The 52,532-nt window shown below is 65.4% G+C and carries 55 protein-coding genes (1 of these 55 running past the window's edge); 22 read left to right on the forward strand and 33 right to left on the reverse strand.

Annotated elements, in window-relative coordinates; translation table 11 throughout:
• The 6 genes in view from lpxK to ACQR1X_RS23580 are tightly spaced (at most 58 nt apart) and all read right to left on the reverse strand, a layout consistent with a single transcriptional unit that may run on beyond the window.
• Positions 1-311, reverse strand: partial view of a tetraacyldisaccharide 4'-kinase gene (lpxK, locus tag ACQR1X_RS23555; RefSeq protein WP_434899669.1) — the start only. The gene continues 715 nt to the left of window position 1, outside the view; 311 of the gene's 1,026 nt are visible here — the first part of the coding sequence; it begins with the start codon at positions 309-311; its stop codon lies beyond the left edge, outside the window.
• Positions 304-1,611 carry a 3-deoxy-D-manno-octulosonic acid transferase gene (locus ACQR1X_RS23560; protein ID WP_315801917.1) on the reverse strand — a complete coding sequence of 436 codons (1,308 nt, stop codon included), beginning with the start codon at positions 1,609-1,611 and terminating at the stop codon, positions 304-306. Before ACQR1X_RS23560 ends, lpxK begins: the two co-directional genes overlap by 8 nt.
• A complete protein-coding gene (locus tag ACQR1X_RS23565; protein ID WP_315801916.1) occupies positions 1,604-2,344 on the reverse strand; it encodes a lysophospholipid acyltransferase family protein in 741 nt (246 codons plus the stop codon). Before ACQR1X_RS23565 ends, ACQR1X_RS23560 begins: the two co-directional genes overlap by 8 nt.
• A 17-nt stretch (positions 2,345-2,361) precedes the next feature.
• Positions 2,362-2,601 carry a DUF4170 domain-containing protein gene (locus tag ACQR1X_RS23570; RefSeq protein WP_009031572.1) on the reverse strand — a complete coding sequence of 80 codons (240 nt, stop codon included), beginning with the start codon at positions 2,599-2,601 and terminating at the stop codon, positions 2,362-2,364.
• Between the two features lie 58 nt (positions 2,602-2,659).
• Complete coding sequence (locus ACQR1X_RS23575) at positions 2,660-3,406, reverse strand: 3'(2'),5'-bisphosphate nucleotidase CysQ (protein WP_315802166.1); 747 nt, start codon at positions 3,404-3,406, stop codon at positions 2,660-2,662.
• A gap of 58 nt (positions 3,407-3,464) precedes the next feature.
• Positions 3,465-4,853: a TldD/PmbA family protein gene (locus ACQR1X_RS23580; protein ID WP_434899670.1), complete on the reverse strand. Its 1,389-nt coding sequence runs from the start codon at positions 4,851-4,853 to the stop codon at positions 3,465-3,467.
• A 281-nt stretch (positions 4,854-5,134) separates the two neighbouring features.
• On the opposite strand from ACQR1X_RS23580, the gene ACQR1X_RS23585 reads away from it, so the two are divergent.
• A complete protein-coding gene (locus tag ACQR1X_RS23585) occupies positions 5,135-5,659 on the forward strand; it encodes a DUF6101 family protein (RefSeq protein WP_315801914.1) in 525 nt (174 codons plus the stop codon).
• Here ACQR1X_RS23585 and ubiA read toward each other — a convergent pair whose 3' ends face one another.
• The 3 genes from ubiA to ACQR1X_RS23600 all read right to left on the reverse strand — a co-directional run bounded on the left by ubiA (position 5,660) and on the right by ACQR1X_RS23600 (position 7,965).
• A complete protein-coding gene (gene ubiA, locus ACQR1X_RS23590) occupies positions 5,660-6,592 on the reverse strand; it encodes a 4-hydroxybenzoate octaprenyltransferase (protein WP_315801913.1) in 933 nt (310 codons plus the stop codon).
• Complete coding sequence (locus ACQR1X_RS23595; protein ID WP_409997909.1) at positions 6,589-7,263, reverse strand: hypothetical protein; 675 nt, start codon at positions 7,261-7,263, stop codon at positions 6,589-6,591. Before ACQR1X_RS23595 ends, ubiA begins: the two co-directional genes overlap by 4 nt.
• A 267-nt stretch (positions 7,264-7,530) precedes the next feature.
• Positions 7,531-7,965, reverse strand: coding sequence for a hypothetical protein (locus tag ACQR1X_RS23600; RefSeq protein WP_434899671.1), 435 nt, complete (start codon positions 7,963-7,965; stop codon positions 7,531-7,533).
• Between the two features lie 207 nt (positions 7,966-8,172).
• Between ACQR1X_RS23600 and ACQR1X_RS23605 the strand changes: the two genes are divergently transcribed.
• The 6 genes from ACQR1X_RS23605 to ACQR1X_RS23630 all read left to right on the forward strand — a co-directional run bounded on the left by ACQR1X_RS23605 (position 8,173) and on the right by ACQR1X_RS23630 (position 14,148).
• A complete protein-coding gene (locus ACQR1X_RS23605; protein ID WP_434899672.1) occupies positions 8,173-8,925 on the forward strand; it encodes a 16S rRNA (uracil(1498)-N(3))-methyltransferase in 753 nt (250 codons plus the stop codon).
• A gap of 120 nt (positions 8,926-9,045) precedes the next feature.
• On the forward strand, positions 9,046-10,206 hold the full coding sequence (locus ACQR1X_RS23610; RefSeq protein ID WP_434880418.1) for an ATP phosphoribosyltransferase regulatory subunit: 1,161 nt from the start codon (positions 9,046-9,048) through the stop codon (positions 10,204-10,206).
• Positions 10,203-11,180, forward strand: a complete 978-nt coding sequence (hisG, locus tag ACQR1X_RS23615) for an ATP phosphoribosyltransferase (RefSeq protein ID WP_434899673.1) — start codon at positions 10,203-10,205, stop codon at positions 11,178-11,180. Before ACQR1X_RS23610 ends, hisG begins: the two co-directional genes overlap by 4 nt.
• Before the next feature lie 70 nt (positions 11,181-11,250).
• Positions 11,251-12,294, forward strand: coding sequence for a glycosyltransferase family 2 protein (locus tag ACQR1X_RS23620; protein WP_434899674.1), 1,044 nt, complete (start codon positions 11,251-11,253; stop codon positions 12,292-12,294).
• Positions 12,291-13,133, forward strand: coding sequence for a ChbG/HpnK family deacetylase (locus tag ACQR1X_RS23625; RefSeq protein WP_316179478.1), 843 nt, complete (start codon positions 12,291-12,293; stop codon positions 13,131-13,133). The genes ACQR1X_RS23620 and ACQR1X_RS23625 overlap by 4 nt, the downstream gene beginning before the upstream one ends.
• 211 nt (positions 13,134-13,344) lie before the next feature.
• Complete coding sequence (locus ACQR1X_RS23630; protein ID WP_316179480.1) at positions 13,345-14,148, forward strand: DUF2076 domain-containing protein; 804 nt, start codon at positions 13,345-13,347, stop codon at positions 14,146-14,148.
• An 88-nt stretch (positions 14,149-14,236) separates the two neighbouring features.
• Here the strand turns inward: ACQR1X_RS23630 and ACQR1X_RS23635 are convergent, their stop codons facing one another.
• Entirely contained in the window at positions 14,237-15,028 is a 792-nt protein-coding gene (locus tag ACQR1X_RS23635; RefSeq protein WP_434891718.1) for a L,D-transpeptidase family protein, read from the reverse strand.
• A gap of 307 nt (positions 15,029-15,335) precedes the next feature.
• On the opposite strand from ACQR1X_RS23635, the gene ACQR1X_RS23640 reads away from it, so the two are divergent.
• Positions 15,336-16,115, forward strand: a complete 780-nt coding sequence (locus ACQR1X_RS23640) for a protein phosphatase CheZ (protein WP_315801904.1) — start codon at positions 15,336-15,338, stop codon at positions 16,113-16,115.
• Positions 16,116-16,229: 114 nt separating this feature from the next.
• On the opposite strand, the gene ACQR1X_RS23645 is transcribed toward ACQR1X_RS23640, so the two are convergent.
• Positions 16,230-16,736: a hypothetical protein gene (locus tag ACQR1X_RS23645; RefSeq protein ID WP_315801903.1), complete on the reverse strand. Its 507-nt coding sequence runs from the start codon at positions 16,734-16,736 to the stop codon at positions 16,230-16,232.
• Between the two features lie 331 nt (positions 16,737-17,067).
• On the opposite strand from ACQR1X_RS23645, the gene groES reads away from it, so the two are divergent.
• The 3 genes from groES to ACQR1X_RS23660 all read left to right on the forward strand — a co-directional run bounded on the left by groES (position 17,068) and on the right by ACQR1X_RS23660 (position 20,460).
• Positions 17,068-17,364 (forward strand): co-chaperone GroES, encoded by a 297-nt coding sequence (groES, locus tag ACQR1X_RS23650; RefSeq protein ID WP_008961387.1) that lies wholly within the window; start codon positions 17,068-17,070, stop codon positions 17,362-17,364.
• 121 nt (positions 17,365-17,485) lie between these two features.
• Complete coding sequence (gene groL, locus ACQR1X_RS23655) at positions 17,486-19,129, forward strand: chaperonin GroEL (RefSeq protein WP_315801902.1); 1,644 nt, start codon at positions 17,486-17,488, stop codon at positions 19,127-19,129.
• Positions 19,130-19,269: 140 nt separating this feature from the next.
• Positions 19,270-20,460: a hypothetical protein gene (locus ACQR1X_RS23660; protein WP_434891717.1), complete on the forward strand. Its 1,191-nt coding sequence runs from the start codon at positions 19,270-19,272 to the stop codon at positions 20,458-20,460.
• 287 nt (positions 20,461-20,747) lie between these two features.
• Here the strand turns inward: ACQR1X_RS23660 and ACQR1X_RS23665 are convergent, their stop codons facing one another.
• Together ACQR1X_RS23665 and ACQR1X_RS23670 are read right to left on the reverse strand one after the other, a co-directional pair.
• A complete protein-coding gene (locus ACQR1X_RS23665) occupies positions 20,748-21,155 on the reverse strand; it encodes a hypothetical protein (protein ID WP_315801900.1) in 408 nt (135 codons plus the stop codon).
• Between the two features lie 149 nt (positions 21,156-21,304).
• Complete coding sequence (locus ACQR1X_RS23670) at positions 21,305-22,969, reverse strand: L-lactate permease (RefSeq protein ID WP_434891716.1); 1,665 nt, start codon at positions 22,967-22,969, stop codon at positions 21,305-21,307.
• 320 nt (positions 22,970-23,289) lie between these two features.
• Between ACQR1X_RS23670 and ACQR1X_RS23675 the strand changes: the two genes are divergently transcribed.
• Positions 23,290-25,050: an ABC transporter ATP-binding protein/permease gene (locus ACQR1X_RS23675; protein WP_434899675.1), complete on the forward strand. Its 1,761-nt coding sequence runs from the start codon at positions 23,290-23,292 to the stop codon at positions 25,048-25,050.
• A 143-nt stretch (positions 25,051-25,193) separates the two neighbouring features.
• Here the strand turns inward: ACQR1X_RS23675 and ACQR1X_RS23680 are convergent, their stop codons facing one another.
• From ACQR1X_RS23680 to ACQR1X_RS23705, 6 genes are all read right to left on the reverse strand, one after another.
• The gene (locus ACQR1X_RS23680; RefSeq protein WP_316179491.1) at positions 25,194-26,189 is read right to left on the reverse strand and encodes a TorF family putative porin; all 996 of its coding nucleotides are present in this window, start codon (positions 26,187-26,189) and stop codon (positions 25,194-25,196) included.
• 476 nt (positions 26,190-26,665) lie between these two features.
• Positions 26,666-27,112: a hypothetical protein gene (locus tag ACQR1X_RS23685; protein WP_434891715.1), complete on the reverse strand. Its 447-nt coding sequence runs from the start codon at positions 27,110-27,112 to the stop codon at positions 26,666-26,668.
• A 75-nt stretch (positions 27,113-27,187) separates the two neighbouring features.
• Entirely contained in the window at positions 27,188-28,510 is a 1,323-nt protein-coding gene (gene glcF, locus ACQR1X_RS23690) for a glycolate oxidase subunit GlcF (protein ID WP_434899676.1), read from the reverse strand.
• Entirely contained in the window at positions 28,507-29,745 is a 1,239-nt protein-coding gene (locus ACQR1X_RS23695; RefSeq protein WP_434899677.1) for an FAD-binding protein, read from the reverse strand. Before ACQR1X_RS23695 ends, glcF begins: the two co-directional genes overlap by 4 nt.
• A 318-nt stretch (positions 29,746-30,063) precedes the next feature.
• A complete protein-coding gene (locus ACQR1X_RS23700) occupies positions 30,064-30,405 on the reverse strand; it encodes an addiction module antidote protein (RefSeq protein WP_434899678.1) in 342 nt (113 codons plus the stop codon).
• A gap of 3 nt (positions 30,406-30,408) precedes the next feature.
• Entirely contained in the window at positions 30,409-30,702 is a 294-nt protein-coding gene (locus ACQR1X_RS23705) for a type II toxin-antitoxin system RelE/ParE family toxin (protein WP_434880426.1), read from the reverse strand.
• A 245-nt stretch (positions 30,703-30,947) separates the two neighbouring features.
• Between ACQR1X_RS23705 and ACQR1X_RS23710 the strand changes: the two genes are divergently transcribed.
• Positions 30,948-31,286, forward strand: coding sequence for a putative quinol monooxygenase (locus ACQR1X_RS23710; RefSeq protein WP_434899679.1), 339 nt, complete (start codon positions 30,948-30,950; stop codon positions 31,284-31,286).
• Between the two features lie 261 nt (positions 31,287-31,547).
• Positions 31,548-33,644, forward strand: a complete 2,097-nt coding sequence (locus ACQR1X_RS23715) for a hypothetical protein (RefSeq protein ID WP_434899680.1) — start codon at positions 31,548-31,550, stop codon at positions 33,642-33,644.
• A 125-nt stretch (positions 33,645-33,769) separates the two neighbouring features.
• On the opposite strand, the gene ACQR1X_RS23720 is transcribed toward ACQR1X_RS23715, so the two are convergent.
• Both ACQR1X_RS23720 and ACQR1X_RS23725 read right to left on the reverse strand, forming a co-directional pair.
• The gene (locus ACQR1X_RS23720; protein ID WP_434899681.1) at positions 33,770-34,240 is read right to left on the reverse strand and encodes a hypothetical protein; all 471 of its coding nucleotides are present in this window, start codon (positions 34,238-34,240) and stop codon (positions 33,770-33,772) included.
• 1,284 nt (positions 34,241-35,524) lie between these two features.
• Complete coding sequence (locus ACQR1X_RS23725) at positions 35,525-37,018, reverse strand: FAD-linked oxidase C-terminal domain-containing protein (protein ID WP_434899682.1); 1,494 nt, start codon at positions 37,016-37,018, stop codon at positions 35,525-35,527.
• Positions 37,019-37,226: 208 nt separating this feature from the next.
• On the opposite strand from ACQR1X_RS23725, the gene cycA reads away from it, so the two are divergent.
• Positions 37,227-37,622, forward strand: coding sequence for a cytochrome c-550 CycA (cycA, locus tag ACQR1X_RS23730; RefSeq protein WP_315801889.1), 396 nt, complete (start codon positions 37,227-37,229; stop codon positions 37,620-37,622).
• Between the two features lie 65 nt (positions 37,623-37,687).
• Here cycA and ACQR1X_RS23735 read toward each other — a convergent pair whose 3' ends face one another.
• A complete protein-coding gene (locus ACQR1X_RS23735) occupies positions 37,688-38,647 on the reverse strand; it encodes an alpha/beta fold hydrolase (protein ID WP_316236830.1) in 960 nt (319 codons plus the stop codon).
• Positions 38,648-38,898: 251 nt separating this feature from the next.
• Here ACQR1X_RS23735 and ACQR1X_RS23740 point away from each other — a divergent pair, with 251 nt between their 5' ends.
• Entirely contained in the window at positions 38,899-39,081 is a 183-nt protein-coding gene (locus ACQR1X_RS23740) for a hypothetical protein (protein WP_015669379.1), read from the forward strand.
• A gap of 20 nt (positions 39,082-39,101) precedes the next feature.
• Here the strand turns inward: ACQR1X_RS23740 and ACQR1X_RS23745 are convergent, their stop codons facing one another.
• The 3 genes from ACQR1X_RS23745 to ykgO all read right to left on the reverse strand — a co-directional run bounded on the left by ACQR1X_RS23745 (position 39,102) and on the right by ykgO (position 40,310).
• Entirely contained in the window at positions 39,102-39,353 is a 252-nt protein-coding gene (locus tag ACQR1X_RS23745; RefSeq protein ID WP_316179514.1) for a hypothetical protein, read from the reverse strand.
• 102 nt (positions 39,354-39,455) lie between these two features.
• Positions 39,456-40,085, reverse strand: a complete 630-nt coding sequence (locus ACQR1X_RS23750; protein WP_434899683.1) for a tetratricopeptide repeat protein — start codon at positions 40,083-40,085, stop codon at positions 39,456-39,458.
• A gap of 99 nt (positions 40,086-40,184) precedes the next feature.
• Positions 40,185-40,310 carry a type B 50S ribosomal protein L36 gene (ykgO, locus tag ACQR1X_RS23755; protein WP_006611362.1) on the reverse strand — a complete coding sequence of 42 codons (126 nt, stop codon included), beginning with the start codon at positions 40,308-40,310 and terminating at the stop codon, positions 40,185-40,187.
• Between the two features lie 268 nt (positions 40,311-40,578).
• Between ykgO and ACQR1X_RS23760 the strand changes: the two genes are divergently transcribed.
• The 3 genes from ACQR1X_RS23760 (at position 40,579) to ACQR1X_RS23770 (ending at position 42,757) form a co-directional block, all read left to right on the forward strand.
• On the forward strand, positions 40,579-41,463 hold the full coding sequence (locus ACQR1X_RS23760; RefSeq protein WP_315801885.1) for an amidohydrolase family protein: 885 nt from the start codon (positions 40,579-40,581) through the stop codon (positions 41,461-41,463).
• Positions 41,464-41,553: 90 nt separating this feature from the next.
• On the forward strand, positions 41,554-42,300 hold the full coding sequence (locus ACQR1X_RS23765; protein ID WP_434899684.1) for a haloacid dehalogenase type II: 747 nt from the start codon (positions 41,554-41,556) through the stop codon (positions 42,298-42,300).
• The gene (locus tag ACQR1X_RS23770; protein ID WP_434899685.1) at positions 42,290-42,757 is read left to right on the forward strand and encodes a YbaK/EbsC family protein; all 468 of its coding nucleotides are present in this window, start codon (positions 42,290-42,292) and stop codon (positions 42,755-42,757) included. The genes ACQR1X_RS23765 and ACQR1X_RS23770 overlap by 11 nt, the downstream gene beginning before the upstream one ends.
• A gap of 23 nt (positions 42,758-42,780) precedes the next feature.
• Here the strand turns inward: ACQR1X_RS23770 and ACQR1X_RS23775 are convergent, their stop codons facing one another.
• Positions 42,781-43,689, reverse strand: coding sequence for a LysR family transcriptional regulator (locus tag ACQR1X_RS23775; protein ID WP_315801882.1), 909 nt, complete (start codon positions 43,687-43,689; stop codon positions 42,781-42,783).
• 130 nt (positions 43,690-43,819) lie between these two features.
• On the opposite strand from ACQR1X_RS23775, the gene ACQR1X_RS23780 reads away from it, so the two are divergent.
• The 3 genes from ACQR1X_RS23780 to ACQR1X_RS23790 all read left to right on the forward strand — a co-directional run bounded on the left by ACQR1X_RS23780 (position 43,820) and on the right by ACQR1X_RS23790 (position 45,411).
• Entirely contained in the window at positions 43,820-44,518 is a 699-nt protein-coding gene (locus ACQR1X_RS23780; RefSeq protein ID WP_315801881.1) for a pirin family protein, read from the forward strand.
• A 75-nt stretch (positions 44,519-44,593) separates the two neighbouring features.
• Complete coding sequence (gene wrbA / locus ACQR1X_RS23785) at positions 44,594-45,193, forward strand: NAD(P)H:quinone oxidoreductase (protein ID WP_316179523.1); 600 nt, start codon at positions 44,594-44,596, stop codon at positions 45,191-45,193.
• A 71-nt stretch (positions 45,194-45,264) separates the two neighbouring features.
• Positions 45,265-45,411 carry a hypothetical protein gene (locus ACQR1X_RS23790; RefSeq protein ID WP_315801879.1) on the forward strand — a complete coding sequence of 49 codons (147 nt, stop codon included), beginning with the start codon at positions 45,265-45,267 and terminating at the stop codon, positions 45,409-45,411.
• On the opposite strand, the gene ACQR1X_RS23795 is transcribed toward ACQR1X_RS23790, so the two are convergent.
• The 7 genes from ACQR1X_RS23795 to ACQR1X_RS23825 form a co-directional block, all read right to left on the reverse strand.
• On the reverse strand, positions 45,398-45,988 hold the full coding sequence (locus ACQR1X_RS23795; protein WP_316179524.1) for a 3-keto-disaccharide hydrolase: 591 nt from the start codon (positions 45,986-45,988) through the stop codon (positions 45,398-45,400). The genes ACQR1X_RS23790 and ACQR1X_RS23795 overlap by 14 nt on opposite strands.
• Positions 45,989-46,085: 97 nt before the next feature.
• On the reverse strand, positions 46,086-46,946 hold the full coding sequence (locus ACQR1X_RS23800; RefSeq protein WP_315801877.1) for a D-amino-acid transaminase: 861 nt from the start codon (positions 46,944-46,946) through the stop codon (positions 46,086-46,088).
• A gap of 113 nt (positions 46,947-47,059) precedes the next feature.
• Positions 47,060-47,791 (reverse strand): amino acid ABC transporter ATP-binding protein, encoded by a 732-nt coding sequence (locus tag ACQR1X_RS23805; protein WP_316179526.1) that lies wholly within the window; start codon positions 47,789-47,791, stop codon positions 47,060-47,062.
• A gap of 9 nt (positions 47,792-47,800) precedes the next feature.
• Positions 47,801-48,493: an amino acid ABC transporter permease gene (locus ACQR1X_RS23810; protein WP_434899686.1), complete on the reverse strand. Its 693-nt coding sequence runs from the start codon at positions 48,491-48,493 to the stop codon at positions 47,801-47,803.
• Position 48,494: 1 nt separating this feature from the next.
• On the reverse strand, positions 48,495-49,226 hold the full coding sequence (locus ACQR1X_RS23815) for an amino acid ABC transporter permease (protein WP_434899687.1): 732 nt from the start codon (positions 49,224-49,226) through the stop codon (positions 48,495-48,497).
• A gap of 208 nt (positions 49,227-49,434) precedes the next feature.
• Positions 49,435-50,349, reverse strand: a complete 915-nt coding sequence (locus ACQR1X_RS23820) for an amino acid ABC transporter substrate-binding protein (protein WP_316217154.1) — start codon at positions 50,347-50,349, stop codon at positions 49,435-49,437.
• Positions 50,350-50,716: 367 nt separating this feature from the next.
• Entirely contained in the window at positions 50,717-52,099 is a 1,383-nt protein-coding gene (locus ACQR1X_RS23825; protein ID WP_434899688.1) for a M20 family metallopeptidase, read from the reverse strand.
• Positions 52,100-52,532 lie beyond the last annotated feature (433 nt).

Raw genomic sequence — 52,532 nt, forward strand, 5'->3', positions numbered from 1 at the left:
TCACCGACATCGGCCGCCTGATGGATAGCGGGATCGACGGCCACGGGACCGTGCAGCCGGCCGCCATAGCCACGGCTCAGCACCACCGGCCGCTCGCCGAGGTCACGCAGCATGTCGGTCAGCGCCAGCACGGTCGGCGTCTTGCCGGCGCCGCCGACATGGAAATTGCCGACGCAGATCACCGGCAGGCCTGCATCGACTCCGACTTGCGCCATGCGGCGTGCGGCAATGGCACCGTAGAGTGTCGAGAGCGGGGACAGCAGACGCGATTGCCAGGAGGGCGGCCGATGCCAGAAGGCCGGCTCACGCATCGCCGGCGGCCCCCATCTCGAGCCTGACCTGCAACAGATACGGCTCGAGCGCCGACAGCGTCCGCTCCAGCGCGCCACCGAGCTGATCGACGACGCGCGTGCCTGCCGCAACCAGGCTGTTGCCGGCTGCGGGATCGGCGAGCAGCTGCCGGAGCTGCCGGATCAGCGCCTCCTGATCGTGGGCGAGCCGGGCTCCCCCGGCCTTGTCCAGCGCCTCGTAGACGTCGGTGAAATTGAACACGTGCGGGCCATGCACGATCGCCGCGCCGAGCTTGACCGCCTCGATCGGGTTCTGGCCGCCATGCTCGACCAGCGACCCGCCCATGAACACGACCGGCGCCAGCCGGTAGAACAGGCCGAGCTCACCCATGGTATCGGCGACGTAGATGTCGGTGCCGGCGAGCGGCTGGTCCTCGCGCGACCGCAAGGCGCCCTGCAGGCCGGCGCTTGCGACAAGCTCCGCGACCGCCGGGCCGCGATGCGGATGGCGCGGCACGATCACGGTGAGCAGCGACGGATAGGCCGCGGACAAGGCCTTATGGGCCGCGATCAGGATCTCGTCCTCGCCGGGATGCGTGGAGGCGGCGACGACGACCGGACGGCCGCGCGTCATCGCCGTGAGCCGATCGAGCTTCGCCGGATCGGCGGGCGGCGCCGGCACGTCGAGCTTGAGATTGCCGGTGGTGATGACGTTGCGCGCGCCGAGCGCGGAGAACCGGTCGGCATCCGCCTGCGACTGCGTCAGGAAGAGATCAAAGCGTCCCAGCAAAGCGGAGATGGTGCCGGACATGCGGCGCCAGCGCGGGAACGAGCGCGGCGACATGCGGCCGTTGATCACCACCATCGGCACCCGCCGCGAGGCACCGGCCAGGATCAGGTTGGGCCAGAGATCGGACTCGATGAACAGCCCGAGCGAGGGACGCCAATGATCGAGAAACCGCTCGACGAAGCGCGGCGTGTCATAGGGCACGTATTGGTGGATCACGTCGGGTGGGAAACGCTTGGCCACGATCGCGGCCGAGGTCACGGTGCCGGACGTGATGAGGATGCGGATGTTGAGCTCACGCAGCCGCTCGATCAGTGCCGCCGCCGCGAGCACCTCGCCGACGCTGGCGCCGTGAATCCAGACCAGCGGACCCAGCGGGCGGGTGTCGTGGCTCAGGCCGCGACGCTCGTCGGTCCGCTCCGGATCCTCCTTGCCATGCTTGAGCCGCTGCCTGATCAGGGCCGGCGCAAGCGGCGATGCCGCCGAGGACAACCCGCGGTAGACACGCAGGGCCATCGGCAGCGGGCTAGGCACTCGATGCTCCCGACGCGACCGGCGGGGGACAGGCCTCGGGACGGCCGACGATCTCATAGGCGCGGCGCATGCATTGGTTCAGCGTCGCCTCGAGGTCGAGACGCGCCTCTTCCATCATCGCGGCGTCGGCATCGCGCGGCACGTTGATTTCCTTGATTCCCACCAATGCGCCGCGGCCGAATGGCAAATTGATGGTGGTGCTGTCCCAGTTCTTCAGGCGGATGAAGCGGCTCGTGACCATTGCGAACGGCATGATCGGACGTCCTGTTTCACGCGCGAGCATGATGATGCCGAGACCCGCAATCCGCGCGCGCTTCGGCACATCGGCGGTCGATGCAACATTATAGTTGTCTTCGAGCGCCCGCACCATCTCCTTGAAAGCTCCTACTCCGCCTTTCCGGTGGAAGGAAGAGCCGTGATCGCCGGAGCCGCGGATGGTTCCGATGCCGAGCCGCTCCGCCGCGATCGCGTTGAACTCGCCGTCGCGATGGCGGGAGATCAGCACCTTGGCGCGATAGCTCGGCTTGTTCTTGATGAAGGGGGTCAGCAGATGCTGGCCGTGCCAGAACGCGAAGATCGCCGGCATCTGCGGCTCGACGATATCGTAGACCTCGGGCGGCTCATAGGTGAAGCGGTTGGTCAGCCACACCAGACGCAGGTACTCGGCGGCGAGGAACCCGACGGCGCGCTGGAACCAGCCGCTGCGCAGCGTATTGCGAACCAGATGTTTCAAGTGACGAGCTTTGCGTCTTACTTCGCGTCCTGACCGGGATCGAGCAGCCGGTGCAGGTGAACGATGAAATAGCGCATATGGGCGTTGTCGACCGTCATCTGCGCCTTGGCTCGCCAGGCGGCGTGGGCCGCCGCGTAGTTCGGATAGACACCGACGATGTCGACCTTGTCGAGATCCTTGAATTCGTTCTTGTCGAGGTTGATGAGCTCGCCGCCGATCACGAGGTGAAGGAGCTGCTGCGAGGCGCTATCTGTCATCGGTATCGTTTCCTAATCAGCGCCTTGCAGGCGAAATGGAGGGTGCGATCCAGGGGCGTCAGTCCGGCGGTAACCTGCGATACTGAGCGACGATGTCAGCATGTCGGTCGCGGCCCGCTGCCACCAGCACCCCGTGCACCACTTCCGGACGATTATAGAGGATCGCCTCGCCGGACAACGCGGTCATTTTACCACCCGCTTCCTGCACGATCAAATGAGCCGCCGCAAGGTCCCAATCGCGGCTTTGTCCGCCTGCAAAAGCGGCATCGAGCCCGCCATGCGCGACACGGCACAGGCGCAGCGCCAGCGAGCCGATTCGCGGATGCAGCTCAATCCGCGCCGCGTCCGGAGCCAGCCGCTCAACCAGCGGTTTCGGGCCGGCCACGCGCGAGAAATCGAGCTCGCGTCCAGGTGCAGCCCGAACCGGCTGTTCGTTCAACGTGGTGCCGCTACCGCGCGCGGCGAAGAAGAACTCCTCGCTGACCGGGACATGCACGGCGGCGAGTATCGGCGCACCGTGCTCGACCAGCGCAACGCTCACGCACCAGTCGTTGCGGCCGCCGAGATAGGACCGCGTGCCGTCGATCGGATCGACGATCCAGACCCGCGATCGACCAAGTCTCGCCCGATCATCCGCGCTCTCCTCGGACAGCCAGCCGTAATCCGGCGTTGCGGATCGCAGCCTGCGTTCGAGCAGCGCATTGACCGCCATGTCGGCTTCGGAAACGGGCGACGACGCCCCCTTGGTCCATTTGCGCAGCTCCGTTCCGAACATCGAACGTGCGAGCTCGCCGGCTTCGCGCACCGCCTCTTTGAGGAGCCCGGCGTCCGCCGCCAGGCTCGTGTCGTCCGGTTTCCCGATCTCACCGTCCGCCAAGCGTCAACCCTTCGATGCGCACCGTCGGCGCATTGACGCCATAGCGGAATTCCAGATCGCTGGCGGGCGTCATCGACTTGAAGATCTCGAACAGATGCCCGGCGATCGTCACCTCGCTCACGGCATAGCCGATCTCGCCATTCTCGATCCAGAAGCCGGACGCGCCACGGCTGTAGTCGCCGGTGACGCCGTTGACGCCCGAGCCGATCAGGTCGGTGACGTAGAAGCCCTGCTTGATGTCCGAGATCAGCTCCTTGGCTGTCACGACGCCGGCTTCGAGATGCAGATTGAACGGACCGGGCGAAGGCGACGACGACACGCCGCGATGGGCATGCCCGGTCGTCACCATGCCGAGCTCGCGCGCGGTGCCCGAATCGAGGAGCCACGTCGTCAGCACGCCATCGTCGACCAGCGCGGTCTGCTTCACCTTCACGCCCTCGGCGTCGAACGGCTGCGACCGCAAGCCCCGCTTGCGCAGCGGATCATCGATGATGCGGATGCCCTTGGCGAACAGCTGCGCGCCGAGCTTGTCCTTGAGGAAGCTGGTCTTGCGCGCGATCGAGGCACCATTGATGGCGCCGACCAGATGTCCGACCAGCGAGCCGGACACGCGGGGATCGAACACCACCGGCACCTGGCACGTCGCAACCTTGCGCGGATTGGCGCGCGCCACCGCGCGTTCGCCGGCGCTGCGCCCGACGGCCGCGGGCGCCAGCAGGTCGGCGCCGTGCGGAGCCGCCGTGTAGTCGTAGTCGCGCTCCATTCCGGTGCCCTCACCGGAAATGGCGGTCGTCGAGATGCTCTGGCTCGAGCGCAGATAGGCGCCGTGAAAACCGTCGCTCGTGACCAGCACCATGCCGCCGATGCCGGTCGAGGCGGACGCACCACCGGACTTCGTCACGCCCTTCACGCCGAGCGCGGCGGCCTCCGCCTCCTGGGCACGGCGCTCCAGCTCTGCGGTCGAGGGAATCTGCGGATCGAGCAGATCGAGTTCGGGAATGTCGCGCGCCAGCAGCGCGGGATCGGCGAGGCCGACATATTGATCGTCGGGCGCCACCCGCGCCATCGCCACCGCCCGCTCGGCCAGCCGCGCGACACCGTCGCCGCTGACATCGTTGGTCGACACCACGGCCTGGCGCTTGCCGACCAGCACGCGCAGGCCGACATCGTCGCCCTCGGAGCGCTCGGATTCCTCGACACGGCCGTCACGGACCTCGACGCCTAGCGAGATGCCGCGCACCGCGATGGCGTCGGCGGCATCGGCGCCGGCCCTCCTCGCGGCTTCCACCAGCCGCTCGGCGAGCGTTCGCAGGGCGGACTGGTCGAGCAGATCTGATTGGGCGGAGGTCGACGATGAGGCTGGGGAAGAGGTCACGAACACGATCCGATCGATGTCAGGTGGGCGAAGACGGCTCAATCCAAACGAAATGTGGCCTGTTCACGCCGACTTCAAGCAGGACGGCAGACGGCACATCGGATTGTCGGCAAATCGGCAAGGTCTCGTCAATCATGCGGGGCAAGCGCTTGTCAATCATGACGGTAAGAGGATCATGCGTGAGATCTGATTAACCAGGCTTGTTAAGCCGATACGGGCGATCTGCGTGGCAAGGTCACACGCATCGACCGGGAGCATAATCCCGGCGGGGAGACCAAGCCGTGAGGCGTCAAACAGCAACAGGCGGAAGCAATTCCGCTGGGTCGGGCCGCGTCCTGCGGCTCGACCCTCTTTCCCTGCCCGTCTCGTACAGCGCGCACGATACCCGTGCCGATGGCGGGATCCGGCAGATCGAACTGCACCGGGAGCGCGTGGTCCTGCGTCGTGCCGTCAGCGGCATGCGCATGGCCCTGAACCTCCGCGTCAGCGACTTCCTCGGCATCGGCGTGCGCGACATCGACGCCACGCAGGTGATGCTGGTGCTCGTCCACCGCGACCCTTCCCTGACCATCCCGCTCTGCGTCAGCGACGACCAGACCGAGATCGTTGCTGCGTGGGCGATGTGGAGCGAGACGTTCGCGCTGCCCCAGTTGCAGGACACGCGCCGCGAGGCCACGCCGCGCCGCCGCCGCCGCAACGCGATCCGCTCGCGCCGCCCGCGCTTCCTGATGCGACGCCGTGTCGGCTATCAGCTCAATCCCGCCTCGATCCATCGCGGCGAGCGCGAGATCATCGCGCGCAACTGATCAGCTTGCACGCAGCACGGCGTCGACCAGCAGTCCGGCGAACAGCAGCAGTCCGGCATCGCGGTTCGATTTGAAGATGCGCAGGCACAGCGCCGGATCGGCGATATCCAGACGCCGGATCTGCCAGCCGAGATGGGCGGCAAAGCCCGCGAGCCCGAGCCACGCCGCGACATGCACGTGGGCCGTCGCGAACGCGGCGCCAATCAGCATGACGGCCAGACCGTAGAAGATGACCAGCGCCAGATGCGTGCGCTCGGCAAACAGGCGCGCGGTCGACTTGATGCCGATCAGCGCGTCATCCTCGGCGTCCTGATGCGCGTAGATCGTGTCATAGGCGATCACCCACGCGATCGACCCGGCGTAGAGCAGCAGCGCGGTTGCATCGATGCGGCCGAACGCGACCGCAAAACCCATCAGCGCGCCCCACGAGAAGGCGAGACCCAGCACGACCTGCGGCCACCAGGTGACGCGCTTCATGAACGGATAGATCGCGACGATCAGCAGCGAAGCGATGCCGGTCGCGATCGCGAAGCGGTTGAATTGCAGCAGCACCGCCAAGCCGATCAGGGCCTGGACCACCAGGAAGGCGAGCGCCTGCTTCACGCCGACCTGGCCGGCGGGAATCGGGCGCGAACGGGTGCGCTCCACCTTGGCGTCGAGATCGCGGTCGGTGATGTCGTTCCAGGTGCAGCCGGCGCCGCGCATGACGAACGCGCCGACGAAATAGAGCGCGATCCACGCCGGCAGCATGGACAGATTCCCGCCGATCCCGGCCGCGAGGGCGGCCGACCACCAGCACGGCATCAGCAGCAGCCACGATCCGATCGGGCGATCGAAGCGGGCGAGCCGCAGGTAAGGCCGGCTCCACACCGGCGCCAGCGTGTCGACCCAGTTGCCGGTCGCGTCAGCAACGCGGACGGCGGTGGTGCTCATCGGGTGAGGACGTTGCCGGTCATGGTGTCGAAGGCGGAACCGCCCTTCTTCGTCGCGTTGGCTTCAGGCAGCGCGGCCGACGAGCCCAGCACGTCGCTGAGGCTCGGAGCCGCGGGCCTTCCAGCCCCCGACTGCATCTGCGCCGCCACGGCACAGACCTTCTTTTCCAGCGCGTCGGTGTTCTTGTGACCGGCCTTCAGCTGGTCGGCGATCTGCTGGGGAATGCCGCAGCTCGCCGAATGCGCCTCGACATATTTGATCATCTTGACTTCGGCCTTGCCGAAATTCGCGATCAGCTTGCAGGCCTCGTCGGGCGAGGCCTTGCGGTCGCTCGCCGCCTTGATCAGCTTGCCGCGACGCTCGGCTTCCTCGCGCAGCGGCAGAAACTCCTTCATGCAGCTTTCGGGCGGACCGCCCTGCGGCGCAGCCCCCATCGGCGGAGGCGCAAAGCCACCGCCGCCGCCACCGAACGCGGAGCCGCCGGGGCTCGGAAACGGGCTCGACGGAGCCGCAGCCCGCATTGGCGCCGCGCCGTTGATGGGCGGAAACGGCGAGTTGCTGGTCTGGGCCTGGCCGGGCATCGGCGCGGGAAACGAGCTCTGCGCGACGACCTGCCCTGTGGAGAGCACCAGGGCGGCAATGGCGAGCGGCATGAAAGACTGGCGGACGATCAAGGCTGGTTCTCCGGTAAGACCAAGAATCCTCAACACTTCCGGATGAAAGCACGATCCGATCCGGGGCTTTTACGATTCTCGTCCGTCCAGCACAACCGCGGATTTGATCACATCCGCGGCGGAGGGACGCAGCCGGGTTCCAGACCGGCATGCAATCCCGTCCACGGACGTCAGGCCCGGGCATCGGGTTCGGTCTGCGCCCTGCACGCCCGATGAACGGAATAGCCAGTCGGCGGCGGGCGGCGACCTGCCCGCCGCGAGGGATCACGTCGCCGTGCACACCTTGCGCATCACGGTCAGGGTGTTTTCGTGATTCGCCTTCAACTGATCGGTGATCTTGGCCGGGATCCCGCAGAGCGAGGCATGCGCGACGGCGTAGTCGATCATCTTGGTCTGGGCGAGCTCGTAGTCATGCACCAGCTGACAGGCCTCGCCGGGCGCAAAGCGCCGCTCGGTCGCCGCCTTGAGCAGCTTGGCCCGGCGCGCGGTCTCGTCCCGCAGCGGAGTGAACTCCTTCAGACAGGTTTCGGGCGGGCGAAAGCCAGCCACGCCGGCGCCGCCCGAAACCGCGGGCGCCGCCCGCTGCGGCGGCGCGGCGACCGCCTTGTCGTCGGCCCGGGACGGCGCAGCGACCATCACGGCGATGGTCGCGGCAAGCGCCCAGATCGCAAGCGCCGAAGTCGAATGTCTCAAGATCAAGGCCGTTCTCCGCATCGAGGCTCACGGAATCGTCGGATGTCCGTCCCAAGGGACGACCCGCGGGATCGAAGCGGTAAAATCTGTCGACAGCACGGCCGAAAGGCGCCATCGCCAGTACCTGAGACAACACCCCGTGACGGCTCCGCCTGCTTTGCGGCCGGCGCGGGGTCCGGTAAGCAACGTCCGTCATAGCCATCGCTTCGCTCCATGCCCGCATACGACTTCACCGCCCCGCGCCTGTTCGTCGACGCCCCTCTGCAGGAGGGCGGCTCGGTCGCGCTCGACCGCAACCAGGGCAATTATCTCGGCAACGTCCTGCGCCTCGGCGCCGGCGATCACGTGCTGGTCTTCAACGGCCGCGACGGCGAATGGCGGGCCGTGATCGAGGGCCGCAAGCGCGCTGACGCCCTGACGATCCAGCAGCAGAGCCGGCCGCAGGATCACCTGCCGGACATCGCCTATGTCTTCGCGCCGCTCAAGCACGCGAGGCTGGACTACATGGTGCAGAAGGCGGTCGAGATGGGCGCCGCGCGCCTGGAGCCGGTCATCACCCGGCACACCCAGGTGTCGCGCGTGAATGGCGAGCGCATGCGCGCCAACGTGGTCGAGGCCGCCGAGCAATGCGGCATCCTCAGCCTCGCCGAGGTCAGGGACCCGGTGCCGCTGGAGCGCTTCCTCGCGCAGCGGCAGCCTGAGCGGCTGCTGGTGTTCTGCGATGAGGCGGCCGAGCTGGCCGATCCGCTGCAGGCGCTGCACGGAACCAAGGCTGTGGCCGGCATCGACCTGCTGATCGGGCCGGAGGGCGGTTTTGCCGAGGATGAACGGACGCTGCTGCTGCGCCAGCCGCGCGTGATCAGGCTGGCCCTGGGTCCGCGCATCCTGCGCGCGGATACGGCCGGCGTTGCCGCCCTCGCCGTGATCCAGGCCACCCTCGGGGACTGGACCGGAGCCCGCGGTTAAGGTCTTCCGGCCAATTGTGGCGCGCCGGGGCCATTCGCAGTCGAAACCGTCAAACGGCCATGCTAAGGGGCAGCCGCCGCTCCCAGCGGGCGCCCAATCCACTTTGGAACTCGAATCGCCATGACCGGACCCGCTCCGACCGGACCCGCCGCGTGGGCGGACACGCTGCTGCAATCCTTCGCCCAGGCCGGCTATCAGCGGGCCGAGCCGGCGATCCTGCAGCCGGCCGAGCCGTTCCTGGACCTGTCCGGGGAGGACATCCGCAAGAGCCTCTACCTGACCGGCGACGCCGCCGGCGAAGAGCTCTGCCTGCGCCCCGACCTGACCATTCCCGTCGCCCGGGACTACCTCGCCTCGGCCCGCGCCGGGCAGCCGGCCGGCTTCAGCTATCTCGGTCCAGTATTCCGTTACCGCGAGGGCCGCCCGAGCGAGTTCCTGCAGGCCGGCATCGAATCGTTCGGCCGCCAGGACCGGCCCGCCGCCGATGCCGAGATGCTGGCGCTGGCGATCGAGGCCACCGCCACTGCCGGCCTTGCCGCGGTGGAGATCCGCACCGGCGACGTCGCGCTGTTCACGGCTCTCATCGACGCGCTCGACCTCTATCCGGTCTGGCGGCGGCGGCTGATCAAGGACTTCAACCGCAAGCGCACCCTGGCGCAGGACCTCGAGCGGCTGGCGATCGCCTCGGTGGCGCCGCGCAACGAGTATGAGGGCGTGCTCGCCGCTCTGGCCGGCTCCGACCGCAAGGCGGCGCTCGCCCTGGTCACCGACCTGATGTCGATTGCCGGCGCCACCGCCGTCGGCGGCCGCACGGTGGCGGAGATCGCCGACCGCTTCCTCGAGCAGTCCACCCTGAAGAGCGGCGCGCTGCCGCGTGACGCGCTGGACCGTATCAAGCGCTTCCTCGCCATCAGCGGCAGCCCGACCGAAGCCGTCCAGCAGCTTCGCGCCCTCGCCGCCGATGCCAGGCTCGACATCTCGGCGGCGATCGATGCGCTGGAGGCGCGCGCCGGCTTCATGGCCCAGCGCGGTATCGACATCGCCAAGGTGCGCTTCGCCACCTCGTTCGGCCGCGGCCTCGACTACTACACCGGCTTCGAGTTCGAGCTGCACCACCCAGGCAATGGCGACGAGCCGCTGGTCGCCGGCGGCCGTTATGACGGCCTGCTGAGCCAGCTCGGCGCCGCCTCGTCGATTCCGGCTGTCGGCTTCTCGATCTGGATCGAGCGGCTGGCCCAGAGCAGCGCCGCGGGCAAGGCCGCGCGCGGGAGAGCATCATGAGCGGCCCCCTCGTCCTCGCCGTTCCCTCCAAGGGACGTCTGCAGGAGAATGCCGAAGCCTTCTTCGGACGGGCCGGGCTGAACCTGTCCAAGCCCGGCGGCGCGCGCGACTATCGCGGCACCATCGCAGGTCTCGACAATGTCGAGATCGCCTATCTCTCTGCGAGTGAGATCGCCTCGCAACTGGCGCGCGGGACCGTGCATCTCGGCGTCACCGGCGAGGATCTCGTGCGCGAGAGCATCACCGATGCCGACAAGCGCGTGCTGCTGATCGACACGCTCGGCTTCGGCGGCGCCAACGTCGTCGTCGCGGTGCCGCAGGCCTGGATCGACGTCCGCACCATGGCCGATCTCGACGACGTCACCACCGGTTTCCGCGCCCAGCACAATCGCCGCATGCGCGTCGCCACCAAGTACATCAACCTGACGCGCAGCTTCTTCGCCGCCCACGGCATCGTCGATTACCGCATCGTCGAGAGCGCCGGCGCCACCGAGGGCGCGCCCGCGGTCGGCACCGCCGAGCTGATCGTCGACATCACCAGCACCGGCTCGACGCTGGTGGCCAACGGGCTGAAGGTGCTCGACGACGGCGTGATCCTGCGCAGCCAGGCCAATCTCGTCGCCTCGCGCGACGCCGACTGGTCGGAGGGTCCGCGCGAGAGCGCCCGGATCATTCTCGACCACATCCATGCCCGCGCCCGCGCCAGCAAATACCGCGAGGTCCGCACCCGCTTCAAAGGGTGCGACGCAGCAATGCTGAGCGAGGCGCACAGCCGCTTCGGCGTGGTGGCGCCGTTCGGCGGCCCGACCTCGTCCGGCATGCTCACCCTGCACTGCCCGCCGGCGCAGATCTACGCGCTCGGCAGCTTTCTGCGCGCACATGGCGCCGAGACCGTCTCGGTCGCCTCGCTGGACTACGTGCTCGACCGCGAGAATCCGCTGTTTGCCCGCCTCGAGGCCTTCCTGCGATCATAAATCGCCGTTCATCGTAGCGACAGGTGAGCGCGACTACCATATGTTGGTAGGAGAACGAGGACTCTGAGCAATGCTGGGAACTGACGTGTCCGACCTGACCACGACCGCGGCCGACGCCGCGTCGCAGGGACTGTCGATCGTTATCCCCGTCTATAACGAGGGCGCGGGACTGACGGTGCTGCACGAGCGGCTGAATAATCTCGCACGCACCCTGCGTCAGCGCTTCGGTCTCGCCTGTGAGCTCGTCTATGTCGACGATGGCAGCCGCGACAACACGCTCGCGATTGCCCGCACGCTGCAGGCCGATGCGCTCGATGTGCAGGTCGTGTCGCTGTCGCGCAATTTCGGCAAGGAGGCCGCGCTGATGGCCGGCCTCGATCATGCCCGGCGCGGCGCGGTGATGTTCATGGACGGCGACGGCCAGCATCCGCCGGCCCTGATCGAGCAACTCGTCACGCACTGGATCAAGGACGGCTACGACGTCGTCTATACCGCCAAGGCGCATCGCGACAACGAGCCGTTCCTGCGCCGGGTCGCCGTTCACGGCTTCTACGCGCTCATCAACTGGGGGGCGCGGCAGAAGATTCCGGAGGATGCCGGCGACTTCCGCCTGCTGTCGCCGCGCGCGGTGGCCGCGCTGCGGCAGCTCCCTGAACGCAACCGCTTCTTCAAGGGCCTCGCGAGCTGGATCGGCTTCCGCCAAATCCGCGTCGACTATGAGCCCGCGGCGCGCGCCCACGGCGTGACGACCTTCAACCTGACGAGCCTGCTCGGCCTGTCGATTGAAGGGCTGACCTCGTTCTCGGTCGCCCCGCTGCGCTTCGCCAGCCTGCTCGGAATCCTGCTGGCCTCTGCGGCCTTCCTGTTCGGGCTCTCCATCCTCTGGGAGACCGTCGTCAGCGGCAAATCGGTGCCGGGCTATCCCTCGCTGATGGTCGGCCTGATGACGATCGGCGGCGTGCAACTGATCATGATCGGCATCATGGGCGAGTATATCGGCAAGATCCTGTCCGAGCTGAAGGCACGGCCGATCTACTTCGTCGCCGAGCACAGCGAGAAGCATGCAGCGCTCGATGCACGGAGCGACGGCGCCGAGAGGAACGCCGCCGAATGAGCGCGACGCCGCACCGGCGCATCTGGCTGTGCGCCGATGACTATGGCATCAGCCCCGGGGTCAACAGCGCCATCCGGGACCTGATCGCGCGCGGCCGGCTGAACGCCACCTCGGTGATGACGGTGGGCGCCGCGATCGGGCGCGACGAGGTGGCGGAGCTGACCAGGGTCGCGTCCGACCGCCCGCGTTGCGCCATCGGCCTGCACGTCACGCTGACCGCGCCGTTCCGCCCCCTCACCATGCACTTCCGCCCGTCGGAAGGCGGCATGTTCCTGCCCTTTCCCAAGCTGCTGCGCGCCGGAATGTCCCGCCGGCTCGATCCCGAGCTGATCCGCGCCGAGGTGCTGGTCCAGCTTGCGGCGTTCGGCGAGCTGTTCGGCCGCGCCCCGGATTTCGTCGACGGCCATCAGCATGCCCAGCTCTATCCGCAGGTGCGCGAGGGCTTCCTCGCCGCGGTCAAGGAAGCCGCGCCAGCGGCCTGGGTGCGTCAGGGCGGGCGGAACGTGCCGCTGATGCAGCGGCTGACGGCACCGAAGGCGCTGCTGCTGGACGTCCTGAGCGCGCAATTCCGCCGTCATGCCAAGCGGGCCGAGATCGCTTTCAATCCCGCTTTCGCCGGCGCCTATGATTTCAGCAAGACCTCGGATTTCGCCACGTTGATGGACGGCTTTCTGGACGAGCTGCCGGAGGACGGGCTGGTGATGTGCCATCCCGGCTTCGTCGACGACGTCCTGATCGAGCTCGATCCTTTGACCGTCCAGCGCGAGCACGAGCACGCCTATCTTGCCGGCGAGCATTTTCCAGCGCTGCTCGACCGCCGCCGGATGACGCTGGCCTGAACGGATCTTGCGGGCCTGCGACGAACAAAAAGCCGCTCGGCAGCGTTCCTCCTGCGGTGCGGGCAGCGTGGAGGTCCAAAACGCCGCGCAAGCCCGAGAGACGCTGTGTCGCATACCGAAATTTAATCCGCGCCCCGGCTGGCCGGGCCACAAAGTCCCCCTAAATCTTGGCCGCGCTTCGCCGGAACAAGGCAAGCGGCAGGAGAACGACATGACACCGCAAGAACGCCAACTCATCGACGATCTGTTCGACCGGCTTGCCAAGTTGGAGAGTGCACCGCGTGATCCGGAGGCCGCCGCCGCCATCGCCCAGGCGCTGCAGCGGGCTCCCAATGCCGTCTACGCGCTGGTGCAGACGGTGCTGGTGCAGGACGAAGCCTTGAAACGCGCCAATGCCCGCATCGAGGAGCTGCAGCACGCCCAGGCCCCGCAGCAGGCTCAGTCCGGCGGCTTCCTCGATTCGATGCGCGACAGCATCTTCGGCGCGGGCAGCCGCGGGTCGGTCCCTAACGTGCCGCCGCCGTTGCCGAGCCGGCCGGTCTGGAACAGCGGCCAGGCGATGCCCCCGGGCTACCAGGGCCAGCCCGGCTATCCCGGTCAGCCCGGCCCCTACGATCAGGGCGGCTTCGGCCAGCCGCGCGGCGGCATGTTCGGCGGCGGAGGCGGCTCATTCCTCGGCACGGCCGCGGCGGCCGCGGCCGGCATGGTCGGCGGCTCACTGTTGCTCGGCGGCATCCGCTCGATGATGGGCGGCGGGTCGCATCAGGCGTTCGGCGACACCACGATCATCGAGGAGCGCGGCGGCGGTGCCAGCCCGTGGAGCGGCGACCAGTCCGGCGGGTCGCTGGCGCGTGACGCCGGTCTCGACGACATCGGCCGCTCGGGCGGCGACAGTGGTCGTGCCGGCCTGTTCGACCAGGCGAACTACGACGACAACGGCAATGACAGCGACGCGGCCGACTTCGATTCCGATGACGGCTATGGCGACGACGACGGTGGCAGCGACTACGCGTGATCCTCCCGGGTCGCAGCCAATTCGAGAATGCAAAGGCCGCCCGGATGGGCGGCCTTTTTCAATGGCCGATGTCGTGCGGTGGCGGTCGTCAGAGCACGATCACCCGGGCACCGACGTTCACGCGGCCATAGAGGTCGATGACGTCCTCGTTGCGCATCCGGATACAGCCTGACGAGACGTTGGTGCCGATCGTCCATGGCTCGTTCGACCCGTGGATCCGATACAGCGACGAGCCGAGATACATCGCGCGTGCGCCGAGCGGGTTCTGCGGTCCGCCCTCCATGTGCCGCGGCAGGTCGGGCCGGCGCGCGAGCATTTCCGGCGGCGGCGTCCAGTCCGGCCATTCACGCTTGGCCGAGATCGTCTTCACGCCCGACCAGGTGAAGCCGGGCCGGCCGACGCCGATGCCATAGCGCAGCGCCCTGCCCTCGCCCTGGACCAGATAGAGGAACTTGTTCGGCGTATCGATGACGATCGTGCCCGGCCGTTCTTTGCCGTCATAGTCAACGATCTGTTTCTCGTACTTCGGATCGAGCGGCCGCTGCGTCTGCTCATAGGCCTCCTCATCCGGCACTCCCTGCTGCGGAACCATGCCAGGCGCCAGCTGCTGCGGCTCGTAATAGGACGGCTGCTGCTGATACATCGGCTGTCCCGGCGGAGGCGCGCCGCGGCCGCCTTGCGGATCCCCGAACAGGAATTCGATGAAGCCGCCACCCATGCGCGAGCGTTCGACATAGGCGGTGCGCACCGGCGCGGATTGCTGCGGCGGCCCGCTGTAGATCACGGTCGGCTGCTGAAACCCCTGGGCCGCCGCCCGATCCAGACCTGAATAGAATGCGCATGCGCCGGCCAGCAGCGCCGTGGAGAATAATTTGAACATCGACGTACTCTGTACTGTTTCGTCTGGAGACTGTTCGTCGCGCGAGGCGGCAACGCCGCCGCGTATCGTCAATAAAGAGCAAAACCCGATCGCTTTGGTAAACGCGGGAGGCGCCGGGATTCACCATCGCTGCATACGACGGCGGTTTTGATGGCTAGCGTTTATTTTGCGTGAAGGCCGGCGGGGCATGGTTAATAGTTGACGCACGATGCACGCCAGCGTTGCTCAACCGCGGTTCCTGGCGTGAACGCGATGTTAAATAGGCTCTGCGTAGAACTGATCCGAACAAGAGGTCAGGGATACTATCATGGCTGTTCGCAAGCGTTTCCGTATCGAAGAAGCAATCGTCGGCCATATGCCGGAGCCCGACTTCGTGGGCGGCGAGATCGGCCCCAACCACAAGGAAATCATGGACGAGCTGCGCGCGATCCGCTCCCAGATGGCCAACGCCATCCGCAGCGGAGGTAGCAACACGGCCAACGCCGCCATCGAAGAATCCGCCGCACGCGAGGTCGCCGAGGCGCGCGCGCTGCTCGAGACCTATCGTGCCCAGATCGAGCAGTGCGAAAAGCTCAAGGTCGAGCTCGACCTGATCCACGACGCGATCAACCGCACCAAGGGCGAGATCGCGACCCTCCATGCCAAGAGCTTCAACGGCGAGGAGATGGCCAAGGTCAACGGCGAGCTCGGCGCGGTCGTCGGCGGCACCGAGCAGGCGACGCAGCAGATCCTCGAAGCCGCGGAGGCGATCGACCAGGCCGCGAGCGCGCTGTCCAAGGTGGACTCGGCGGACCAGCAGAAGATCCTGAGCGAAGAGATCCAGGAGCGCGTGGTCTCGATCTTCGAGGCCTGCAACTTCCAGGACCTGACCGGCCAGCGCATCAACAAGGTCATGACCACCATGAAGTTCATCGAGCACCACATCGTGGTGATGATGGACATCTGGGGCGGCGTCGACGCCATCAAGGCGCATGTGCCGCCGATCGTCGACACCCGCGAGGGCGACGCCAGGCTGCTGAACGGCCCGAAGGCGGCGGGCGAGGTCGGCCACGCCTCGCAGGACGACATCGACGCGATGTTCAACTGAGGTCGGCGGCCAGTCCCAGCGACCGCTTCAGGCCACGTCATCGTACAGAACGCCGGCGCAGTCGCCGGCGTTTTTCGTTCGACTCTCGACCTTTGCGGGATGATCGCCCGGATCTCAGGCGCGCGGCCCGCAGCGGACGTAGACCATCGTCTGGTAACGGGTCGCCGCATCCTTGTCGACGAAGCGGGTGATCAGCACACGGCCGTCGAAGGAGATGACCTCGCGGTCCTGCTCGCCGCCGGGCGGTCCGGCCGGGCCGATGTAGTTCTTGCCGCTGGCCGACCCCTTCAGGCGCAGTTCCTGGGGAGTCGCCTGGTCGGCCAGATGCATCACGACACCGCCGGACGTGCCTGCCCCGATGACGTAAGGCTGTTTGCACTGCGCCAGAGCCATCTTCTCGGTGCGCGCGCGGTCATTCGGATTGTTGTAGGCGGCGAGGCCCCATTTGCCCACGAGATCCTCGGGGCGGATCGTCGCCGGAACCTCGGGCTCGACCGGCGCCTCGGTCTGCATGGGGGGCGACGGCGACAGGCTGAAGCCCGTGCACGCTCCCAGAAGCATCGTGAGCGCCGACGCGATCGCGAGATTGGCAACCGGCCGCGCGCACCGTGAACTCGTCATGGCATCCCCTTAGGAACAGAATCGTGGCTGCCCCGTCCGGCAACCAAGCGCAAAACGCTCGTCAGAGCAATGACGTCGGATGACGACGCCGCTCCACTAACATGTCTGGCCCCGGACAACATCCCCCTAACAGCCTCAAGAACGGCTTAACGGCTGGCCGTTGCTTGACAGGAACAGCCGCAAGCCATATTTCCCCGAGCGGTCTTTAGCACTCGGAGGGCGCGATTGCTAAGGCTGCGAGCCAGTTGGCGCCAAGTGGGCGTCAAATGTGGTCGCATTCAGATTTCCTCCGACAGCAACACTTATCCAAGCACCCCAAAAGGGATCCGTCATGGCCAAATCGAAGTTTCGTCCCCTGCACGACCGCGTCGTGGTTAAGCGCATCGACGCCGAAGAGAAGACCAAGGGCGGCATCATCATTCCCGACAGCGCCAAGGAAAAGCCCTCGCAGGGCGAAGTCGTCGCCGTCGGCCCCGGCGGCCGCGACGAGAGCGGCAAGCTGATCCCGATCGACGTCAAGGTCGGCGACCGCGTGCTGTTCGGCAAGTGGTCCGGCACCGAGGTCAAGCTGGACGGCGAGGAGCTCCTGATCATGAAGGAGTCCGACATCATGGGCGTCGTCGCCTGATCCCGACCTGTCGGGGGCGGCGATCAGCCGCCCCGGGCGAAAATGCTCTGCAACCTCGTTCCGGCGACAGACGGGCGATCACGCCCCTCGCCGTCGAGGTCTACTCCAGGAGAATTTTGAAATGGCAGCCAAGGACGTCAAATTCGCCGGCGACGCACGCGACCGCATGCTGCGCGGCGTCGACATTCTCGCCAACGCCGTCAAGGTGACGCTCGGCCCGAAGGGCCGCAATGTCGTCATCGAGAAGAGCTTCGGCGCTCCGCGCATCACCAAGGACGGCGTCACCGTCGCCAAGGAGATCGAGCTGGAGGACAAGTTCGAGAACATGGGCGCGCAGATGCTGCGCGAGGTCGCCTCCAAGACCAACGACACCGCCGGTGACGGCACCACCACCGCGACCGTGCTGGCCCAGGCCATCGTGCGCGAGGGCGCCAAGGCCGTTGCCGCCGGCATGAACCCGATGGACCTCAAGCGCGGCATCGACATCGCGGTGGCCGCCGTGATCAAGGACATCGAGAAGCGCGCCAAGCCGGTCGCTGCGTCCTCCGAGGTCGCCCAGGTCGGCACCATCTCCGCCAATGGCGACGCCGCGATCGGCAAGATGATCGCCCAGGCGATGCAGAAGGTCGGCAACGAGGGCGTCATCACGGTCGAGGAGAACAAGTCGCTCGACACCGAGGTGGACATCGTCGAAGGCATGAAGTTCGACCGCGGCTATCTCTCGCCCTACTTCGTCACCAATGCCGAGAAGATGACCGCCGAGCTCGACGACGTCTACGTGCTGCTGCACGAGAAGAAGCTGTCCGGACTGCAGGCCATGCTGCCGGTGCTCGAAGCCGTGGTGCAGTCGGGCCGTCCGCTCTTGATCATCGCCGAGGACGTCGAGGGCGAGGCGCTGGCCACGCTGGTCGTCAACCGCCTGCGCGGCGGCCTCAAGGTCGCGGCCGTCAAGGCGCCGGGCTTCGGTGACCGCCGCAAGGCCATGCTCGAGGACATCGCGATCCTGACCGGCGGTCAGCTGATCTCGGAAGATCTCGGCATGAAGCTCGAGAACGTCACGGTGAAGATGCTCGGCCGCGCCAAGAAGGTCGTGATCGACAAGGAGAACACCACGATCGTCAACGGTGCCGGCAAGAAGGCCGATATCGAGGCACGCGTCGGCCAGATCAAGGCGCAGATCGAGGAGACCACCTCGGACTACGACCGTGAGAAGCTGCAGGAGCGTCTCGCCAAGCTCGCGGGCGGCGTCGCGGTGATCCGCGTCGGCGGCGCGACCGAGATCGAGGTCAAGGAGAAGAAGGACCGCGTCGAGGACGCCCTCAACGCGACCCGCGCTGCGGTGCAGGAAGGCATCGTCCCCGGCGGCGGCGTGGCGCTGCTGCGCGCCAAGAAGGCGGTCGGCCGCATCACCAACGCCAACTCGGACGTCCAGGCCGGCATCAACATCGTGCTGAAGGCGCTCGAGGCTCCGATTCGCCAGATCTCCGAGAACGCCGGCGTCGAAGGCTCGATCGTGGTCGGCAAGATCCTGGACGAGAAGTCCGAGACCTTCGGCTTCGACGCGCAGACCGAGGACTATGTCGATATGGTTGCCAAGGGCATCATCGACCCGGCCAAGGTGGTCCGCACCGCGCTGCAGGACGCCTCGTCGGTCGCCGGTCTCCTGGTCACCACCGAGGCCATGGTCGCCGAGCTGCCGAAGGATGCGGCTCCCGCGATGCCGGCCGGCGGCGGCATGGGTGGCATGGGCGGCATGGGCTTCTGAGCCCTGCTTTCGACATCTCACATTCAGGAAGGCCGCCTCCGGGCGGCCTTCTTTTTGGCCGAGTGTCCGCGCCGGGGGTGCAGCGACCGCAAATCGGCGCTACAGCTTAAGGCCGATTCTGCCCCCACAAGGATTTTCAGATGCGCGCGATTTTGCTTGCGCTGGCCGTGATTGTAGCGGCCGCGCCGGAACTCGGTTGGGCCCAGAGCAAGAGCGGGACCAAGGCCCCCGCCAACGAGACGCGGTATTTCACCGCGATCGACGGTCTGATGGACGGCAATGCCGACGTGATCCTGAAGGAGACGCGCCAGGGCAAGACCGTCACCGCCGCCACGCTCGACGTCTGCTATCCCGTCGCAAAGAATTCGGATCGCAAGGACCGCTTCGTGGTCAGCCTCACGGTCAACGGCCAGACCTTGACCGGCGCGACCCAGAGCAACGGCGCCAAGGAGCCGGTCACGGTGAAGCTGAATCGCAAGCCGACCGGCGACACGTTCGAGTTCCGCGGCCAGATCACGATCGGCAAGAGCGTCACAGAGGTGGCGTCGACCGACAACTCCGACGTCAGCGAGAAGGAGTTCCAGGAGAGCCAGTCGAGCGACGACGGCATCAGCGCCCAGCCGAAGGACTTCACCGACGTCTCGCCCGAGGCGGTCTCGGTCCGGCTCAAGCTCGACGCCATGACCGACTTCCTCAAGAGCCTGAAGGGCGAGAACGTCGAAGTTTCGCTGTCGAGCCTGATCGTGAACTGCGATGCCTTGCGCGCGGGCGAGCAGACCATCAGCATGACGGTCGACCCCGACCGCGCCGGAGCGTTGATCGCGAAGGCGCGGGCCATGAACGGCGTGGTGACGGCCGGCTGGACCGCCGGCACCGTCGAGATGGACCGCACCATCCGTTTCGCGGCTGCCGACTGGCGCGACGGCGACAAGATCAACAAGGACAAGCTCGCAAACGCGATCTCCGACGTCCTGGCCCGGACCTACAATGCCAAGCCGACGAGCGCGGCGTGGAATCCGGTCAGCGGCAAGCTGAAGCTGACGTTGAAGCGGCCGAGCCAGCTGATGCCGGCCCTGGAGCTCACCGACGTCATCGAGGTCACCGGCCTCGTCTCGGCGGACAAGCCGGGCGGCGCGGACGCGCTGATGCTGTGGATCAGCAGCCCGACGACGACGACGATCGACGAGAGCTCCGCCGCCAAGCTGATCCTGTCGGACGAGTCATCCGGCGACGAGGAGGGCGACACCCGTGACGATGGCGGCGCCATCGACGAGCTGGCGAAGGCCTTCAAGGCCAAGCGCTGGGACGCGGACAACTCGGTCTGGAAATAAAGAGCGGCGGGCGCGCAGTCGACCGGTGCGCGCCCCCTTTCTTCAATTGGCACGGCGCATATGGCAACCCGTTGTGCGCTCACGTCTCTCTCCAGGTCGTCATGGCCGGGCTTGTCCCGGCCATCCACGCCGATCGGCATCCTGGGACGGACGTGGATGCCCGGGCCTTCGCCGCGCCGAAGCGGCTGCGGCCGCGCAGGCGGGACGAGCTCGGGCATGACGGAGTAACTGACCAGCAGGGTTGCTGGTCTCAGCGGCTTTTCATCTTCACAGGCGACCGCCCTGCCTCAGTTCGTATTGAGTCGGAAGCGCAGCGTCTTCGGCCCGATGAAGATGATCAGGTCGCCCTGACGCTTCCAGTTGGTCGCCGCGCTCAGCGCCGCGATCAGTTCGTCGTCGGCCTGGGCGCGCGCCGCCGGGCAGTTGCGGTCCTCGATCTTGCTGGCGATGAACACGATGGTGTTGCCGGCAACCGAGAACTGGCCCTTGCCGCCCTTGCACCACAGCTCCAGCACGGTGTCACCGTTATCGCCGATGTCGAGATCCGGCACCCGCTTCGAGCCGGGCTGCGGCAGCGCATCGAGCGTCATCTCCATGCCGAAGGGAAATTCCTCCGCCGAGGCGGCGGCGAGCGCCAGCCCCGACATCGACAACGCCACCGTCGCCACGGCGCAGCCACGCTTCAACACTTGCATCGTTCCCCTTCACACCAGTCACGCGCAGGGCTCGCCTTCCAGGCGATGGCCGTGACCACCGCCAGCACGGCTCCCGCACAAATGTGTTCCAAACATAGCAAGCCCCGCGCCGCAGCTGCGGCGCGGGGCTTTTGTCGCAGACGGTGTTGCTACTTCAGCACCATCGCCGTGAACGGATAGACATAGGCCTGCAAGGTGACGAACAGGCCGACAAGACAGGCCAGCACGATCGAATGCAGGAAGACGTAGCGCAGGATCGAGCTCTCGTGGCCGTACCAGTTGGTGGCGGTCGAGGCGACGACGATCGACTGCGCATCGATCATCTTGCCCATGACACCACCGGAGGAGTTGGCGGCTGCCATCAGGACAGGGGACAGGCCGAGCTGCTCGGAGGTGATCTTCTGCAGGTTTCCGAACAGCACGTTCGAGGCCGTATCCGATCCCGTCAGCGCCACGCCCAACCAGCCGAGCAAGGTGCCGAAGAACGGATAGAGCACGCCTGTCGCGGCAAAGGCCAGGCCGAGCGTGGCATCGACGCCGGACAGCCGGGTCAGCGTGCCGATCGCGAGCATCGCCGAGATCGTGATCAGCGAGATCGCGCAGAGACGGATGGTGCGGCCATATTCCGCGATCAGCTTGCCCGGTCCGACACCCATCAGGAAGCCGGAGATGATCGCGGCGATCAGCATGCCGGTGCCGGTGAAGGTCAGGTAGGTGAACGAGAACACCGCGCCTTCCGGCGTCGGCTTCGCAGCCACCGGCGGCATCTTGTTGATCAGCTTGTCGAGCTCGGGCACCGGATAGTTCCAGGTGAAGATCGAGTTCGCCCAGGCCTTGAAGGCGCCGTTGCCCCAGATCAGCATGATGATGCAGACGATGATCCAGGGCAGCAGCGCGCCCCAGAGCTCGGCTTGCGTCAGCGGCGTGCGGTCCAGCGGCTTCGCCGCCGTCATCGTGGCGGCCGATTCGTCACGCCCGCGCAACGCCGGCGACAGCCACAGCTGCCTCGGCTGCCAGACCTTCAGGAACAGGATCAGCGCGCCCATCGAGATCAGCGAGGCGCCGATGTCGACGATCCACGGGTTGACGTAGTTCGAGATCAGGAATTGCGGCACCGCGAACGAGACGGCGGTGACCAGGATCGCCGGCCACACGTCCTTCATGCCCTTCCAGCCCGCGAACGCCCAGATCACCCAGAACGGCACGATCAGCGAGAACATCGGCAACTGCCGGCCGACCATGGCGCCGAGGATGTAGGGGTCGAGGCCGGTGACCGAGGCGAGGCCCTGGATCGGCGTGCCCAGCGCGCCATAGGCGACCGGGGCGGTGTTGGCGATCAGCGACAGGCCGGAGGCCGCGAGCGGCGAGAAGCCGAGGCCGATCAGCACGGCACCGGTGATCGCCACCGGTGTTCCGAAGCCGGATGCGCCCTCGAAGAACGCGCCGAACGAGAAGGCGACCAGCAGTAGCTGCAGGCGCCGGTCTTCCGTGACGCCGCCGATGGCGCGCTTCAGAAGCTCGAACCGTCCGGTGGAGACCGTGACCTGGTAGAGGAAGATGACGTTCAGGACGATCCAGCCGATCGGAAAGAACCCGGTGATGACGCCCAGAAACGTCGCGCGCAGCGACATGTTGGCGGGCATCGTGAACACGAAGATCGTGATCAGGTTGGTCAGGATCACGGCGATGATCGCCGCGATGTGTGCCTTGACCTTGCCACTGGCGATCAGCACCAGCAGCGTCACGACCGGGACGGCGGCGGCCAGCGTCGACAGCGCCGGGCTCCCCAACGGGTCGTAGATTTGATTCCACATCGTGACTTCTCCCCCCACGTTCTTGTCGTTGGACCCCGTCCGGCGGGACGGATCAGGTCTGCTCGCCAGGCCCCCAAGCCTGGCAAAGGTCGGAAAAGGCGATCACAAAACCGGCAACGCCCAACTCTGCTCAAATTCTCGCGAAATCTGGCGGCGGTCGCAGTCCCTCTCCCCTGCCCCATGCTACGGTTTGTCACACGCGACCGACAAGCCGGCGGCCACCCGCCAGATTACGACTTTAGTCTAGGCAGGCGGCGACACCAGCGATTTTCTCGTTTTTAGTCAGCCTGTTAAGACCTTTTCTCAGGAGCAGCCCGTCTGTGAACAATCTGCGCTCGACCGTCGCCACCGTCTGGCGGATCGCCATTCCCTACTTCCGCTCCGAGGACAAGGTCGCCGGCCGCATCCTTCTCGCCGCCGTCATTGCGATCGAGCTGTCGCTCGTTGCGATCCAGGTGCTGGTGAACCAGTGGCAGAACAGGTTCTTCAACGCGCTGCAGCAGTATGATTGGAACAGCTTCATCTGGGAAATCGGCGTGTTCGCCGTACTGGCGACCATCTTCATCATCCTGGCCGTCTACCAGCTCTATCTCAATCAATGGCTGCAGATCCGCTGGCGGCGGTGGATGACCGACGTCTACCTGCGCCGCTGGCTGGACAACGCCACGCACTATCGCATGCAGCTCAAGGGCGACATCGCCGACAACCCGGACCAGCGCATTGCCGACGACGTGCAGCTGTTCGTCGACAAGACACTGAACATCACCATCGGCCTGCTCAGCTCGGTCGTCTCGCTCGCATCGTTCATGGTGGTGCTCTGGGGGCTGTCGACCGATGCCCCGCTGCAGCTGTTCGGCACCAACATCGCGATCCCCGGCTACCTGGTCTGGATCGCGCTGATCTATGCGATCTTCGGGACCCTCCTGACGCATTGGATCGGATCGCCGCTCGTCAATCTCAACTTCGAGCAGCAGCGCTACGAGGCCGACTTCCGCTTCAACCTGGTGCGGGTGCGCGAAAGCTCCGAGCAGATCGCGCTGCTGCGCGGCGAAGGCGCCGAGCAAGGTCAGCTCGGCACCCGCTTCGGCCGGGTCGTCCAGAACTGGTACCAGATCATGAGCCGGACCAAGCGGCTGACGGCCTTCACGGCGGGCTATTCGCAGGCGGCCGTGATCTTTCCCTATGTGCTGGTTGCGCCTGCCTACTTCGCCAAGTCGATCCAGATGGGCGGCATCATGCAGACGGCGTCCGCCTTCTCGACGGTGCAGGGTGCGCTGTCGTTCTTCGTGACGACGTATCGGACGCTGGCCGACTGGCGCTCGACCGTCGCCCGCCTCGACGGCTTCGACATGTCCATCGAGAGCGCGCACAAGCTCGCGGGCGAGCCGCAGACGATCGACATCGTCGACCACGCCGGCGACAGCATCGATCTCGCCCAGTTGCTGCTGAAGCTGCCCAATGGCCTGCCGCTGGTCGCGGCCGACGGGTTCAGCATCGGCAACAACGAGCGCACGCTGCTCACCGGTCCCTCCGGTGCCGGCAAGTCGACGCTGTTCCGCGCCATCGCCGGCGTCTGGCCGTTCGGCAGCGGCGCGATCGGCGTGCCCGCGCATGCCAAGCTGATGATGCTGCCGCAGCGGCCCTATTTCCCGATCGGCGCGCTCAAGGCGGCGATCGTCTATCCCGCGGCCGCCGACGCGTTCAGCGCCGAGCAGGTCAAGGAGGTGCTGGTGGCCGTAGGTCTGCCGCAACTGGCCGACCGCCTGAACGAGGACTCGCACTGGAATCGGATGCTGTCGCTCGGCGAGCAGCAGCGGCTCGGCATTGCCCGCGCGCTGCTGCATGCGCCGCAATATCTGTTCCTCGATGAAGCGACGGCCTCATTGGACGAGCCGAGCGAAGCCAGGCTCTATCGGGTCATCGCCGAGCGGCTGCCGCAGACCACGGTCGTCTCGATCGGCCACCGCTCGACCCTGCACGATTACCACGACCGCAAGGTCGAGCTGATTCGCGACGGCGAGAAGTTCTCGCTGCGGCAAGCCGGACAGGCCGCCGACGCGACCGCGGGTGGAGGCGGCTGAGGCGGGCGCCGGCTGCGCCCACGCCATGGCGAGCCAGGAACGCGGCCGGACGTCCGAGCGGCAACCGGCCGCTGCCGCCCAAAAGCAGAAGGGCGGCAGATTGCTCTGCCGCCCTCCGATAAGTCCGATCCGCCTTGCGGTGATTACTTCAGATTGCTCATCGCCGTTAGGTCGACCGAGAGCTTGGCGATGCCGGTCGCACCGCACCACTTCGAGCCGAGGCCAGCCGGGTTGATCGGCGTGACGTTGGTGGTGCCGCTGGCGGTGAAGTCGCTGGTGAAGGCGTTGCAATCACCCTTCGACATGTCGGTGTCGGAGTAGCGCAGGTCCAGCGTGAACACCTTGTAGGTGAAGCCGACGCCGATGTTCCAGGTGTTGTAGTCGGCATACTTGATGCCGTTCGGGAAGGCGGGAACGCCGTAGAAGGAGTCCGACGTGCCGAACCACTGACGGCCGAACTCACCCGACACGTACATGCCGACGCCGCTGGAGCCGAAGGTCGTGCTCGGGGCGGTGAACTTGCCGGTGACCGAGGCGTAGTTGCCCCAGGCGCCGGTGTTCAGGAAGTTCGGCGAGTAGAACTCGGTGACGCCGAACGTCCACATGTCGTTCACGGTGTAGTTCATCTTGCCGTAGACTTCGAAGAACGAGACGTCCTTCTTCATCACGTTCAGGTTGGTCAGCGTGTTGGCCTGACACTCGGCGCTCAGCGCCTGACCCGCGAAATCCGTCACGGCGCCGCCGCCGTAGTAGCAGGTGCCGCCCGGATACAGATAGCCCCACACGCCGATGTCGAAGGCGAACGCGCCGAAGGTCGGGCGGATACCGCCGTAGATGTCGATCTCGGCAGCAGCGCGGTTCGCGAACGAGATGCTCTCGCCGGCGACGCCGACGTAGAGCTGCAGGTCCTTGTTGACGTTGTAGCGCGGCTCGAAATAGGCGGCGACCGACGCCTTGTGGTTCGACTGGGTGACGCCGCGGAACACGTAGTCGTTCATGATCGCCGCGCCGAACGCGATGTCCCACGGCTCGAACGCGACCGGAGGCGGAGCCTTATAGGCCTTGACCGCCATGTCCGCCGCCGAAGCCGATCCCGAAACCATTGCCAGCGCCGTTGCCAGCAAAGCCCACTTTTTCATGACGATCCCCATCACCCTATTTCGAAAAAAGCCTGCCCCACCTTGGCCCCCCAGGGCGCAAACAAGACCGGCTGCGTCATCCAGACGCAATTTGTGCCAGGGTCCCGCCACACGTGAAGCAAAAAAGCGCGGCATCTGCCGCCTTTTTGGGCGATTTGACATTTCTACGGCAGGTAGTCGGCGCGTGTTGCATTTGAACAACAAATATCCGTGTCCGAAAGCACGCTAGGACGCACAATCGATTGTGCCGGCCCGCTGGAAACGCGGTGCCGCAAGCAAAACGGCGCAGCGCACCGGAGTCGGATTCGCCCGGCCGTAGATCTGCGGGGACGACCGTTCGGACAAACAGGTCCATCGACAACAAGGGGCAGCCAACGCAGACAACGGACGCTGGCAAACGAAAAGGCCGCAGCGCAGCCGCCGCGGCCTCCCGATGTGAATTCGTCCGGCCCTGAGAATGATCCGGTCCGGAAGGATCAGTTGCTGGACGCCGTGCCCTCGCCGTCCTCGTGCTCCTCGGGCGCCGCGCTCGGCATCGCCCAGCTGGTCTCAGCAGCCGATTCGGTCTCGTGCATTTCGGGGGTCTCGACCAGCGGAGCCATCTTGGGAGCCCGCTTCTTGGCGGCCTTCTTCTTCGGCGCGGCGGGCGCCTTTGCAGCCGCCTTCTTGGCAGCAGCCTTCTTCGCAGGGGCCTTCTTCGCAGGAGCCTTGGCGGCCTTCTTCGCTGCGGCCTTCACGGTCTTCTTCGCCTTCTTGGCCGGCGCCTTGGCTGCCTTCTTGGCGGCCTTCTTCGCGGACTTCGGTGCAGACTTCTTTGCAGCCTTCTTGGCGGACGTCTTCGTCGCCTTCTTCGCTGCCTTGGCCTGCGCCATCAGCTTCTTCTTTTCTTTCTTGTCCTTCTTCGCCTTCTTGTCCTTCGCCATCAGAAACCCTCCAGTTGCCGCCGTTCGATCAGCTCGTCCGGCGGGACGGGCCGGCCATCAGCGCGCGCCCATCCGTCAAATCATTCCTGGCCGCGGACCGCCCGTCGCCCAGTCGAGAAGCTCAACGGTGTGCACGACGGGGACGGAGGTGCCGCTGGCAATCTGCATCATGCAGCCGATATTGCCTGCCGCGATCACATTCGGCTTGACGGTCGCGATGTTGGCGACCTTGCGATCGCGCAGCTTCATCGCGATGTCAGGCTGGAGAATGTTGTAGGTCCCCGCCGAACCGCAACACAAATGACTCTCCGGTATATCTTTCACCACGAATCCGGACTTGGAAAGCAATTCTTTCGGAATGCTCGTGATTTTCTGCCCATGTTGCAGCGAGCAGGCGGAGTGATAGGCCACGACGATGTCGTCGCGCTGAGAGGCGGAGGCCATATCGAGACCGGCGAGATACTCGGTGATGTCCTTCGCCATCGCCGACACGGCGGCCGCGGACGCTGCATATCGCGGGTCTTCGCGCAGCATGTGGCCGTAGTCCTTGATGACGGTGCCGCAGCCCGAGGTGGTCACCAGGATGGCGTCGAGGCCGCCGCGCTTCATCTCCGCGGTCCAGGCGTCGACATTGCCGCGCGCCCGCGCCAGCGCGTCGGAATCCTGCCCCATGTGATGGGTCAGCGCACCGCAGCATTGCTCGTCCTTGACCAGCACGACCTCGACGCCGTGCCGGGTCAGGACGCTGATCGCAGCCTGGTTGATGCGCGGCGCCAGGGCCGCCTGCGCGCAGCCCTGCAGCAGCGCGACGCGGCCGCGCCGCGCGCCCTGCGCGGCAAACACGCTGCCGCCGGCCGGCCCCGGCGGCGGCAGCGCGGCGGCGGGCGCCAGATCGAGCATCGCCCTGACGCGCCGCAGCAGGCTGGGCGCAGGTGCGCGCGAGGCGGAGGATGCCGGCAGCAGCGCCTTGAACGGCCGGCCGAGCCGCGCCAGCGTCATCGCCAGCCGGAACTCGCGCGGTCGCGGCAGCACATAAGCGAGCACGGCGCGGAGCCACCGGTCGGTCAGCGGGCGCTCGTAGCGCTGCTCGATTCGCACCCGCGCCTGATCGACCAGATGCATGTAGTGGACGCCCGACGGGCAGGTCGTCATGCAGGACAGGCACGACAGGCAGCGGTCGATATGCTTGACCACGTCCGATGTCGGCGCCTGGTCCTTCTCCAGCATCTGCTTGATCAGGTAGATCCGCCCGCGCGGGCTGTCGAGCTCGTCGCCGAGCAGCACGTAGGTCGGACAGGTCGCGGTGCAGAAGCCGCAATGCACGCAGGCGCGCAGGATCTTGTCGGCGACCGCGATGTCGGGATCGGCGAGCTGCGCCAGGGTGAACTCGGTCTTCATGACGCAACGCTCCGACGCATCCGCCCGCGGTTGAGAATGGTCTTGGGATCGAAGGAGACGCGCACCCGCTCCTCCAGCGCGGCGACACCCGGCGGCTGCGGGTGGAAGACGTCGACCGCGAGCCGCATCTCGTCCCACGCGCGCAGCAGGGTGGCGTGACCGCCGACGGCCTCCGCCTGCTTGCGCACCAGCCCCGCGGACGCATCGGGCTGCGGCGGCAGCGCGGCCCAGATCAGCCCCCCGCCCCAGTCATAGATCACCTCGCCGCCGGTCTGGCGCGTCAGGGCCTGCCCGATGGCGCCGCCCGACACCGGCGGGCAGACGATCCGCCACACCGTCCAGGCCCCGAGCGGGCCGTTGGCGGCGAACGGCAGCACGTCGCGCACGGCGCTCCAGACCTCGGCGGAGGCGTCGTCCGCGATGATCTCGGCCGGACCGAAGGCCGCGAGCTGCCTGGCAAGCGACGCCGCCCGATGCGCCGCGGACGCCGTGATGCCCTCCAGCCTGATCACCGTGACCGCCTCGCGCGGCGAGCCGGTCGGGCTCAGGCCTTCGACCTCCGGCCGCAAGGTCGAGGCCGGCAGATGCGCGGCTCCGGACACGTCGAACGGCGAGCCGAGCGCCGCCGTCATGGCCCGGTTGGCCTTGAGGTCATCGAGCCCGCGCAGCACCAGCGTGCGCTCCGACTCCGGCCGCGGCATCACCTTCAGGGTCGCCTCGGTCATGACCGCCAGCGTGCCCCAGGAGCCCGCCAGCAGCTTGCAGAGGTCGTAGCCGGTGACGTTCTTGACGACCTTGCCGCCGGTCTTGAAGCTCTCGCCGAAGCCGGAGACGGCATGCGCCCCGAGCAGATGGTCGCGCACCCCGCCGGCCCGGACCCGCCGCGGCCCGGCCAACCCGGCCGCGATCATCCCGCCGAGCGTGCCGCGGCCGGCGGTGCCGAGCAGCGGCCCCGTATCCATCGGCTCGAACGCGAATTGCTGGCTCTTCGAATCGATCAGCGACAGCAGGTCGGCGAGCGGCGCGCCGGCCTGCGCCGTGATGATCAGCTCGTTCGGCTCGTAGGAGACCACCGCGCTCAGCGCCGACAGGTCGAGCACGGCATTGGTGGCCGTCACCTGCCCGATCCCGCGTTTCGAGCCATGCCCGATCACATCCAGCGGCTGCTCACTGGCGATGGCCGAGCGGACCACCTCCTCGACGTCGGCTGCGTTGCGTACTTTCAGGGCGTCCACCACTGCTCGCCTTGCTTGTTGATGATGCCAGCAACCGCGACGCGGGCACCGGCGTTGGAGCCGTTCTAGAGCATGACGGGTGAAAAGGGCAGCCCAAGGCGACGAAAAGATCGTGCGGGGACAAGGGGATGGGAGGGGTGCAGAGCGCATGGGCGGAAACGGGACGCCGCTGAATGCAGTTCCTCTTCTCATGATGTGCAGCGCTCTCCGCCGCGGCGGCCAGTCGGTAGGGCGGGTTAGCGCAGCGTAACCCGCCGACCTTTCGCGCCACGCGGCGGATTACGCCTTCGGCTAATCCGCCCCACGCGCTGCGGGCTGCTACGCAGCGCGCCGCCCGGCCTTCTTCGCCGCCTTCCGCTTCGGGGCCACCTTTGACGCCCCCTTGCCCGGTGCCGACGTCAGCGTCACCCCGAGCGCGCGAAGCACCGTCAGGATGGTGGCGAACTCCGGATTCCCGTCCTCGCCCAGCGCCCGATAAAGCTGCTCCCGACGGATGCCGGTCGCCTTCGCGAGGTCCGACATGCCGCGTGCCCGGGCGATGGTGTTGATCGCGGCGCGGATCTCATCCGCGGTGCCATCCTCGAGCGCCGCCGCCAGAAACTCGGCCTGCGCCTCCGGCTCCGCCAGATATTCCGCCGCATCAAAGCGTGTCGTTGCCATCCGCTATGCCTCTCTCTTCGCCAGTACCTGGGCACGCCGGATGTCCGACCGTTGCGTGCTCTTGTCGCCACCGCAGAGCAGGATGACCAGGACGTCTCCACGCTGAAGATAGTAGATCCGGTAGCCCGGGCCGTAATCGATCCGCATCTCGGAGACCCCCTCGCCGACCGGCTTGCTGTCGCCGAGATTGCCATTCGCGGCCCGCTCGATCCGCGCGGCGATCCGGGCTTTCGCCTTCAGATCGCGCAGGCCGAGCAGCCACGCGTTGAACTCGGCCGTTTGCCGGATTTCGACCATGATGGGATGTTGTATCTTAAAGGGTACACCCGGACAAGGACCAAGATCGACCGCAGAAAAAGTCCGTCGTGGGAGTCAGCGACGCGTGACCCGCCAATCTTTCGAGACACAGCGCGGATGACGCCTTCGGCTGATCCGCCCTACGCCCTCATGCGCGCATCCATCCTTCGTCCGTCATCGAATGATTGACGGCAGGAACAGAGCTATCAATCCCCTCGCACACCATCAACGAGAGGACCAATCCCATGACCGGATACGCCATCGCAACGAAAACCGTGAACGAGGCCGTCAGCGGCGGCGGCCTGCTGGTGGTGGCGCAATGGGAGGCCAGGGACGGCGAGGCCGACCGCGTCGCCGAGATCCTGTCGCGCTTCCTTCCCGAGGCGCAGCGTGAGCCCGGCGCAAAACTGTTCCTGATCTCACGCGCCAAGGACAACCCGGCGCAGTTCCTGTTCTACGAGCTGTTCCGCGACGAAGCCGCCTTCCAGGCCCACCAGCAGAGCGACCACTTCAAGACCTATATCGCGGGCCAGGCCCTGCCGCTGCTGGCACGACGCGAGCGGGTGCAATATGGGCTGATTTAGACAAGTCTGTCTTGAAATCGCCTCTCGTGGATGGGTTGAGCTCTCGCCATCCCCAAGCTGTCATGCTCCGCCCCGGGCCTAGCCTTCGGCGAGCCCGAGGGCAGCGCCGGTCCGCAAACTGGTCGCCGCGAAGGCACTGAAGAGGGTCGAGCGCAACGCGGGTAACGAGGCGCGCACCGCGTGGCGCAAGCTAAGCGAGGCCGTTTACAACGCCACCCACGGCGTGCATGGTACAGCATTCGCACGTATCGGGATTTTATCGTGGCAACCCTTACTCAGAACATTGAAAATCGTGTTCGAAAGCTCCCCAAGCCATCCAATGCAACGCAGGGCTTACAGCCCCTCTTCGAGGCTGTGAGTAATTCGATCTACGCGATTGAAGACCTGCTGGGGGCAAACGTCGCCAAAGGCAAGATTTCCATCCGCGTCAAATCACTGTCCGACTCCGACGAGATCGAGATTGTTGTGGCGGACACCGGAATAGGTCTCGACGCTAAGCGTTACGAAGCATTCTGTGAAATTGACACAGACTTCAAACGTGCCAAGGGCGGCAAAGGTGTTGGACGCTTGTTCTGGCTGGATGCCTTTAGCTCGATCCTCGTTGAGAGCGTCTACGACAGCCCAAGCGGGAAGCTTCGTCGGGTCTTCTCATTCGTTTTAGAGCACGATGACCAAGTCAAGCCGAGTCGGGAAGACGAGCCCGCGCCGGGTGCTTCGACCGGCACTACGATAACTTTCCGCGGGTTACGCACAAAAGAATATGCGGAAACGTTTCCGAAGCGAGCTGACACTTTCCTTCGGTACTTCAGTGCACACTTCATCGCAGACTTCTTGTTAGGAAGTGGTCCGACGATTATCGTCGATCTCGATGGCGATGTTACCACTTATCCCAACGCCGTCGCGGAGCTCACAATAGGCACGCCACTAAAGACAGGAGCGTTCGAGTTAAAGCAGTTCGGCGAGTTGTCTATCATCGGTTTCACTTGCAAAGCCGAAGCAAGCACGGGGCTTGACGGAAAACATCAACTCCACCTTCTCGCCAATGGTCGAACGGTCGAAACGCGCAAGGTCGATAGTTTGCTCGGAGTGACCGATCTTACACGCGACGCTAACAAAGACCTCGTCTTCCATGGCTGTGTCTCTGGCGAATACCTAGATTTGCGGGTGAATGAGGGCCGCACTGCGTTTAATTTGACAGAGAAGACGCTTAGCGAGATCAGCCGCAATTGCATGGAGCAGGTCCGTACAAAGTTGCTTCCGGCCCAGGTCGAAGCCTATGTCGAGGCACGCAGGGAAAACTACCAATCGTTTGTCAGTCGGTATCCGACCTTCGGCTTTGATGATGACGACACCCAACTACAGCGAGTACCGTTTCACGCAACCACCGCCGAGGATTTTGCAGCGGGATTGGTGAAGTATCAGATTCGTCGAGAGGAAGATCGCCAAAAAACTTTGCAGGCGCTTATCGACACGCTGGAATTGCAAGATATTCCTCAAGACTTCGACAAAGCCGTTAGTGACGCAGCAAGAGAAATCCAAACATCGGAGCAATTAGCACTAGCGCAGCACGTCGTCCGTCGAAAGCTTGCGCTTGAATTGATGGAGAAACTGATCAAGCGTCTTCGCGCTCGAAAGGAAAAGGAGGACGATCATTTCCTGGAGAAGACCTTGCACTCCTTCATTTGTCCGATGAACGTTCGGGGCGACGACCCGACTGAGGTTAAGAGCCGCGCCCATGAACTATGGATTGTGGACGAGCGGTTGGCGTTTACAAGAGCCTTCTCGTCCGACAAGCGCCTTGACGCCATCATGGCGAATGGTGGATCGGCTGAGCGACCGGACCTTTTGGTTTGGAATCTAGCGTATGGTTTGGGTGTGACTGAGACTGAGTCCGTAGATACATCGGAACCGCTCCGCACGATGATGATCGTTGAGTTTAAGAGGCCCGGCCGAAGAGACTATAAAGAAGCCGAAGATCAAATCGAGGCGCAGATAGTAAAGTACCTGGGTCAGCTACAGGGTGGTCAGCTTGAGTCGTTCGATCGTTCCCGGATCAGGGTCGCGGGAGATTGTATTTTCTACTGCTATGTGGTTGCGGATATCGTTGGAGATTTGGAGCAGCAGTTGTCGAATTGGGAGACGACTGCCAATGGTCAGGGGCGCATTCGACCGCTGAAAAATCAATACCGCGGCTCGATTGAAGTCATTCAATGGCAAGACCTCGTGAACGACGCATGGAATCGAAACAGGGCAACGATTCACGCGGCGGGTTTGAGCAGGTCAAGGCCGACTCATATTGAAGCTTCAACGGTTGCGGCTAAGAAGCCAGAGCAGGTATTCGATCCGGCCGGTTCTTGACGTAGAACTTGGCCTAACGGCAAAGGCGCCTCGGTTTCCGTGGTGCCCCTCATTGGTCAGAACAGCCACGGCACGACGGAAACAATGAGGGCCAAGGGCAACACCCAGAGCCGAGACAGGGTCATTTAGGAGTTGCGGCCTAAGCAGCCGCCTCGTGATTCGCTGGCGAGCCCATTTGGGCGTTCCGGGTCCACGAGATCATAGAACGTACGCAGCAGCCTTGAGCGACTCGGATGTTTCATCTTGCGCAGGATCACAACAAGGCGCGTATCAGGATTGACCGCCGCAACAGCATCTTTTTCAAAGCCTTCGATCGAGCCAAGCCCGAAAAAGTCGATTATGCAATTTCGCTCATCAGGTTCGAGCGTGCTCAAAGCTCTTTCCGCCCCTTTTACCATGGCACGGAGCTGCGCGACGTCGAGTCGGCGCAAACGTGCCGTGTCAATGCCCCCGCCAAATATTGCGCCTATCAGGATCGCGATCGGCGTACATCGTGTCACAAGCGCCATGACTTCCTGATTGGTCACGAGCTCGGCTAGCGCGCGCTGCACGGCCTCCAGCGTGCCGATTGTCCCGAAGAACGCATCGCTTTCCATTTCGACGGTCGAGAACTTGTGGCCGCAAGAGCCGCATTGACGCTCGCGTACACGATATTCGCCAAACCCTAGCGACTGCCGTCGCTGAGACTGGGTATACCGATGATAAGGGTCGGTTTTGGTAACCCTCTGCTCGGTCCGTTCCCCGCAACCCGGGCATTTCAGAGTTAGAGTATTTCCCATGACTGCCCCACGATCAGCATAGGCGATCGCGGGACACTAGCGCTTCCCGTATATTGAGCAAGACGCTTCGCTGTTTGGGCAATCGGTTCATCGTCGGCGAGGACGCAGACCGTGATCAGGTCTGCGACTAAGGCTGCGCGCCGTAGAGCCCGCAGCCCACGGGAACAGACGCCTCCGAGGCGTCGGGCAAATCACCTATGAGATTTTGAGCGATTCTCACTGCATATGCGGCCAGCCAAAGCCAAATCGCCCCCGTGCCGAAGAACTCATTTGGCGAGCTATTTCAGCGTCAAACTGCCAGCCTGCCCCAAGCGCCAACTTTTCTATTTCGCTTTTCAAGAAATCATGCCATACTCCCCCATCCCGCCTCGCCGAGAGGGGCGTACGCGCGGTCGTCACGATACGTGGGGTGGGGATGCGGTGGCCGTGTCGGGTCGCAGCGTGGCTTCGGTCATGCCGACGAACGATGTCGACGCGGACGTGAAATCGTGTGGGCCTGGCCTCCCGGTGCTGAGGCCAAGCGGGTCGTGCCCCTTGCGGGGCGGGCCAGCGACGGGGACAAGAACGCCGATCCCCGGGGCGAGCACGTATAAGCGTTAAGACCGCCGCGCAGGGAATGCCGGTTGATCGGCTGAACCTGTGGTACCTGCCGCCTGCATTTTTTTCGCAGGCGGGCCATGGGTGAGGCCTTCACCCGGCATTCCCTGCGCCCTCTCGATTGTTTCCGAGGGCGGCGTCGATGGCATCACTCGGGCGGAGGACGCCGCGGGAATGTGGACGTGTGCCTGCGGACGGAGGTGGATGCGATGAGGTCAGCTCTCTCCTCGTCATTCCGGGGCATCGCGCAGCGATGAGCCCGGAATCCATAGCCACAGGCGGATGTCGTTGGAGCGGGATGGAGCTGCCGGCCTGCCCCACACAGCGGCCTGTGGTTATGGATTCCGGGCTCGCCCTGCGGGCGCCCCGGAATGACGTGGGGAGAGAGCGTCAGCGCTGGATGCACCGGCGTTGCGGCGCAAGGCGATCGACGATTGGCGCGCGCGAGGGGCTCGCGGTGAGCGCGGGCGAAAGATGAGAATCCCCTGCCCGCGCGCGCCCTTTTCAGAACCGCGGCAGGTCCGGAAACGCCAGCTTGCCGCCATGGACATGCATCCGCCCGAGCTCGGCGCAGCGGTGCAGCGTCGGGAACACCTTGCCGGGGTTGAGCAGGCCCAAATGATCGAACGCGCATTTCACGCGCTGCTGCTGGTTGAGGTCGATCTCGGAAAACATCTCCGGCATCAGGTCGCGCTTCTCGATGCCGACGCCGTGCTCGCCGGTCAGCACGCCGCCGAGCTCGACGCAGCAGCGCAGGATATCGGCGCCGAACGCCTCGGCGCGCTCCATCTCGCCGGGCTTGTTGGCGTCGTAGAGGATCAGCGGATGCAAATTGCCGTCGCCGGCATGGAACACGTTGGCGCAGCCGAGCTGGTACTTCTCGGAGAGCTCGCGGATGCGCGCCAGCGCCTTCGGCAGCGCGCCGCGCGGGATGGTGCCGTCCATGCAGAGATAGTCCGGCGAGATGCGCCCGACGGCGGGGAACGCCGCCTTGCGGCCGGCCCAGAACAAATTGCGCTCGGCCTCGGAGGTCGAGATGCGGCAGGTGGTCGAGCCGCAGCCGTTGGCGATCGCCTCGACGCGGCCGATCAGCTCGTCGACCTCGACGCCGGGGCCGTCGAGCTCGATGATCAGCAGCGCCTCGACATCCAGCGGATAGCCGGCATGGACGAAGGCCTCGGCGGCGTGGATCGCAGGCTTGTCCATCATCTCCATGCCGCCGGGGATGATGCCGGCGCCGATGATGCGGGCGACGCATTCGCCGGCGGCCTCGACCTCGGCGAAGCCGACCATCAGCGCGCGCGCCGTCTCCGGCTTTTGCAGGATGCGCACGGTGACCTCGGTGACCACGCCGAGCAGCCCCTCCGAGCCGGTGATCAGGCCCATCAGGTCGTAGCCGGCGTTCTCGGTGCACTTGCCTCCGATGCGCAACACCTCGCCGGTCATCAGCACGATCTCGCAGCCGAGCACGTTGTTGGTGGTCATGCCGTATTTCAGGCAATGCACGCCGCCGGAATTCTCCGCGACATTGCCGCCGATCGAGCAGGCGATCTGCGACGACGGATCGGGCGCGTAGTAGAAGCCGGCATGCGCCACCGCCTGGCTGATGGCGAGATTGGTGACGCCGGGCTCGGTGACGACGACGCGGTTGTCGAAGTCGATCTCGCGGATGCGCTTGAACTTGCCCAGCCCGAGCAGCACGCCGTCGGCCAGCGGCAGCGCGCCGCCGGACAGCGACGTTCCCGAGCCGCGCGGAACCACCTTGATGCCCTGCTCGTGGCAATATTTCAGCACCCGCGACACCTGCGCGGTGGTCTCCGGCAGCACCACGACCATCGGCGGCTGGCGATAGGCCATCAAGCCATCGGACTCGTAGGGCAGCATCTCGGCGGCGCTGTCGATGACGCCTTCGCCCGGCACGATTGCTCGCAGTGCAGCAACGATCTCGCCACGGCGCGCCAGCACCGCTTGATCTGCCTCCGGCATCATGATCGCCATCGCGTTCCTCCGGCCTCGATTTTGCCCCGGCCTATCAATCACAACGGAAACGGTTTGGATAGGCAGCGGATCCGCATCGAAGTTTGCGGCAGAGCAACAAGCTCAGCCAATATGCTGATTTGCCTCAGCGCATCCCCGCTTGTGCCTCGCCTGAGGCCATGCCACAACCTGCGCGCAAACTCGTCTCGTAACCCACAGAGCCTGATCCATGAAGAAAATGACTTTGAGCGCGCTCGTCATCCTCGCCTCGTCGTCGCTGGCGTCTGCCGCGCTGGCGCAGGATGCGGCCGCCGGCAAGACGTCCTTCAACAAGTGCCTGCCCTGCCATTCGATCGGCGAGGGCGCGAAGAACAAGGTCGGCCCGGAGCTGAACGGCCTCGACGGCCGCAAGTCGGGCAGCGCGCCGGACTACAACTATTCGGAAGCCAACAAGAATTCGGGCATCACCTGGAACGAGGCGGTCTTCAAGGAATACATCAAGGATCCGAAGGCCAAGATTCCCGGCACCAAGATGACCTTCGCCGGCATCAAGAACGAGACCGAGATCAACAACCTCTGGGCCTATGTGTCGTCGTTCGACAAGGACGGCAAGCAGAAGCAGTAAGCGGCCGCCGGCCGACCCGTCAGCTCGCCTGCAAAGCCCCGGCCGACCGCCGGGGCTTTTTTGCATCACGGCGCCACGGCATCGGCCGTGGCGACGGCCGCGACGATGCGGTCGACCTCGCCGGCCACCAGTTCCGGCACCGCGTTCTGGACCATGTGCCCGAGCTCGGGCAGCACGATCAGCCGGCTGTGCGGCACGACCTGGGCGAGCGGGCGGGCATGGATATCGGTATAGACCGTCCGGTCGGCCTCGCCCGCCACGATCGTGACCGGAACCTTGATCTCGCCATAGCGCGGCGCCTGCTCGATCACGGCCTGCTTCAGGGTGACGAGATCGCGCGCATTGGCGATGAACTCGCGCGGGCGCAGCAGCAGCGGCGTCGCGGTCCGGTCGACGAAATCGTCCGGCATGGCCTGCGGCGCGAACACGCCGCGGGCGCCGGGCGCCATCAGCGCCAGACCGAGCGGCAGCGTGATCGTATGCGCCAGCAATGGCCCGACCACCGGCGTGGTGACGGCCTCGTTGTAGCGCCCGACCCCGCCTCGCCAGGGATAGGCGACCGGCGCCAGCATCACGAGGCCCGCGACCCGGTCGGGGAAATCGAGCGCCATGCGCAGGCCGAGCGCGCCACTCCAGGAATGCACCACCAGGACGACCTGGCCGACCCCGAGCCGCGCCAGCGCCTCATCCAGCATGCGGGCCTGAGCGGCGGGCGTGGAATCCTCGGGCCTGAGACGCGGGCTCCAGCCGTGGCCGGGACGGTCGACCAGCAGCACCCGGTGGCGCTGCGCGAGCAGGTCGCCGAGCGGCCTGCGCATCGCCTCGAGGTTCGAGCTGGCGCCGTGGAGCAGCAACAGTGGCGGCTTTTCGCTGTCGCGGGGCCCGATATCCACAAGATTGATCGTCGCACCCTCGACATTGATGGCCTGCCCTTGCGCCGGGTAACGGCGCTCGAGCACCGCCACGCCGGCGCGCGTGAGCACCGCCAGGAGCGCCAAAGTGCCCACCAAGAACATTGAAATCATTGATAGTTTTCTGCCTGTCACAGTGACAGTTACGGTGCAGATCCGCGGGAGTTGCAGATCCGGCCGCGTTGTCTCGTCGTTTCGCCCGGGAATCCTGTCATCACCGCGTCGTCGGCCATTTTATAACCATGGTCGGGACTTTTCCTCGCAATCGGCTGATGGCCGTGAATTACTTCCGGTCGGGTCATTGCGTGGTCTGAGCACGATGACCGGCCCTGAGTTTAGTTTGGTGTTTTGGGAGGGGGTTACCGATGAGTGTTCGTTCGAGCGAGACGGCTATCGACGAGATCGTCGCGAGCTGCAATGGCGATCTCCGTGGCGCGCTGAAGGCGCTGCTGCTGGTCAACGAGCACCTCGAGGCCGAGATCGCGCAGCTTTATGCCGCGGCCGCCCAGTACGGCCTGCCGGACCGCCGCAGCACCGCGTTCCACTGAGCGATCCGACCGGGCGACGATCAGTCCTCGGCTGTGATGTCCTTGTTCGGGCAGGCGTTGATCGTGGAGCGCGCGAGCTTGGCGTCGTCCAGCGACTTAAAGGGGCCGGACGCGAACCAGATGTCGCCCATGGTGGGGGTGACGACCGGATTGCTGGTCACGATCTCGCAGCGATTGGTGGCGCGGTTGCCGACCACCCAGAACATGTCTTCGGCCCACGCGGCCGTGGCCGCCGTCATCACCAGCGCCGCCGCCAGCACCGCACGCGTCATTGCGCCTCTCCTGCCGACAAATCTCGATCAAGAGGCACGTGGGGTTGCGCGGTCCCGCCAGCAAGAGCGGCGCTCAGCACATGGTTAACGGCAGGTCCGGCGTCAGATGTCGCGGCCTTCGACCTTTTCGGTCAGCGTCTTGACCAGCTCCGGCACCTTGTCCAGATGCGGATTGACCTCGAGCGCCTTGCGGAACGCATCCAGCGCCCGCTTCTCCTCGCCGAGATCCTGCATGATCATGCCGAGACCTGCGAGCGCGCCGAAGTGCCGCGGCTCACGGAGCAGGACCTGCTGGATGTCGGCCAGCGAGCGGCCGTAATCGTTCTGGAGGTAATAGATCGTCGCGCGACGGTTCCAGGCCTCGACATAATCGGGCCGCAGCTTGATGACCGAATCGAGCAGCTTGAGTGCGACTTCGTTCTGCTTCGCGTCCATCGCCGCCTTGGACCGCGCCATCAGCAGGGCAACGGTATCGCTGGGGGTCTGCAGCCAGATCGCCCAGATCCGCGCCTCGACGTGCTTGGCGCTGATATCGTCCGGCGCGGCCTTCAGGGCGCCGAACAGGAAATCGAGGCCCTTGGTCTTGTCGGCCCCGACCTTGGGCAGCTTGGCGGGCGCCTCGGGCGGCTTCGGCTTGGGAGCCGCACGCAGCTCGCCCTGCGCTTGCGCAAGGTGCGGTATGGAAATGACGACGGCGGCGAGCAGGACCGCCTGGAAAGTTCGCTTTGCCATCCGCCGAGTGTAGACGCAGTCCGCGCGTCCTGCAAAGCAGCACACGCGTCAAACGCCTGTGAGCGGACTGGCGACCGCGGCCGGATCAGCCTCGTTCGATCAACCCTGGCGGGCCTTGAAGCGGCGCTGGACCTTGTTGATCACGTAGACGCGGCCCTTGCGGCGGACCAGACGGTTGGCACGGTGGCGGCCACGCAGCGACTTCAGCGAGTTACGGACCTTCATGGGACATCCTGATACGTTGAAAGGCCGTGTTGGACAGGCCGGAAGTGGCAAACAGTGAGGTGGCAAATAGAAAAGGAGTTCCGCAAGCGACCAAGCCGCCCGGATTGGCCGGTTTCTAACCACCGGCCCGCCGGATGTCAATCATGGCGGCGCCGGACTTCAACAGAAGCTGCCGGCCAGCAGCCCGCCGATCCAACTTGGCGATTGCCAAATTCGTTATATCCTATAATCAATTTCTCAAAGCCAAGAACCAACCCCGGGAACGCCCATGCCCAAGCTCGCTCTGCCCAAGATCGACGACGTCGTCGCCATCGACATCCATACCCATGCCGAGGAGCCCTGCGGCATGCATGCAGATGACGGCTACGACGATTTCCAGGCCCAGATGGCCGACTACTTCAAGTCGCCGCACAAGCACCCGCCGACGGTGCCGGAGACGGCCGCCTATTATCGTTCGAAGAACATCGCCGCGGTGATCTTCCCGGTCGACGCCGAGCGCGAGACCGGCTTCCGCCGCTACAACAATTACGAGATGCTCGAGGTCGCCTCAGACCATCTCGATGTGCTGATCCCCTTCGTCAGCATCGATCCGCACAAGGGCAAGCTCGGCGTCCGCGAGGCGCGCAAGCTGATCGAGGAGTATGGCGTCCGCGGCTTCAAGTTCCACCCGACCATGCAGGGCTTCTACGCCAACGACCGCCTCGCCTATCCGCTGTACGAGGCGATCAACGACGGCGGCGCGATTGCGCTGTTCCACACCGGCCAGACCGGCGTCGGCTCGGGCATGCCGGGGGGCATGGGGATGCGGCTGAAGTACTCGAACCCGATGTACATGGACGACGTCGCGGCCGATTTCCCCGATCTCAAGATCATCCTCGCCCATCCCTCCTTCCCCTGGCAGGAGGAGGCGCTGTCGGTGGCGACCCACAAGCCCAACGTCTACATCGACCTCTCGGGCTGGTCGCCGAAATACTTCCCGCCGATCCTGGTCCGCTACATCAACTCGATCCTGCAGGACAAGATGCTGTTCGGCTCGGACTGGCCGGTGATCACCCCTGACCGTTGGCTCGCCGATTTCGCCAAGCTCGACATCCGCGACGAGATCCGGCCGAAGGTGTTGAAGGCCAACGCGCGCAGGCTGCTCGGGATCTGACATCGTCCGGTCCGCAAGGATCGTGCTAGTCTACGCAGGCGCGGTGACCCATTAGTCATTGCGCCTGTTCAAGGTGGTCAGGTGAGCGCCATGCCGTTCAAAGCTGTCGTCTTCGACGCCTATGGCACGCTGTACGATATCCAGTCGGTGGCGGCGGTCACCGAGCAGGCCTTTCCCGGCCACGGCGACATCATCACCCAGATCTGGCGCATCAAGCAGCTCGAATACACCTGGCTGCGCTCGCTGATGCAGCGCTACGAGGATTTTTCGGTCGTCACCCGCGAGTCGCTGCTCTATGCGCTGCGCGTTCTCGGCCTGCAGGCCGATGCGATCACACGCGATCGCATCATCGCCAAATATCTCGATCTCGATCCCTACCCTGATGCACGCGCCGCGCTCGCCGCGATGAAGGACCGCCGGCTCGCGATCCTCTCCAACGGCAGCCCCGCGATGCTCGATGGCCTGGTGAAGGCCAGCGCCTTCGACACGCTGCTCGATGCCGTCATCAGCGTCGATGCCCACACGATCTTCAAGCCGAGCCCGCAGGCCTATGCGCTGATCGAGGAGACACTCGGGCTTGCACCTGCCGAGATGCTGTTCGTGTCCTCCAATCCCTGGGACGTCTGCGGCGCCAAGGCGTTCGGCCTCAACGTTGCCTGGATCGAGCGCGTCACTCCCGAGGCCATGGCGGCCGCCTGCAACAAGACCGATCTCGTGTCCCCGCTCACGATGTTCAAGGCGCTGCGCACCCAGATGGACGAGTTGGGTTTTGCGCCCGATTATCGTATTGCTGCGCTCTCCGAATTGCCTGAGATCGTCAACACGCATGAGCCTTGAATCCGTCCGCGCCTTCTTCGCTGAAAAAGCCCCCGACATCGACGTCCTCGTCTCCAGCCAGAGCTCCGCAACCGTGGCGCTCGCGGCGGAAGCCTATGGCGTGGAGCCGGCCCGCATCGCCAAGACGCTGTCGTTGCGCGTCGGCGAACGCGTCATCCTGATCGTCGCTGCCGGGAACGCCCGCATGGACAACAAGAAGGTCAAGGCTCAGTTCGGCGGCAAGCCGAAGATGCTGGGTCTCGACGAGGTCGCCGACATCACGGGGCACGAGGTCGGCGGCGTCTGCCCGTTCGGGCTGAAGTCGCCGCTGCCGGTGTATTGCGATCTGTCGCTGAAGGCCTTCGACATCGTCGTGCCCGCGGCGGGCTCGACCCACAGCGCGGTGAAGATCACGCCGGAACGCATGGCCGAACTGACAGAAGCGGCATGGGTCGACGTCTGCGAGGTGCAGTCCTGATCGGCTGAGATCGGCGGGCGCGCTCATCGCTTCTTCGCCTTCGCGAGCTCCTTCACCAGAAACTCCGTCAGCACTTCGACCCGCGCGGGGCGCGGGCCGCCGGGCGGCATCACCAGGTGCATCGCGCCTTCCGGCTGGCTCCAGCCCTTCAGCACCACCTCGACCTCGCCCGACGCGATCGCGTCGCCCACGATGAAATCCGGCAGGTCTGCGATGCCGAGCCCGGCGCGCACCGCCGGCAACAGCGCCTCGCCATTGTTGACGCGCAGCTGTCCCGCCGGCCGCACGCTGGCCTGCTCGCCGGCCGCATTGGTGTAGTGCCAAACGCCGGCCGTGGAGAGATAGGCGTAGCCGAAGCATTTGTGCTCGGCGAGATGCATCGGGTGCGTCGGCCGGCCGTGGCGTTTCAGATAGGACGGCGCCGCCACCGTGTAGCGCGGCATGGCGCAGAGCCGGCGCGCGAGCAGCGAGGAGTCCGGCAGCCGCGCGATGCGCAGTGCGAGATCGAAACCTTCGCCGATCAAATCGACGGTGGCGTCGCTCATGTGGAGGTCGATCGAGACCTCCGGATATTGCTCCAGGAACGCCGGCAGCAGCGGCGCGATCTTCTTGACGCCGAACGTCATCGGCACCGCGAAGCGCACCAGGCCGCGCGGCGTCAGTGACTGCGCGAGCGCCTCGGTCTCCGCCGCCTCGCCATCGGCGAGCAGCTGCGCGGCGCGCTCGGACAGCCGCTGACCGGCATCCGTCAGCGCCAGGCGCCGCGAGGTGCGGTTGAACAGCCGCGTGCCTAGACGCTCCTCCAGCCGGCTCACCGCCTTGGAGACGGAGGCCTTGGAGAGGCTCAGCTCCTGCGCGGCGCCGGCGAAGGAGCGCAGCTCGACGACCTTGGCGAAGATCGCCATCGCCTCGAAATCCGGAAGTCGCGCCATTCCTTCAAATCTCTCTTTTGGAAACAATAGGTTTCAATAGTTTCTATTTCTATACTCCGGTCGCCGCCTTATTCCAATGCCCAACGGCACGGCGGCACCGGCCGACCGTTGCAACCACAGGAGCAGACCCATGATCGAACTGAAGCCCTTTGCGGCGCTGGGCGGCGCCGACCACGGCTGGCTCAAGGCCAAGCACCATTTCTCGTTCGCGAGCTACTACGACCCCAGCAACATGGGCCACGGCGCCCTGCGCGTCTGGAACGATGACGAGATCGCACCGAACACCGGCTTCCCCGCGCATCCCCATCGCAACATGGAGATCATCACCTATGTCCGCGAGGGCGCGATCACCCATCAGGACAGCCTCGGCAACAAGGGCCGCACCGAGGCCGGCGACGTCCAGGTGATGAGTGCGGGCAGCGGCATCCGCCACTCCGAGTACAATCTCGAGCCGACCACGACCCGGATCTTCCAGATCTGGATCGAGCCGACCACCGACGGCGGCCAGCCGACCTGGGGCGCCAAGCCGTTCCCGAAGTCCGATCGCTCCGGCAAGCTGGTGACGCTCGCGAGCGGCTTCGCAGATGACGGCGACGCGTTGCCGATCCGCGCCAAGGCACGCGTACTCGGCACCACGCTGAAGGCCGGCGAGACCGCCGAGTACGATGCCGACAAGGCCCGGCATATCTATCTCGTGCCTGCCGCCGGAAGCGTCGAAGTGAACGGCGTCCGCGTCAACGCTCGTGACGGCGCCGCCATCCGCGACGAGGCCACGCTGAAGATCACGGCGCTCGAAGATTCCGAACTGGTGCTGGTCGACGCCGCTTAAGTCTGTTTCGCGATCCCGGTCGGCTCTCCGGCCGGGACGCCCTCCCCGATCACTCGCATTCCCACGGAGACTTCCATGACCAAGGTTCTCGTTCTCTACTATTCCGCCTACGGCCACATCGAAGCGATGGCCAACGCCGTCGCCGAAGGCGCCCGCGAAGCCGGCGCCGCCGTCGACATCAAGCGCGTGCCGGAGCTCGTGCCCGCCGACGTCGCCAAGGCCTCGCACTACAAGCTCGACCAGGCCGCACCGGTTGCCAAGGTCGAGGAGCTCGCCAACTATGACGCCATCATCGTCGGCACCGGCACCCGCTTCGGTCGCATGGCCTCGCAGATGGCCAACTTCCTCGACCAGGCCGGCGGCCTCTGGGCCAAGGGCGCGCTGAATGGCAAGGTCGGCGGCGCCTTCACCTCGACCGCGACCCAGCATGGCGGCCAGGAGGTCACGCTGTTCTCGATCATCACCAACCTCTTGCATTTCGGCATGACCATCGTCGGCCTCAACTACGGCTTCGCCGGCCAGATGAAGCTCGACGAGATCACCGGCGGCTCGCCCTATGGCGCGACCACCATCACTGGCGGCGACGGCAGCCGGCTGCCGAGCGAGAACGAGCTGGCGGGGGCGCGCTATCAAGGGCGCGTGATCGCCGAGACCGCAAAGAAGCTGCATGGCTGACGCGACTGGGGCGGCACTTCCGTCACCGGAGCGCCGCCCCATCTCGTCGGAAGAAAGTGAGGGAGTCCGCAATGCCCGCCATGCTCGAACTGGTGACGCTGGCCAGGCTGGCCCGCCATCCTCTGCAGATGATGGCGCGCCATTGGTACTGCAAGGGCCTTTACCGCGCGAGCCGTGGTCAGCGCCGCTGCCCGGAATGCACCGCTATAGCGGCTTGATCTGCACCTTCTTGAACTTCACGACGCCCGAGCCGTATTGCAGGGCGATCGGCCCCGCAGCATGCTTGCTGTCGTCGACGTCGGCGGTCTTCTCGCCGTTGAGCATCACGGTCAGCCGCGTGCCCTTGGCGGTGATCTCGTAGGTGTTCCACTTGCCGCCGGCCTTCGGCATCGGATCGACCTTGGACACGTCGACGATGGCGCCGGTGCCGTATTTCGGATCGGGCCGCTTGTCGAAGATGTTGACCTCGTAGCAGATGTTGGAGTCGATCTTCGCCGACTGGTCGCAACGGATGAAGATGCCGCTGTTGGCGGCGTCGTCGACCCAGAACTCGGCCTTGATCTGGAAATCCTTGTAGCTGGCCTTGGTGACCAGATAGGACGGATCCTTGCCGTCGAGCTTGTCGGCCATCAGCACGCCGTCCTTCGCCTCCCAATTGGCCTTGCCGACCTCGGCGAATTCGACCTTCTTGTCACCGTCGACCAGGGTCACCCAGCCGTCATCGGCGAATGCCGTCCCCCAGCTCGCGCCCGCAATCAACAGTCCGGCCGCAAGCCCGCACAAGCGATACCGCATCGAAACGCCTCCCCGTTTTTGTTTGGTTCGCCGCCACGATAGCAAAGCGCCGGACGAAGCAAACGGGTTTCGATGCTGCATCTGCTCTCTCGTCGAACTACACCGCCGTCGCGCGCGCAAAATCGACATAGATCTCGCGCAGCCGCGCCGCGACCGGGCCAGGCTTGCCGTCGCCGACCGGCTTGCCGTCGATCGTGACCACCGGCTGCACGAACGAGCTCGCGCTGGTGATGAAGGCCTCCTTCGCCGCGAGCGCCTCCTCCACGGTGAACAGCCGCTCCTCGACCTTGAGCTGACGCTCCTCGGCGAGCTTCACCACCGCCTTGCGGGTGCAGCCCGGCAGGATGGCGTTGGAGTTCGGCCTGGTGACGATGACGTCGTCCTTGGTCAGGATGAAGGCGGAGGACGAGCCGCCCTCGGTCACGTGACCATCCTCGACCATCCAGGCCTCTCCAGCGCCGGCGGCCGCAGCCGCCTGCTTCGCCAGCACCTGCGCCAGCAGCGCGACGCTCTTGATGTCGCGCCGCGCCCAGCGGATGTCGGGCACGGTGATGACGCCGATGCCTGCCGTCGCCGAGGGTGCATCGACGATGTTCTTGGCGGTCACGAACATCACCAGCGTCGGCTTGACGTCGCCTTTCGGAAACGGGAAGTCGCGGCCCTTGTCAGCGCCCCGCGTGACCTGCAGATAGACCATGCCCTGGTCGAGCCGGTTGCGCGCGACCAGCTCCTTCTGCAGCGCCTCGATTCGCGCCAGGCTCTCCGGCAGCGCCAGCCCGATCTCGCCGACCGAGCGCTCCAGCCGGGCGAGGTGCGAGGCGCTGTCGACCAGCTTGCCGTCGAGCACCGCCGCCACCTCATAGATGCCGTCGGCGAACAGGAAGCCGCGATCGAGCACCGAGACCTTGGCCTCGGACAGGGGCACGAAGGCGCCGTTGACGTAAGCGATGGGGTCCAAGGCGGTATCTCCTTTCTCATCAGCGCACGCATAGTCCTTAGCATGCGCCGATCGTTTCTCTCGCCGTCATTCCGGGGCGATGCGCAGCATTGAACCCGGAATGACGGGTCTAACTAGTGCGACAAAATCTTCGACAAGAACTGCTGCGCGCGCTCGCTGCGGGGCTGGCCGAAGAACTCATCCTTCTTGGCGTCCTCGACGATCTCGCCGCGGTCCATGAAGATGACGCGGTGGGCGACCTTCCTGGCAAACCCCATCTCGTGGGTCACGACCATCATGGTCATGCCCTCGCGGGCGAGATCGACCATGACGTCGAGCACCTCGCTGATCATCTCCGGATCGAGCGCCGAGGTCGGCTCGTCGAACAGCATCGCGATCGGGTCCATGGCGAGCGCACGCGCGATCGCGACACGCTGCTGCTGGCCGCCCGAGAGCTGCGCCGGAAATTTCTGCGCCTGCTCCTTCAGCCCGACGCGCTCCAGCAGCTTCATGCCCTTGGCGGTCGCTTCCTCGTGGCCGCGCCCCAGCACCTTCTGCTGGGCGAGGCAGAGATTTTCGATGATCTTCAGATGCGGAAACAGCTCGAAATGCTGGAACACCATGCCGACGCGCGAGCGCAGCTTCGGCAGGTTGGTCTTGGGATCATTGACCTTGAGACCATCGATCGTGATCGTGCCGTCCTGGAACGGCTCCAGCGCGTTGACGCATTTGATGAGGGTCGACTTGCCGGAGCCGGAGGGACCGCAGACCACCACCACCTCGCCCTTGGCGACCGATGTCGTGCAGTCCTTCAGCACCTGGAAGCTCGGGCTGTACCATTTGTTGACGTGGCTGATTTCGATCATGGGAGCCGACTACCTGATGATGGCGATGCGCGACTGCAGGCGGCGGACGCCGTAGGACGCGATGCAGGAGATGGTGAAGTAGATCAGGGCCGCGAACAGATACATCTCGACCAGCCGGCCGTCGCGCTGCGCGACCTTGGAGGCGGCGCCGAGGAAGTCCGGGATCGAGAGCACGTAGACCAGCGAAGTGTCCTGGAACAGCACGATGGTCTGGGTCAGCAGCACCGGCAGCATGTTGCGGAACGCCTGCGGCAGCACGACGTAGCGCATGGTCTGCGCATAGGTCAGTCCGAGCGCCGAGGCCGCGGCCGGCTGACCGCGCGAGATCGACTGGATGCCGGCGCGCATGATCTCGGAGAAATACGCCGCCTCGAACATGATGAAGGTGATCAGCGAGGAGGCGAAGGCGCCGACCTTGATCGGCCGCGACGATCCGGTGATCCACTGCCCGATATAGGGGACCAGGAAGTAGAACCAGAAGATCACCAGCACCAGCGGCAGCGAGCGCATGAAGTCGACATAGAGCCCGGCGATCCAGCCCATCACGCGATAGCCGGACAGCCGCATCAGCGCGATCATGGTGCCGAAGACGAGACCGCCAAAAGCCGACAGCGCGGTCAGCGTCAAGGTGAAGGTCATGCCGTCGATGAACAGGTAGCTCAGCGAGCGGCGGATGACGTCGAGGTCGAAATTGGCCAGCATCTCATTTGCCCGTGATGTAGCCAGGGATCGCCACCGCGCGCTCCAGCAGGCGCATGCCGATCACGACGATGATGTTGATGACGAGATACATCAGCGTTGCGGCGCTGAACGCCTCGAACACCTGGAAGGAGAATTCCTGCATGGCGCGGGCGGCACCGGTCAGCTCGATCAGGCCGATCGTGATCGCGACCGCGCTGTTCTTGACGGTGTTGAGAAACTCCGAGGTCAAGGGCGGCAGGATGATGCGGAAAGCCATCGGCAGCAGCACGTAGCGGTAGGCCTGCAACGTGGTGAGGCCGAGCGCGGTCGCCGCCATCATCTGGCCGCGCGGCAGCGAGCCGATGCCGGCCGCGAGCTGCACTGCGACGCGCGCCGACATGAACAGCCCGATGCCGACCGCGGCCGTATAGAACGGCGCATTCGGCATCTGTTTCAGCCACAGGCCAGCGGTGCGCGGCAAGAGCTCCGGCAGCACGAAGAACCACAGGAACAGCTGCACCAGCAGCGGCATGTTGCGGAAGAATTCGACGTAGAGAAAACCGATCCAGGTCGCGAGCTTCGAGGGCAGCGAGCGCAGGATGCCGACGATCGTGCCGCAGATCAGCGCGATCACCCAGGCCGACAGCGAGGTCACGATGGTGACCTTCAACCCCGCCAGCAGCATGTCGAAATAGGTGCCGGCCCCGGTCGGGTTCGGCTCCAGGAAGATGTGCCAGTTCCAGGTGTAGTTCACGGGGGTGTCCTGAAGTGATAGCTCGCGGTCGGTTTACGCAATGTCGCCACGAGCGACACTGCGCTCCCCTCCCCCCGCGCGAAGCGGGGAGGGGTCGGGGTGGGGGTCTCAGCAAAGACTGCCCCTGCGGGCCCCCCTCCCCAACCCTCCCCCACAAGGGGGGAGGGAGCGCACCGGCGTCGCGGCACGAGCTTAATGCGACTTCACCTTACGGCTTGTACGAATCCGGATCCGGCGAGTCCGACGGCTTGGCGAACTCAGCCTTCAGCTCGGCCGACATCGGGGTGTTCAGGTTCAGGCCCTTCGGCGGGATCTTCTGCATGAACCACTTGTCATACAGCTTGGCGCCCTCGCCGCTGGTGTAGATCTTGGCGGTCGCGGCATCGACGACCTTCTTGAACTGCGGATCGTCCTTGCGGAGCATAATGCCGTAGGGCTCCGGCTTGGAGAACGCATCCTTGGAGATGACGTAGGCGGCCGGATCCTTGGAGCTGGCGACGAGGCTCGACAGCAGGATGTCGTCCATCACGAAGGCCACGGCGCGATCGGTCTCGACCATCAGGAAGGCTTCGGCGTGATCCTTGGCCGGGATGATGTTGATCCCAAGATTGCGTGCGGCATTGGCTTCGGTGAGCTGCTTGATGTTGGTGGTGCCGGCAGTCGACACGACCGTCTTGCCCTTCAGATCATCAATCTTGTTGATGTTGCTCGACTTCTTCGAGACGTAGCGGCTCGCCGTCAGGAAGTGGGTGTTGGTGAAGGAGATCTGCTTCTGGCGCTCGGCATTGTTGGTGGTGGAGCCGCATTCCAGATCGATGGTGCCGTTGGCGAGCAGCGGGATGCGGGTCGACGACGTCACCGGATTGAGCTTCACGTCGAGCTTGTCGAGCTTGAGCTCCTTTTTCACGGCATCGACGATGCCCATGCAGATGTCGATGGCAAAGCCGATCGGCTTCTGATTGTCGTCGAGATAGGAGAACGGGATCGAGGAGTCGCGCACGCCCAGCGTGATCGCACCGGTCTCCTTGATGTTCTTCAGGGTCCCCGTCAGGTCCTCGGCCTGCACCTGGCCGGCGCAGAGCGCGGCGGCGACGGCAAGACCGAATAGGCGAAGCTGCTTCATAACTGATCTCCTCAATCCGGCTGATCGCCGGATGCTTGCATAAACCACAGCGAACTCAAAATGGCCCCCGCCCCCGGACGATCTCCGGCCGGACGAGCGCGGGCACCATAGACCGCCCCGCGGCGGGAAGTTCTCGGACGCTTGCGACAAATTGCCTGTCCCGCGTCCCCTTCGACAAGACGTTCGGGCTGAAACGGCAGCGCCGAACGTCGGGATGGTAAACTACGATCAGCTCGCATGCCCCGCGACCAGACGAAAGTTGCAGGCGGACGGTTCCCGCACGCGGCACGCCCCTCACTCCGGCTCAGGCGGCGGGAGGTGAGCACCAATGATGCCAGGCGATGTGTGCTCATGCCTCCTTCTCGGCTCACAGCGGCTTCCGCAATTCGCCAAGATCCCAGAACAGCCCGGCCATCAGGCCGAGCGCCTCCTCCGTGACATCCAGCAGAATGTGCTCATCCGGCGCGTGCTGCGAGCAGCCCGGATAGGAATGCGGCACCCACATGGTCGGCATCTTCAACACGTCGGCAAACACGTCATTGGGCAGCGAGCCGCCGAAATTCGGCAGCACGGCGGGCGCCTTGCCGGTGCTCATCTTGATGGAATCCGCGGCCCATTTGATCCAGGGACTGTCGATGTCGGCGCGCGAGGCCATGAAGCCCTGGGTCATGCTGACCTCGATCATCGGGAAGCCATGCGCAACGAGGTGGTTCTTCACGTCCTCCACGATGCTGCCGACCTTGGTGCCGACGACGAAACGCAGCTGCAGCACGGCCCGGGCGCGGCCGGGGATCGCATTCGCGGGCTTGTCGATATTGCCGGAGGAGATCGCCAGCACCTCGAGCGTATTCCAGGCATAGAGCCGCTCCGCCGGCGTCAGCCCCTCCTCGCCCCAATGGTCCGACAGCGCCGGCTCGTCGGCGGTCGGCTCGACCCTCACGTCGGCGAGGATGGCGCGGATCGCGTTGGTGAGACGCGGCGGCTTCAGCGACTCCAGCTTGATGCGGCCCTGGCCATCGACCAGCGTGGCGATGGCATTGGCGAGGATGGTGGCGGGATTGGCGAGCACGCCGCCCCAATTGCCGGAATGATTGCCGCCCTCGCGCAGATTGACGTCGAGATGCAGCCGGATGCCGCCGCGGCAGCCGAGAAAGATGGTGGGGCGTGCGGTCGACAGCCGCGGGCCGTCGGAGCCGATGAAGACGTCGGCCTTCAAGGCGTCGCGATGCCGGTCGGCCACCTCTGCGAGGTCGGGCGAGCCGATCTCCTCGCCCATCTCGATGATGAACTTCGCATTGAAGCCGAGCTTGCCGTCGCGGGCCTCGCGCACCGCGCGCAGCGCCGCCAGGTTGATGCTGTGCTGGCCCTTGTTGTCGGCGGTGCCGCGGCCATAGAGACGATTGCCCGCTGGCGTCACCGCCCAGGGATCGCGGCCGTCGCGCCATTCGCCGGCCATGCCGTCGACGGTGTCGCCGTGGCCATAGCTGAGCATCGTCGGGGCGCTGTCGCTCTCGTGGTAGGTCGCGATCAGGAACGGCGACTTGCCGCTCGGCGAGGGCACGATCTCGGAGGAAAAGCCGAGCGCGGCAAAGGACGGCGTCAGCTCGTTGGCCAGATACGCCGCGAGGTCGTCCTTGCGCTCGGGATTGAGGCTCTCGGTGCGATAGGCGACCCGGCGGCCGAGCTCGGCCAGGAAGTCACCGCTCGTCAGGCTCTGACGGGCACGGGCGATTGCATCAATCCTGGTCATGGCGCTTTTCCAGTCACAACGAAGGCGGCGTCATATCGGGATCGTGGGCGGAGCGAAAGAGGCTGGGTTTGAATTCAATGGGTCAGCGCATGCGTCTCGGATTATGGAACTGCCATGCCTGGGACTTGACGCGTCGGGCAGCATTGTCGCCGTCCCCGACTTACGCGCTCTCGTTCTCGCGGTGCGGTCGAGCACCCGAGCTATTGGCATGAACACCCTCACGAGACGGAGGGCGCGGGGAATGCCGGGTGAAGGCCTCACCCATGGCCCGCCTGCAGAAAGAAAAGCAGGCGGCAGTCACCACAGGTTCAGCCGAACATCCGGCATTCCCCGCGCGACGGTTTTCACGCTTATAGCGCGCTCTTGTGTGTTCGAAACCTGCCAGAATGTGCGAACGGGCGGTTCTGACCAACCGCCCGTCGCTGGATCTGAG

The sequence above is a fragment of the Bradyrhizobium sp. HKCCYLRH3073 genome, from assembly GCF_051167995.1.
Taxonomy (GTDB): domain Bacteria; phylum Pseudomonadota; class Alphaproteobacteria; order Rhizobiales; family Xanthobacteraceae; genus Bradyrhizobium.

Bases quoted from the DNA above. Each gene is read 5' to 3' on its own strand.
- ACQR1X_RS23790 (WP_315801879.1), top strand. From the start codon at position 45,265: ATGCCCGCCATGCTCGAACTGGTGACGCTGGCCAGGCTGGCCCGCCAT.
- ACQR1X_RS23795 (WP_316179524.1), bottom strand. From the start codon at position 45,988: ATGCGGTATCGCTTGTGCGGGCTTGCGGCCGGACTGTTGATTGCGGGC.
- ACQR1X_RS23805 (WP_316179526.1), bottom strand. From the start codon at position 47,791: ATGATCGAAATCAGCCACGTCAACAAATGGTACAGCCCGAGCTTCCAG.
- ACQR1X_RS23605 (WP_434899672.1), top strand. From the start codon at position 8,173: ATGCCCGCATACGACTTCACCGCCCCGCGCCTGTTCGTCGACGCCCCT.
- ACQR1X_RS23750 (WP_434899683.1), bottom strand. From the start codon at position 40,085: ATGGCAAAGCGAACTTTCCAGGCGGTCCTGCTCGCCGCCGTCGTCATT.
- ykgO (WP_006611362.1), bottom strand. From the start codon at position 40,310: ATGAAGGTCCGTAACTCGCTGAAGTCGCTGCGTGGCCGCCACCGTGCC.
- ACQR1X_RS23620 (WP_434899674.1), top strand. From the start codon at position 11,251: ATGCTGGGAACTGACGTGTCCGACCTGACCACGACCGCGGCCGACGCC.
- ACQR1X_RS23820 (WP_316217154.1), bottom strand. From the start codon at position 50,349: ATGAAGCAGCTTCGCCTATTCGGTCTTGCCGTCGCCGCCGCGCTCTGC.
- ACQR1X_RS23710 (WP_434899679.1), top strand. From the start codon at position 30,948: ATGACCGGATACGCCATCGCAACGAAAACCGTGAACGAGGCCGTCAGC.
- ACQR1X_RS23635 (WP_434891718.1), bottom strand. From the start codon at position 15,028: ATGTTCAAATTATTCTCCACGGCGCTGCTGGCCGGCGCATGCGCATTC.
- ACQR1X_RS23670 (WP_434891716.1), bottom strand. From the start codon at position 22,969: ATGTGGAATCAAATCTACGACCCGTTGGGGAGCCCGGCGCTGTCGACG.
- ACQR1X_RS23735 (WP_316236830.1), bottom strand. From the start codon at position 38,647: ATGATTTCAATGTTCTTGGTGGGCACTTTGGCGCTCCTGGCGGTGCTC.
- ACQR1X_RS23765 (WP_434899684.1), top strand. From the start codon at position 41,554: ATGCCGTTCAAAGCTGTCGTCTTCGACGCCTATGGCACGCTGTACGAT.
- ACQR1X_RS23770 (WP_434899685.1), top strand. From the start codon at position 42,290: ATGAGCCTTGAATCCGTCCGCGCCTTCTTCGCTGAAAAAGCCCCCGAC.
- ACQR1X_RS23720 (WP_434899681.1), bottom strand. From the start codon at position 34,240: ATGGAAAGCGATGCGTTCTTCGGGACAATCGGCACGCTGGAGGCCGTG.
- ACQR1X_RS23745 (WP_316179514.1), bottom strand. From the start codon at position 39,353: ATGACGCGTGCGGTGCTGGCGGCGGCGCTGGTGATGACGGCGGCCACG.
- ACQR1X_RS23825 (WP_434899688.1), bottom strand. From the start codon at position 52,099: ATGACCAGGATTGATGCAATCGCCCGTGCCCGTCAGAGCCTGACGAGC.
- ACQR1X_RS23685 (WP_434891715.1), bottom strand. From the start codon at position 27,112: ATGGCGAAGGACAAGAAGGCGAAGAAGGACAAGAAAGAAAAGAAGAAG.
- ACQR1X_RS23625 (WP_316179478.1), top strand. From the start codon at position 12,291: ATGAGCGCGACGCCGCACCGGCGCATCTGGCTGTGCGCCGATGACTAT.
- ACQR1X_RS23705 (WP_434880426.1), bottom strand. From the start codon at position 30,702: ATGGTCGAAATCCGGCAAACGGCCGAGTTCAACGCGTGGCTGCTCGGC.
- ACQR1X_RS23775 (WP_315801882.1), bottom strand. From the start codon at position 43,689: ATGGCGCGACTTCCGGATTTCGAGGCGATGGCGATCTTCGCCAAGGTC.
- ubiA (WP_315801913.1), bottom strand. From the start codon at position 6,592: ATGAGCACCACCGCCGTCCGCGTTGCTGACGCGACCGGCAACTGGGTC.
- wrbA (WP_316179523.1), top strand. From the start codon at position 44,594: ATGACCAAGGTTCTCGTTCTCTACTATTCCGCCTACGGCCACATCGAA.
- ACQR1X_RS23665 (WP_315801900.1), bottom strand. From the start codon at position 21,155: ATGCAAGTGTTGAAGCGTGGCTGCGCCGTGGCGACGGTGGCGTTGTCG.
- ACQR1X_RS23630 (WP_316179480.1), top strand. From the start codon at position 13,345: ATGACACCGCAAGAACGCCAACTCATCGACGATCTGTTCGACCGGCTT.
- groES (WP_008961387.1), top strand. From the start codon at position 17,068: ATGGCCAAATCGAAGTTTCGTCCCCTGCACGACCGCGTCGTGGTTAAG.
- ACQR1X_RS23660 (WP_434891717.1), top strand. From the start codon at position 19,270: ATGCGCGCGATTTTGCTTGCGCTGGCCGTGATTGTAGCGGCCGCGCCG.
- ACQR1X_RS23725 (WP_434899682.1), bottom strand. From the start codon at position 37,018: ATGGCGATCATGATGCCGGAGGCAGATCAAGCGGTGCTGGCGCGCCGT.
- ACQR1X_RS23740 (WP_015669379.1), top strand. From the start codon at position 38,899: ATGAGTGTTCGTTCGAGCGAGACGGCTATCGACGAGATCGTCGCGAGC.
- ACQR1X_RS23700 (WP_434899678.1), bottom strand. From the start codon at position 30,405: ATGGCAACGACACGCTTTGATGCGGCGGAATATCTGGCGGAGCCGGAG.
- groL (WP_315801902.1), top strand. From the start codon at position 17,486: ATGGCAGCCAAGGACGTCAAATTCGCCGGCGACGCACGCGACCGCATG.
- ACQR1X_RS23640 (WP_315801904.1), top strand. From the start codon at position 15,336: ATGGCTGTTCGCAAGCGTTTCCGTATCGAAGAAGCAATCGTCGGCCAT.
- ACQR1X_RS23810 (WP_434899686.1), bottom strand. From the start codon at position 48,493: ATGCTGGCCAATTTCGACCTCGACGTCATCCGCCGCTCGCTGAGCTAC.
- hisG (WP_434899673.1), top strand. From the start codon at position 10,203: ATGAGCGGCCCCCTCGTCCTCGCCGTTCCCTCCAAGGGACGTCTGCAG.
- ACQR1X_RS23570 (WP_009031572.1), bottom strand. From the start codon at position 2,601: ATGACAGATAGCGCCTCGCAGCAGCTCCTTCACCTCGTGATCGGCGGC.
- ACQR1X_RS23780 (WP_315801881.1), top strand. From the start codon at position 43,820: ATGATCGAACTGAAGCCCTTTGCGGCGCTGGGCGGCGCCGACCACGGC.
- cycA (WP_315801889.1), top strand. From the start codon at position 37,227: ATGAAGAAAATGACTTTGAGCGCGCTCGTCATCCTCGCCTCGTCGTCG.
- glcF (WP_434899676.1), bottom strand. From the start codon at position 28,510: ATGAAGACCGAGTTCACCCTGGCGCAGCTCGCCGATCCCGACATCGCG.
- ACQR1X_RS23645 (WP_315801903.1), bottom strand. From the start codon at position 16,736: ATGACGAGTTCACGGTGCGCGCGGCCGGTTGCCAATCTCGCGATCGCG.
- ACQR1X_RS23610 (WP_434880418.1), top strand. From the start codon at position 9,046: ATGACCGGACCCGCTCCGACCGGACCCGCCGCGTGGGCGGACACGCTG.
- ACQR1X_RS23760 (WP_315801885.1), top strand. From the start codon at position 40,579: ATGCCCAAGCTCGCTCTGCCCAAGATCGACGACGTCGTCGCCATCGAC.
- ACQR1X_RS23680 (WP_316179491.1), bottom strand. From the start codon at position 26,189: ATGAAAAAGTGGGCTTTGCTGGCAACGGCGCTGGCAATGGTTTCGGGA.